Origin of the sequence: Aequorivita capsosiphonis DSM 23843 (assembly GCF_000429125.1) — a bacterium.
Taxonomy (GTDB): Bacteria; Bacteroidota; Bacteroidia; order Flavobacteriales; family Flavobacteriaceae; genus Aequorivita; species Aequorivita capsosiphonis.
This window is the reverse complement of sequence record NZ_AUBG01000001.1, coordinates 288,201-345,871: the sequence shown is the minus strand read 5'-3', so window position 1 is coordinate 345,871 and position 57,671 is coordinate 288,201. Positions and strand designations below refer to the sequence as shown.

At 35.9% G+C, this 57,671-nt stretch carries 58 protein-coding genes, 1 tRNA gene, 1 pseudogene and 1 riboswitch (2 of these 61 cut by a window edge); of the genes and pseudogenes, 30 read left to right on the top strand and 30 right to left on the bottom strand.

Translation table 11 applies throughout. The features are described from left to right. From G440_RS21390 to G440_RS19260, 5 genes are all read left to right on the top strand, one after another. A protein-coding gene (locus G440_RS21390) for a helicase-related protein (protein WP_026449728.1) crosses the window boundary here: on the top strand, nucleotides 1-324 show its final stretch. 3,576 nt of this gene lie to the left of the window's left edge; the window shows 324 of its 3,900 coding nt (coding positions 3,577-3,900); the start codon falls outside the window, past its left edge; the stop codon is at nucleotides 322-324. Further along, nucleotides 324-2,426 (top strand): DUF1998 domain-containing protein, encoded by a 2,103-nt coding sequence (gene drmB, locus G440_RS0101795; protein ID WP_026449727.1) that lies wholly within the window; start codon nucleotides 324-326, stop codon nucleotides 2,424-2,426. Before G440_RS21390 ends, drmB begins: the two co-directional genes overlap by 1 nt. A gap of 23 nt (nucleotides 2,427-2,449) precedes the next feature. Then, nucleotides 2,450-3,490 (top strand): hypothetical protein, encoded by a 1,041-nt coding sequence (locus G440_RS20520; RefSeq protein WP_026449726.1) that lies wholly within the window; start codon nucleotides 2,450-2,452, stop codon nucleotides 3,488-3,490. Nucleotides 3,491-4,482: 992 nt separating this feature from the next. Continuing rightward, nucleotides 4,483-4,869, top strand: a complete 387-nt coding sequence (locus G440_RS0101785; RefSeq protein ID WP_026449725.1) for a BfmA/BtgA family mobilization protein — start codon at nucleotides 4,483-4,485, stop codon at nucleotides 4,867-4,869. A 149-nt stretch (nucleotides 4,870-5,018) separates the two neighbouring features. Continuing rightward, nucleotides 5,019-5,522 (top strand): hypothetical protein, encoded by a 504-nt coding sequence (locus G440_RS19260; RefSeq protein WP_157417812.1) that lies wholly within the window; start codon nucleotides 5,019-5,021, stop codon nucleotides 5,520-5,522. 159 nt (nucleotides 5,523-5,681) lie between these two features. On the opposite strand, the gene G440_RS0101775 is transcribed toward G440_RS19260, so the two are convergent. Next, a tRNA-Met gene (locus G440_RS0101775) sits at nucleotides 5,682-5,755 on the bottom strand. Nucleotides 5,756-5,956: 201 nt separating this feature from the next. On the opposite strand from G440_RS0101775, the gene G440_RS0101770 reads away from it, so the two are divergent. Then, nucleotides 5,957-6,343, top strand: a complete 387-nt coding sequence (locus G440_RS0101770; protein WP_026449724.1) for an START-like domain-containing protein — start codon at nucleotides 5,957-5,959, stop codon at nucleotides 6,341-6,343. Between the two features lie 54 nt (nucleotides 6,344-6,397). After that, nucleotides 6,398-7,243: an aminotransferase class IV gene (locus G440_RS0101765; RefSeq protein WP_026449723.1), complete on the top strand. Its 846-nt coding sequence runs from the start codon at nucleotides 6,398-6,400 to the stop codon at nucleotides 7,241-7,243. Here the strand turns inward: G440_RS0101765 and G440_RS0101760 are convergent. From G440_RS0101760 to G440_RS0101740, 5 genes and pseudogenes are all read right to left on the bottom strand, one after another. Continuing rightward, nucleotides 7,240-7,800 (bottom strand): YqgE/AlgH family protein, encoded by a 561-nt coding sequence (locus tag G440_RS0101760; RefSeq protein ID WP_026449722.1) that lies wholly within the window; start codon nucleotides 7,798-7,800, stop codon nucleotides 7,240-7,242. The genes G440_RS0101765 and G440_RS0101760 overlap by 4 nt on opposite strands. A 204-nt stretch (nucleotides 7,801-8,004) precedes the next feature. Beyond that, nucleotides 8,005-8,289: pseudogene (locus tag G440_RS0101755) on the bottom strand (HU family DNA-binding protein); the annotation flags it as partial. A gap of 170 nt (nucleotides 8,290-8,459) precedes the next feature. Further along, nucleotides 8,460-9,410, bottom strand: a complete 951-nt coding sequence (gene fmt, locus G440_RS0101750; protein ID WP_026449720.1) for a methionyl-tRNA formyltransferase — start codon at nucleotides 9,408-9,410, stop codon at nucleotides 8,460-8,462. Nucleotides 9,411-9,414: 4 nt separating this feature from the next. Beyond that, nucleotides 9,415-11,313 (bottom strand): RecQ family ATP-dependent DNA helicase, encoded by a 1,899-nt coding sequence (locus G440_RS0101745; protein WP_026449719.1) that lies wholly within the window; start codon nucleotides 11,311-11,313, stop codon nucleotides 9,415-9,417. Continuing rightward, nucleotides 11,310-11,855: an AAA family ATPase gene (locus G440_RS0101740; protein WP_026449718.1), complete on the bottom strand. Its 546-nt coding sequence runs from the start codon at nucleotides 11,853-11,855 to the stop codon at nucleotides 11,310-11,312. The genes G440_RS0101745 and G440_RS0101740 overlap by 4 nt, the downstream gene beginning before the upstream one ends. Nucleotides 11,856-11,937: 82 nt before the next feature. On the opposite strand from G440_RS0101740, the gene G440_RS0101735 reads away from it, so the two are divergent. The 3 genes from G440_RS0101735 (at nucleotide 11,938) to murA (ending at nucleotide 14,299) form a co-directional block, all read left to right on the top strand. After that, complete coding sequence (locus G440_RS0101735) at nucleotides 11,938-12,228, top strand: DUF493 family protein (RefSeq protein ID WP_026449717.1); 291 nt, start codon at nucleotides 11,938-11,940, stop codon at nucleotides 12,226-12,228. Between the two features lie 73 nt (nucleotides 12,229-12,301). Continuing rightward, complete coding sequence (locus tag G440_RS0101730) at nucleotides 12,302-12,967, top strand: DUF4290 domain-containing protein (protein ID WP_026449716.1); 666 nt, start codon at nucleotides 12,302-12,304, stop codon at nucleotides 12,965-12,967. A gap of 18 nt (nucleotides 12,968-12,985) precedes the next feature. Beyond that, complete coding sequence (gene murA / locus G440_RS0101725) at nucleotides 12,986-14,299, top strand: UDP-N-acetylglucosamine 1-carboxyvinyltransferase (RefSeq protein ID WP_026449715.1); 1,314 nt, start codon at nucleotides 12,986-12,988, stop codon at nucleotides 14,297-14,299. 2 nt (nucleotides 14,300-14,301) lie between these two features. On the opposite strand, the gene G440_RS0101720 is transcribed toward murA, so the two are convergent. From G440_RS0101720 to G440_RS0101705, 4 genes are all read right to left on the bottom strand, one after another. Next, complete coding sequence (locus G440_RS0101720; RefSeq protein WP_026449714.1) at nucleotides 14,302-14,889, bottom strand: hypothetical protein; 588 nt, start codon at nucleotides 14,887-14,889, stop codon at nucleotides 14,302-14,304. Between the two features lie 127 nt (nucleotides 14,890-15,016). Next, nucleotides 15,017-16,321, bottom strand: a complete 1,305-nt coding sequence (locus G440_RS0101715; protein WP_026449713.1) for a cryptochrome/photolyase family protein — start codon at nucleotides 16,319-16,321, stop codon at nucleotides 15,017-15,019. Between the two features lie 2 nt (nucleotides 16,322-16,323). Further along, nucleotides 16,324-17,019 (bottom strand): SDR family NAD(P)-dependent oxidoreductase, encoded by a 696-nt coding sequence (locus G440_RS0101710; RefSeq protein ID WP_026449712.1) that lies wholly within the window; start codon nucleotides 17,017-17,019, stop codon nucleotides 16,324-16,326. Nucleotides 17,020-17,022: 3 nt separating this feature from the next. Then, entirely contained in the window at nucleotides 17,023-17,496 is a 474-nt protein-coding gene (locus tag G440_RS0101705; protein WP_026449711.1) for an SRPBCC family protein, read from the bottom strand. Nucleotides 17,497-17,835: 339 nt separating this feature from the next. Here G440_RS0101705 and G440_RS0101695 point away from each other — a divergent pair, with 339 nt between their 5' ends. Further along, nucleotides 17,836-18,681, top strand: coding sequence for a DUF2911 domain-containing protein (locus G440_RS0101695; RefSeq protein ID WP_026449710.1), 846 nt, complete (start codon nucleotides 17,836-17,838; stop codon nucleotides 18,679-18,681). A gap of 47 nt (nucleotides 18,682-18,728) precedes the next feature. On the opposite strand, the gene G440_RS0101690 is transcribed toward G440_RS0101695, so the two are convergent. The 7 genes from G440_RS0101690 to G440_RS0101660 all read right to left on the bottom strand — a co-directional run bounded on the left by G440_RS0101690 (nucleotide 18,729) and on the right by G440_RS0101660 (nucleotide 25,505). Further along, a complete protein-coding gene (locus G440_RS0101690; RefSeq protein WP_026449709.1) occupies nucleotides 18,729-19,169 on the bottom strand; it encodes a hypothetical protein in 441 nt (146 codons plus the stop codon). Further along, complete coding sequence (locus G440_RS0101685; protein WP_026449708.1) at nucleotides 19,166-19,666, bottom strand: hypothetical protein; 501 nt, start codon at nucleotides 19,664-19,666, stop codon at nucleotides 19,166-19,168. The genes G440_RS0101690 and G440_RS0101685 overlap by 4 nt, the downstream gene beginning before the upstream one ends. 23 nt (nucleotides 19,667-19,689) lie before the next feature. Continuing rightward, nucleotides 19,690-20,241 carry an RNA polymerase sigma factor gene (locus G440_RS0101680; RefSeq protein WP_026449707.1) on the bottom strand — a complete coding sequence of 184 codons (552 nt, stop codon included), beginning with the start codon at nucleotides 20,239-20,241 and terminating at the stop codon, nucleotides 19,690-19,692. Between the two features lie 68 nt (nucleotides 20,242-20,309). Beyond that, nucleotides 20,310-22,136 (bottom strand): ABC transporter ATP-binding protein, encoded by a 1,827-nt coding sequence (locus G440_RS0101675; protein ID WP_026449706.1) that lies wholly within the window; start codon nucleotides 22,134-22,136, stop codon nucleotides 20,310-20,312. Further along, a complete protein-coding gene (locus G440_RS0101670) occupies nucleotides 22,136-23,851 on the bottom strand; it encodes a phospho-sugar mutase (RefSeq protein ID WP_026449705.1) in 1,716 nt (571 codons plus the stop codon). The genes G440_RS0101675 and G440_RS0101670 overlap by 1 nt, the downstream gene beginning before the upstream one ends. Nucleotides 23,852-24,021: 170 nt before the next feature. Further along, a complete protein-coding gene (locus G440_RS0101665) occupies nucleotides 24,022-24,966 on the bottom strand; it encodes a glycosyltransferase family 2 protein (RefSeq protein ID WP_026449704.1) in 945 nt (314 codons plus the stop codon). Between the two features lie 8 nt (nucleotides 24,967-24,974). Further along, nucleotides 24,975-25,505 carry a DUF4199 domain-containing protein gene (locus tag G440_RS0101660; RefSeq protein WP_026449703.1) on the bottom strand — a complete coding sequence of 177 codons (531 nt, stop codon included), beginning with the start codon at nucleotides 25,503-25,505 and terminating at the stop codon, nucleotides 24,975-24,977. 208 nt (nucleotides 25,506-25,713) lie between these two features. Here G440_RS0101660 and G440_RS0101655 point away from each other — a divergent pair, with 208 nt between their 5' ends. The 3 genes from G440_RS0101655 (at nucleotide 25,714) to G440_RS0101645 (ending at nucleotide 27,626) form a co-directional block, all read left to right on the top strand. Next, nucleotides 25,714-25,995 (top strand): type B 50S ribosomal protein L31, encoded by a 282-nt coding sequence (locus G440_RS0101655; protein WP_026449702.1) that lies wholly within the window; start codon nucleotides 25,714-25,716, stop codon nucleotides 25,993-25,995. A 108-nt stretch (nucleotides 25,996-26,103) separates the two neighbouring features. Next, nucleotides 26,104-26,421: a hypothetical protein gene (locus tag G440_RS0101650; RefSeq protein ID WP_026449701.1), complete on the top strand. Its 318-nt coding sequence runs from the start codon at nucleotides 26,104-26,106 to the stop codon at nucleotides 26,419-26,421. A 23-nt stretch (nucleotides 26,422-26,444) separates the two neighbouring features. Then, nucleotides 26,445-27,626: a GlmU family protein gene (locus G440_RS0101645; RefSeq protein ID WP_026449700.1), complete on the top strand. Its 1,182-nt coding sequence runs from the start codon at nucleotides 26,445-26,447 to the stop codon at nucleotides 27,624-27,626. Nucleotides 27,627-27,713: 87 nt separating this feature from the next. Here the strand turns inward: G440_RS0101645 and G440_RS0101640 are convergent, their stop codons facing one another. Together G440_RS0101640 and G440_RS0101635 are read right to left on the bottom strand one after the other, a co-directional pair. After that, complete coding sequence (locus G440_RS0101640) at nucleotides 27,714-27,989, bottom strand: hypothetical protein (protein WP_026449699.1); 276 nt, start codon at nucleotides 27,987-27,989, stop codon at nucleotides 27,714-27,716. Nucleotides 27,990-28,026: 37 nt separating this feature from the next. Continuing rightward, on the bottom strand, nucleotides 28,027-29,646 hold the full coding sequence (locus tag G440_RS0101635; protein WP_026449698.1) for an ABC transporter substrate-binding protein: 1,620 nt from the start codon (nucleotides 29,644-29,646) through the stop codon (nucleotides 28,027-28,029). Between the two features lie 481 nt (nucleotides 29,647-30,127). Between G440_RS0101635 and mtaB the strand changes: the two genes are divergently transcribed. Further along, nucleotides 30,128-31,480: a tRNA (N(6)-L-threonylcarbamoyladenosine(37)-C(2))-methylthiotransferase MtaB gene (gene mtaB, locus G440_RS0101630; protein ID WP_026449697.1), complete on the top strand. Its 1,353-nt coding sequence runs from the start codon at nucleotides 30,128-30,130 to the stop codon at nucleotides 31,478-31,480. A 57-nt stretch (nucleotides 31,481-31,537) separates the two neighbouring features. Here the strand turns inward: mtaB and G440_RS0101625 are convergent, their stop codons facing one another. Then, nucleotides 31,538-31,837 (bottom strand): GNAT family N-acetyltransferase, encoded by a 300-nt coding sequence (locus tag G440_RS0101625; protein WP_026449696.1) that lies wholly within the window; start codon nucleotides 31,835-31,837, stop codon nucleotides 31,538-31,540. 248 nt (nucleotides 31,838-32,085) lie between these two features. Between G440_RS0101625 and G440_RS0101620 the strand changes: the two genes are divergently transcribed. Beyond that, nucleotides 32,086-32,745: an alpha/beta hydrolase gene (locus G440_RS0101620; protein ID WP_026449695.1), complete on the top strand. Its 660-nt coding sequence runs from the start codon at nucleotides 32,086-32,088 to the stop codon at nucleotides 32,743-32,745. A gap of 60 nt (nucleotides 32,746-32,805) precedes the next feature. Further along, nucleotides 32,806-33,726 (top strand): lytic transglycosylase domain-containing protein, encoded by a 921-nt coding sequence (locus G440_RS0101615; protein WP_026449694.1) that lies wholly within the window; start codon nucleotides 32,806-32,808, stop codon nucleotides 33,724-33,726. A 126-nt stretch (nucleotides 33,727-33,852) separates the two neighbouring features. On the opposite strand, the gene G440_RS0101610 is transcribed toward G440_RS0101615, so the two are convergent. Beyond that, nucleotides 33,853-34,425, bottom strand: a complete 573-nt coding sequence (locus G440_RS0101610; RefSeq protein ID WP_026449693.1) for a hypothetical protein — start codon at nucleotides 34,423-34,425, stop codon at nucleotides 33,853-33,855. 312 nt (nucleotides 34,426-34,737) lie between these two features. Between G440_RS0101610 and rpmH the strand changes: the two genes are divergently transcribed. The 3 genes from rpmH (at nucleotide 34,738) to G440_RS0101595 (ending at nucleotide 38,504) form a co-directional block, all read left to right on the top strand. After that, nucleotides 34,738-34,899, top strand: coding sequence for a 50S ribosomal protein L34 (gene rpmH, locus G440_RS0101605; protein ID WP_026449692.1), 162 nt, complete (start codon nucleotides 34,738-34,740; stop codon nucleotides 34,897-34,899). A gap of 100 nt (nucleotides 34,900-34,999) precedes the next feature. Further along, entirely contained in the window at nucleotides 35,000-37,852 is a 2,853-nt protein-coding gene (carB, locus tag G440_RS0101600) for a carbamoyl-phosphate synthase large subunit (RefSeq protein WP_026449691.1), read from the top strand. Between the two features lie 79 nt (nucleotides 37,853-37,931). After that, the gene (locus tag G440_RS0101595; RefSeq protein ID WP_169718934.1) at nucleotides 37,932-38,504 is read left to right on the top strand and encodes a T9SS type A sorting domain-containing protein; all 573 of its coding nucleotides are present in this window, start codon (nucleotides 37,932-37,934) and stop codon (nucleotides 38,502-38,504) included. 11 nt (nucleotides 38,505-38,515) lie between these two features. On the opposite strand, the gene G440_RS0101590 is transcribed toward G440_RS0101595, so the two are convergent. The 6 genes from G440_RS0101590 to G440_RS0101565 all read right to left on the bottom strand — a co-directional run bounded on the left by G440_RS0101590 (nucleotide 38,516) and on the right by G440_RS0101565 (nucleotide 43,870). Continuing rightward, entirely contained in the window at nucleotides 38,516-39,067 is a 552-nt protein-coding gene (locus G440_RS0101590; RefSeq protein WP_026449689.1) for an acyl-CoA thioesterase, read from the bottom strand. Continuing rightward, the gene (locus tag G440_RS0101585; protein WP_026449688.1) at nucleotides 39,064-39,438 is read right to left on the bottom strand and encodes a hypothetical protein; all 375 of its coding nucleotides are present in this window, start codon (nucleotides 39,436-39,438) and stop codon (nucleotides 39,064-39,066) included. The genes G440_RS0101590 and G440_RS0101585 overlap by 4 nt, the downstream gene beginning before the upstream one ends. Before the next feature lie 83 nt (nucleotides 39,439-39,521). Further along, a complete protein-coding gene (locus G440_RS0101580; RefSeq protein ID WP_034258763.1) occupies nucleotides 39,522-40,850 on the bottom strand; it encodes a DNA recombination protein RmuC in 1,329 nt (442 codons plus the stop codon). A gap of 94 nt (nucleotides 40,851-40,944) precedes the next feature. Beyond that, nucleotides 40,945-41,739, bottom strand: a complete 795-nt coding sequence (locus G440_RS0101575) for an ABC transporter ATP-binding protein (RefSeq protein ID WP_026449686.1) — start codon at nucleotides 41,737-41,739, stop codon at nucleotides 40,945-40,947. Then, nucleotides 41,739-42,770 carry a FecCD family ABC transporter permease gene (locus G440_RS0101570; protein ID WP_026449685.1) on the bottom strand — a complete coding sequence of 344 codons (1,032 nt, stop codon included), beginning with the start codon at nucleotides 42,768-42,770 and terminating at the stop codon, nucleotides 41,739-41,741. Before G440_RS0101570 ends, G440_RS0101575 begins: the two co-directional genes overlap by 1 nt. Continuing rightward, on the bottom strand, nucleotides 42,770-43,870 hold the full coding sequence (locus tag G440_RS0101565; protein WP_245574812.1) for an ABC transporter substrate-binding protein: 1,101 nt from the start codon (nucleotides 43,868-43,870) through the stop codon (nucleotides 42,770-42,772). Before G440_RS0101565 ends, G440_RS0101570 begins: the two co-directional genes overlap by 1 nt. A gap of 205 nt (nucleotides 43,871-44,075) precedes the next feature. Beyond that, a riboswitch (cobalamin riboswitch) is annotated at nucleotides 44,076-44,290 on the top strand. 30 nt (nucleotides 44,291-44,320) lie between these two features. Between G440_RS0101565 and G440_RS0101560 the strand changes: the two genes are divergently transcribed. From G440_RS0101560 to G440_RS0101535, 6 genes are all read left to right on the top strand, one after another. Next, nucleotides 44,321-46,153, top strand: a complete 1,833-nt coding sequence (locus G440_RS0101560) for a TonB-dependent receptor (protein WP_034258761.1) — start codon at nucleotides 44,321-44,323, stop codon at nucleotides 46,151-46,153. 14 nt (nucleotides 46,154-46,167) lie between these two features. After that, entirely contained in the window at nucleotides 46,168-47,217 is a 1,050-nt protein-coding gene (locus G440_RS0101555) for a DUF5074 domain-containing protein (protein WP_157417810.1), read from the top strand. Between the two features lie 93 nt (nucleotides 47,218-47,310). Then, nucleotides 47,311-48,603, top strand: a complete 1,293-nt coding sequence (locus G440_RS19255; RefSeq protein ID WP_051285071.1) for a DUF5074 domain-containing protein — start codon at nucleotides 47,311-47,313, stop codon at nucleotides 48,601-48,603. Continuing rightward, nucleotides 48,600-49,574, top strand: a complete 975-nt coding sequence (locus G440_RS0101545; protein WP_026449681.1) for a T9SS type A sorting domain-containing protein — start codon at nucleotides 48,600-48,602, stop codon at nucleotides 49,572-49,574. The genes G440_RS19255 and G440_RS0101545 overlap by 4 nt, the downstream gene beginning before the upstream one ends. A 69-nt stretch (nucleotides 49,575-49,643) precedes the next feature. Further along, complete coding sequence (locus tag G440_RS0101540; protein ID WP_026449680.1) at nucleotides 49,644-50,210, top strand: PAS domain-containing protein; 567 nt, start codon at nucleotides 49,644-49,646, stop codon at nucleotides 50,208-50,210. Beyond that, nucleotides 50,207-50,593, top strand: coding sequence for an acyl-CoA thioesterase (locus tag G440_RS0101535; RefSeq protein WP_026449679.1), 387 nt, complete (start codon nucleotides 50,207-50,209; stop codon nucleotides 50,591-50,593). Before G440_RS0101540 ends, G440_RS0101535 begins: the two co-directional genes overlap by 4 nt. Before the next feature lie 63 nt (nucleotides 50,594-50,656). Here G440_RS0101535 and G440_RS19250 read toward each other — a convergent pair whose 3' ends face one another. Continuing rightward, nucleotides 50,657-52,051 (bottom strand): S41 family peptidase, encoded by a 1,395-nt coding sequence (locus G440_RS19250; RefSeq protein ID WP_034258759.1) that lies wholly within the window; start codon nucleotides 52,049-52,051, stop codon nucleotides 50,657-50,659. Between the two features lie 279 nt (nucleotides 52,052-52,330). On the opposite strand from G440_RS19250, the gene G440_RS0101525 reads away from it, so the two are divergent. The 4 genes from G440_RS0101525 (at nucleotide 52,331) to G440_RS0101510 (ending at nucleotide 54,530) form a co-directional block, all read left to right on the top strand. After that, the gene (locus G440_RS0101525) at nucleotides 52,331-52,837 is read left to right on the top strand and encodes an RNA polymerase sigma factor (protein ID WP_026449678.1); all 507 of its coding nucleotides are present in this window, start codon (nucleotides 52,331-52,333) and stop codon (nucleotides 52,835-52,837) included. Continuing rightward, entirely contained in the window at nucleotides 52,824-53,261 is a 438-nt protein-coding gene (locus G440_RS0101520; protein WP_026449677.1) for a hypothetical protein, read from the top strand. The genes G440_RS0101525 and G440_RS0101520 overlap by 14 nt, the downstream gene beginning before the upstream one ends. A 188-nt stretch (nucleotides 53,262-53,449) precedes the next feature. Continuing rightward, a complete protein-coding gene (locus G440_RS0101515) occupies nucleotides 53,450-53,989 on the top strand; it encodes a DUF4252 domain-containing protein (RefSeq protein ID WP_026449676.1) in 540 nt (179 codons plus the stop codon). Nucleotide 53,990: 1 nt separating this feature from the next. Beyond that, nucleotides 53,991-54,530, top strand: a complete 540-nt coding sequence (locus G440_RS0101510) for a DUF4252 domain-containing protein (protein ID WP_026449675.1) — start codon at nucleotides 53,991-53,993, stop codon at nucleotides 54,528-54,530. Between the two features lie 210 nt (nucleotides 54,531-54,740). On the opposite strand, the gene purB is transcribed toward G440_RS0101510, so the two are convergent. Then, nucleotides 54,741-56,084: an adenylosuccinate lyase gene (gene purB, locus G440_RS0101505; protein ID WP_026449674.1), complete on the bottom strand. Its 1,344-nt coding sequence runs from the start codon at nucleotides 56,082-56,084 to the stop codon at nucleotides 54,741-54,743. A 726-nt stretch (nucleotides 56,085-56,810) separates the two neighbouring features. After that, nucleotides 56,811-57,671, bottom strand: partial view of a helix-turn-helix domain-containing protein gene (locus G440_RS0101500; RefSeq protein ID WP_026449673.1) — the 3' portion only. The gene runs 159 nt beyond the window's last position; the window shows 861 of its 1,020 coding nt (coding positions 160-1,020); its start codon lies off the right edge, out of view — the gene reads right to left on this strand; it ends in the stop codon at nucleotides 56,811-56,813.

Here is a 57,671-nt window from a genome sequence, read left to right as displayed (position 1 = left end):
CAAAAATTAATTGAAAGATATATGAATATCACCACGGTTTTAAATATCAAAAACGAAAAATTATCAATTAAAAAAGTCAATGAAATTGAAACATTATTTGATGAGCTTAAAGAGCGATGGAGAAATTTAGGTTCTGTAAATTTCACTGAATTTAGGGACATAATGAATAATTCTTTATCAGAAGAAAATTTGACTAATAGACTTTTTCTTGATGCAAAATATCGTGACCATCATATGACAAGAGGTAAAATGTTATTTGCGATGACATCACTGAGAGATGTTGATACTTCAGCCAAAATAAAAATTAAAAGCTACATAGATTAATGGAACAGGAAATAAGAACATCACAAACAATACATACCTATGGTCCGGGAGCTATAGCCGATTTTCCTGAATTATCTGTATTAATTTTATCTCATGATATACCCCAAAAAGGAATAATAGGCGGAGATGGGCACTATAATAATGCAGTTTATTGGGGAGAAGATTTCGAATTTCCAGCAAACAGAATAGAAGATGATAGACTTGCAATTGCTTTTAATGTAGAATGCTTTGTTAGTGCCCCTACGTCAGATTCTGTTAATAAGGCCAAGGTTCAATCAATTCGTTTTCCTTCAATTTTACAATGTCCAGCTACAGGACAATTATTTGATGTCAGAGAATTAGAGCAAAATGAAGAAAATTATGTGGATAGAAGAAATCGGGCTGGTAAAAATGTGGATGAGACTTTTACTGGTTTTGATTCTCCAAATTTTAACAGTAGAAAACTCATACCTGTAAGGTTTATTATTGCAACCGAAGGCGGTCATCTTGATGATTTTCCATTTGATTGGTATATTCACACAAGACTTAAGTTATATGATGAAATTGGAAAAGGAAACAAGCTCTACCTGAAAAGCTCTGGGAGTTCAGCAACATTAAAAAATATAAGTCTGGAAAGTAGACATAGGAAGACGGATGAAATTCTTGGTTCTGTAACTTTGGAAAGAATATTTGACCAAGAAGATACATTTGTTAGCTTAAAAGAACCGCATGAAGATTATATGATTTATGCGAAGAATAGGTTGCCAAAGCCTTGGTATGGCCGAAATTCTAAAATTACTTCAACTTCCGGCAAAGGGATTAAAAATTTTAGAAATTTTAAAATTGAAAATCTTAACTACCCACCTTATTCCATCGAAGATAGTGATGAAGAGAAAAAAAGGCAATTAGCGAAATATCCTCGAACGCTTCTTAGAGGTGCTGGAAATCTTTATTTCCCAATAGTATATAAGGGTATAAGTCTTCCCAAGAATGGTTACTCTCCAAATCTTCCAGAAGATTTCGTTTTAAGATTTAAAAAAGCTATTGATAGCTGGGAAGATTTCATTGATAATAAACAAGATGTAGAAGAATATATTTTTTTATTAAAAAGGACTTTTAACAAACGATTTCACGACCTTCCATATGATATTGATGAGGCTATAGATTATGCTGAAAAGTATTTTCTAAGCTCGAATGAAGAAAAAGTCCAATTCACAACTCAACAACTCAGAAAGCAAGAATTCGATTGTTTTTTGAACGAGAACGTAATATCCAAAAAAAATGAATGGTATGATTCAAGAATTATGAATGGTGCTAATTATAAATTAGGCTTGTCTAATCTAATAGAGAATGTAGTATTACTTGATAAAATAAAAGAATTAAAAATTTTCAGAGGGTTTACAAGAATTAAACCGCTAATGTTTGAAGATTTAATTTTTGATAGCCCAGAAAAAGTAACAGGTAGACGTAAAGCAGAATTAGAAAGAATTCAGGACCCTAGAAGTGAATTGTCAACCAATACATTACCCTGTACAGAAGTTAGAGGGGAAGGGATTTTTATTAAATTTAATGATTTGATTCTTAATGAGTGGGAAAATAAAACTGAAGTAAAGAAAAGATTCAAAATCATTCAAGAAAACAATGATAATTATAGAGCATCTTATGGTTTAGAGCCTGATGAGGTATTAACTGCTCGGTATGTATTACTCCATACATTAAGTCATATTTTAATAAATGAGCTATCTATAGAATGCGGGTACGGTAGTTCTTCTTTATCGGAAATTATCTATTCTGGAAATAATGAAGAACCTAATATGAATGGAATATTAATATACACAAGTACTTCTGATTCTGAAGGGACACTCGGTGGATTAGTAGAAAAAGGAGAACCCACATTTTTAAGTAATGTATTTGAAAAAGCTATTGGAAAAGCATCTTGGTGTAGTTCAGACCCGTTATGCTTAGACAATACCAGTGGGAAGGGTTTTATGGGAGTTAATTTAGGTGCTTGTCATTCTTGTTGTTTATTACCAGAAACAAGTTGTTGCAATATGAATAAATTTTTAGATAGAGGAATGCTAATTGGAACATTAACTAATCCTGAAATTGGTCTTTTTTCATAATATGAATATAAAATTATCACTAAATGAGTAAGCACTATTCCGTATTTTATTCTTGGCAATCTGATAAAAGAAAGAGTAGCAATTTCATTTCGAGCTCAATTGAGAAGGCTATAAAGATTATTAAAAGAAAATCATCAGAGGATATCTCTTTAGAAATAAACTTTGATAGAGATACAAGAAATAGAAGTGGAAGCCCTCAAATTGCACAAACAATATTTGATAAAATTTCTCAGTGTGATATTTTCATATGTGATGTGAGTTTAATAAATAATTCATATTTAAACCGTAAACTTAAAAGAAGAATTACTTCAAATCCAAATGTACTAGTTGAATTGGGCTATGCAATTAATTGTCTTGGTTGGGAAAGAATTATTTGTGTTAATAATACTGAGTTTGGGACAAATGAAATGTTGCCATTTGACATTAGAGCCCACAGAATTACTAGTTTCAACAAAAAGGATGGTAATTATAAAACAGTTATAGTAAATACTTTAGAGTTTGGTATAAGAACAATTATAGAGGATTATGACAGTATATTGGAAAGGCAAAATTTAGACGAGTTAAAACAGAAGGACAGAGTTATTTTTAATAAAATTGATGAAATCCTCTCAGAACAGCGAATAATAGATAATTTAAATACTGTTGTTACAAACTTGTATTATAATAATTACATGCACAGTAGATGGTTAGAATTAATCAACTTTTACAAAGATTCCATGAATCATTTCATAAACGAAAATTTAAATGAAAAAATGCAAGAATTGGTAAAAGAATTAGATTCATTTACAAGCATGTGTTACGCTCATATTAACGTTCCAAATAATATAGGCTCAAGTCCATCGATATTTGATTTAGAGCAAAGTGGTGTTACAATTACAGAAGAATTAAGAATCGATGCTCTTCAAAGCGAAAGATATTTTATAATGAAGGAACCTTACCCGAGTGAAACTTGGACTGATTGCCACAAACGTATGGATAAAGCTGCTTCAGAATTAAATTCTCAAAAAGAAGTAATTATAAAAGCTTACAGAGATTTAATCATTTTATACAAGAAGGAATTCTAAACAAAACGACTCTCGAATTAATGTTTGTAATTAGTTCTTACTAAGATATAAGTTCGTTATGTCATCTTCAACCCTATTACTTCATTAAGATTCGGGAATTAATTGTAAGAATTATGAGTTAAATTGAGTAATCAAATCAGCTCAAAATATGCTTAAATATGAGCCGAATGACATCATTGATCGCTTCATGAAATAATTTGTTTACTAATATCAACAACGTTCCACCCCATTCCTCTACATTTCGCGAAGGGCTTCATTCCGGGAAAAGCGGTTCACTACATTATCTTGAACCCAGTCGCAGAAAAAGTGACTGCGTTCGCTCAGCAAAAAGATCACCCCAACCTTTTTCTACACAAAGTTTAAAATTATGCCCGAGACGAACTGCATAAACCAGTCGTCCCTCCTTATTTATAAGTCCTTACTCGTTCAGAATTTTTGTTACAGTTACCGAAAAGGTAACGGCGAGAGCGCTATGGGAAGTAAGTGAATGAAATTGGATAGAACCTTAATCTGTATCATTTTACCAAAAATAAAATCGATAATTACAAGGCAACATAGAATTTCACATTAAATAAAAAGGAAAACGCTCAAGATATAATAAGTATGTGATTTTAAAAGGAAAAAGTATACTAAATTCCATCAAATAAAACCATCCAAAATGAATATAAAAATTAGTTTATTTAAATGATTGCCAGTTGTTTGTAAATAATTATCTTCACTTTATTACTAAAAAAATAACGGTGTTAAAAGTATCTCAAATAGCTTTTCAGCCTTGGTTAAAAAGTATGAAGATCCTGAAATGAAATGAAGGAATCGAATAGCAAGAGGGTAACGCGCTACGCGACGTTACGGTTATTCGATTTTCACTATAAACTCAGCATTTATAGGGGTTTACATAATTTTTTATTTTTCCAGAGTTTGACTATTAATGCTATTTTTTACTAAAAACATTTGTCAACCGCCGTAAACAGGTATTTTTTTTACTAAAAGCTATGGATAAAGGATATGAAAAAGAAGAATTTGAGACTTTGAAGATAAAGAGGTCTGTGGCTATTGAATTTAGAAAATTTTGTAAAATGCTCTCTAAATCTCAATCGATGACATTGCTTTTAATGATAGACTTTTTTAATGAAAACGGAATTTCCCCAACAGAGCGTTTAGGTCCTCGAATGGAAACGCTGGAAAACAGAATTTCCGTTCTGATAAAAAAGCGAATGAACGGAATGATCGCTATTATGAAAGATATTGAAAAGTCACAGACCAAACCAACCGTGGCGATGATGCAAGCGCTTTTCGAGCAAACCGAACCGCCCAAGAAAAAATTGATTGTAGAAAAAAAATATACGAAAACCAATGATAATGAGCAATGGAAAAAGTAAACTACATCATCCAGCTCAACGAAGCGTTTGACCGTTTCAATAAAGACCACAGGATCAAACAAGGTCATATTACTTTATATCTGGCATTCTTTCAGAAGTGGAACCGGGAATTTTTTAAAAAGACGATAACCATAAATAGGGAATGGATTATGGAAAAGGCAAAATTCAAATCAAAAACAACCTATCACAGTTATCTCAAAGACCTCAATGATTGGAACTATTTACGATACTGCCCCTCTTATCATCCGGCAAAAGGTTCAAAAGTTCAGATGTCCATTTTTTTTAGTTCAGATGGTCAAAAATTGGCCAACAGCGTTCCAGAACCAGGCCAAAATCTGGTACCTTATTATAAACATAAAACAATAGAAAACTTAAATAAACTGGCAAGGCCAAAAAATGAACTGGTTGTTTTAAATTTTTTTAAAGAAAATAATTGGCCTGCTATGGAAGGAAAAAAATTCTATGCATATTACGAAGCCAGAGATTGGGGGCTTAGCAGAGGGCTTAAAATAAAAAACTGGAAGACAGCAGCCAGTAAATTTGTCGAGAAAGGCATCAAAATAAAAGAGGAAGTCACTAGGCCAAATTCTGGCCAGCAAGATAATTTGCGAAAGTATGATCAAAGAGACAAAGACTATGGGATTCCGTTGTAGTTCTTGAAAAAGAGATTGCTAGGAAAACATATAGTTAATTTTGTACTGGATTAGGGACGTTTGAGTATTTAAAACGTTAAAAAATGTTAATGTTTTACCTATGTTGTACCTAACATAAAAAAGACAGCTACAAATGAATGTAACTGTCTGATTATCAAGTAGCGAGAGCGAGACTTGAACTCGCGACCTCCGGGTTATGAATCCGACGCTCTAACCAGCTGAGCTACCTCGCCATATTTGAACCTATACCTATAGCGGCATTTTGTCTAGGCGGGTGCAAAGATAAAAACAAAATTATCTGACGCAAATTTTAAGTTCTCTTTTTCACGAAATAATTATAAAAATTATTCGCGGACATAAATTGAAAAATTTTCAATCTTTAATTTGAGTTTAAGATTAATATATATATATTGGGCATCAACTAATGAAATGCTATGGAAAATAAAATTAAATATGAAATGGAATTCCCTATTCAGGTTTCCCCTTCATTGTTATATCAGTATATATCAACGCCTTCAGGATTATCTGAGTGGTATGCAGACAACGTAAATTCCCGTGGGGAGTTCTACAACTTTATTTGGTCCGAAAGTGAAGAAAAGGCCAAGTTGTTGAGTAAGAAGAGCCCAGAGCGAATTAAATTTAGATGGATAGAAGATGAAGGGGAGGATTTCTTTTTTGAACTTCGCATTCAAGTAGATGAAATTACCAAGGATGTCTCATTGATGATTACAGATTTTGCCGAAGAAGACGAGGTGGATGAAGGGAAAATGTTGTGGGAAAATATGGTTTCCAACCTAAAGCAGATCTTAGGATCGTCTTAAATATCTAATAAAAATAATATCTTTGAACCGCCTTAAAAAAAGGGCGGTTTTTTTATGATAAACTTAAACGGAAGATTAGCGCAGAAAGTGGATACAACTATTTTGACTGATAATAGAGGTCTCAATTATGGCGACGCAGTCTTTGAGACGCTGCGTATTTCGGGCGATAAAATTTACTTTTGGGAAGACCATTATTTTCGCCTAATGGCTTCCATGCGAATTCTACGAATGGAAATTCCCATGAATTTTACCATGGAATTTCTTGAAGAAGAAATTTTGAAGACTCTTAGTTTTAATTCATTTGAAGGTACCGCAGTAAGAGCCAAAGTATTGGTTTGGAGAAAGTCCGGAGGAAAATATACACCTGAAACAAACGAGGTAGAATATGTTATTTCTGTTGAAGAACTTAGCACTCCGTTTTATCTTTTAAGTGAAGGGAACTATGAAGTTGAGCTTTTTAAGGACCACTATATCACCACTAGTTTGATTTCTACACTAAAGACAACAAATAAGCTTATAAATATAGTTGGCGGGATTTATGCGAAAGAGAATGACTATCAAAACTGTTTGCTGTTGAATCAAAATAAGCAAGTGATAGAAGCGCTTAATGGAAATTTATTTTTAGTTGCGGGTAACAAAATTAAAACGCCACCTTTAACTGATGGATGTCTCAACGGGATTTTACGTAAACAAGTGATTTCAATTTTAAAAAGAATACCGGACTATACATTGGAAGAGGCTTCAATTTCCCCCTTCGAACTACAGAAAGCAGATGAACTCTTTATAACGAACGTGATTCAGGGAATTGTCTCTATAACAAAATATCGCAAAAAGGAATATGAAAATACTTTAGCAAAAGAATTATTGCCCAAGTTGAATTTAAAAGCGAGGATGGGTTAATTGAAAGATGGATTCTCTGGAGCGTTAGACCATAAAAGATAGTCCCCTCCAAATTCAATCATTTTTTCTTTCCAGAAGTTAATATTGCTCTTGCCAATGATAGTGTCGTTATAAGTATTGGGTGCGACAACCCAACTGTTTAAATCAAGCTCATGTTCCAACTGATCGCCTTCCCAACCTGAATATCCCAAGAAAAATCTTATCTGATCTTTTTTCAATTGATCATTTTTCAATAAATCGATAATTGCACTAAAATCACCACCCCAATAAATACCGTTCGATATTTCTATGCTGTCTGGAATAATATCTGGGATGCAATGGATAAAATAAAGATTATCTTGTTCCACAGGCCCTCCATTATAGACCGGAAGTTTCGAATTTATCTCAGGAACAAAATCTCTCAGCTTATAATGCAAGGGCTTGTTAAGGATAAATCCTACTGAGCCACTTTGGTTATATTCCGCCAGAAGTACTACAGATCGGTTAAATGAAACATCCCCAATAATGGAGGGTTCAGCAACCAATAAAAGACCTTTGGCTGGTTTTAAGGTTGTCATAAATTGGTTTTGATAATTTAAATCTAAGTATTTATTTCTAGATTACCAAAAACTTAGTAAATGTATGTGTAGTTTAAATTTAATCGAGTAAAAGTGTAAAATTATTGCATAATTATAAATAACTCAATATCAATTAACTAAAAAAGTCCCTCTATCCAATTTAATGGTAAGAAGGACTATTTGATTTGTAAAATAATTTACAAATTAATTTACGCTACTCTGTAATTCTGAACCTGCTTTGAACTTCACTACATTCTTTGCAGCGATTTGAATGGTTTTACCCGTTTGTGGATTTCTTCCTTCTCTAGCAGCTCTTTTAGAAACTGACCAAGATCCAAAACCTACAAGTGATACTCTATCTCCTTTTTTAAGGGATTTTTCTACGTTGCCTAAGAAAGATTCTAATGATTTCTTAGCAGCAGCTTTTGTAATTCCGGCATCAGCTGCCATTGCATCGATTAAATCTGATTTGTTCATAATTTTTTTTAAATTAAATTGTTGGTTAAACTTCGATTAATTGCTCTACAAATTTAGCAGGATTATCCGGCCAACCAAGTAACCACGCACTAAATCCGTTATATTGTTAATAACTTTGGCAGTTTGTTAACAATTATGAATGATTTTTTGCTATTTCAAACGGAATCAGTGCTGGCAAGGGTTTACAATAGTTTAGAATCTTCCGAGAATGAATAACCGTTTAATAGCGATGAAACTTCCATTTTTCGTTTTCCCGGAAGTTGTATTTCTTTTATTTGCATGTAGCCATCCAGACAAGCAATTATTAATTCTTTTTTAGTTGTCTCAATCTTTCCTAGTTCAGAAGTATGTTCTGCTTTTTCAAAGACCGCATTGTAAATTTTAGCCTTTAACTCTTTATTTTCATTAATCAAAATGGACCAAGCAACGGGGTAGGGGGAAAGTCCTCTAATAAATGCTTCAATATCTGCTCCTGGTTTTTGCCAATCTATCCGCGTGTTTTCGGGAGTAAGTTTCGGTGCGTCTCGTAAATCACTGTTCTTTTGTTGCGGTTTTGGAGTAGCGGTTCCTTTTTCTATTAGTTCAAGTGTGCTCAAGACTAATTGGCTTCCTGCTTTCATCAATTTATCGTGAAGCGTTTCTGCATTTTCATATTTTTCAATCTGTATTTCTCTGTTTGCGATAATTTCACCGGTATCGATTTTTTCATCGATAAAGAAAGTCGTAACCCCAGTTTTTTCTTCCCCATTAATAATAGCCCAGTTTATAGGTGCCGCCCCTCTATATTGTGGAAGAAGCGACGCGTGAAGATTAAAAGTGCCATATTCGGGCATTTGCCAAACAACTTTTGGAAGCATTCTAAAAGCAACAACCACTTGAAGATTGGGGTTTAATTCTTTTAAATCCTTTAGAAAATTTTTGTCTTTTAAGTTAAGCGGCTGAAGTATCGTTAGGTTTTGTGATAGTGCATATTCCTTAACTGCTGATCCCATCAACTTTCTGCCGCGACCTGCTGGTCGGTCTGGTGCGGTTATGACCCCAACAACATTTTTACCGGATTCGACAATTTTTTTTAAAACCCCTACTGCAAAATCGGGAGTTCCCATAAACACTATTCTTAAATCTTTCTGCATTATTTCAGTATAAATAATATTGGTTCTTCAAATTCACTTTTATTTTTTCGGCATCCATCAGTAGCCGAAGCACCTTTAATATGTTGGTTTCAGCAAATGTAAGTTTTTCTGAAATTTCTCTAGAAGTTAAATCGTCGGCTTCCAGCAATATTAATATGTTCTTGGCAATTTCCTGTAGCTCCTTTTTAGACGATGATGGATGTTGCGAATTACAAACCGAACAAACGCCGCAAGCACTTGCAGTGGTCTCCCCAAAATAGGAAACTAGTTGAGCGCTTCGGCAGGTTTCTGTGTTTTCCAAGTATCGAAGTACTGCATTTACTTGAGCCTTTTTTTTCTGGTTTAAGGCTTCCACTTCCCTTGAAATAACATTTATAGTTTTGTCGTCCTCGCGCGGAACAAGGAAAGTAAGCGTGGCATCGGTTATTTGCAATTTCATTTCAATCACCTGGTCACGTTCCATTTTCCTTAAAATACCTATGATGGTTTCTATGGATTGGCCGGTTTTGGTTGCGATCAAGTCTAAATTTACGGCTGTTGACATTTCAAAGATTCCACCGTAAATTCTAAGAATTGTTTTTCCTATTACAGATGTTGCGGCGTCCTTCCCAAAATATGTCAAGACTTTCTGAGACGAAATTAAAAACTGAAGGATGGATTTTCGTCCAAACTCCTGAGAAAGCTGAATAATTCCCAAACGATCCAAGCTATTAAGCGCGTTGTAGGCTAACATGGAGTTTAGACTATATATTTTGCAGAAATCAGAAAAACCAAAATTGTGTTTTGTGAATTCTCCTTCGCCATAAGGAATTTGAAAATAATTGTTGAGAGTTCTGTATATAGCCTTTAAATCTGACGTGCTTGGCAATGACTCAATAAACTGTTTTTTTACGTAAATTTTGTCATATTCATTAAACAATAATACCGCCGTGGCAAATTGGCCGTCCCTTCCTGCGCGACCTGCTTCCTGAAAATAACTTTCAACACTCTCTGGTATTTGTAAATGTATAACAAAACGCACGTTTGGGTGGTCAATGCCCATTCCAAAGGCATTGGTAGCCACCATAGTCGAAACTGCTCCACGCTTCCAAGAATCGAGTTTTTGAGCTTTCTCTTTTGCTGAAACTCCACCGTGATAAAAAGTGGAAGAAATTCCCAAACTGTTTAGCTGGTTGCTTATTTCAATGCTACCCTTTCTACTTCTTACATATACAATTGCGGAGCCTTTATTGGTTTTTAGCAATTGTTCTGTTCTATAGAGTTTATCATCTTCCTTAAAAACTTGGTACGAAAGATTTTCCCTAACAAATGAATCCTTGAAAACTGCGGGAAGTTCCATTTTCAATTCTGAAATGGTGTCTTCCAAAACTTCGGTGGTTGCTGTGGCAGTTAAAGCAATAACAGGAACTAAGGGATGAAGCTCCCGAAGTATGGTGATGTTTTTGTAAGCGGGTCTAAAATCATTTCCCCATTGCGAAATACAGTGCGCCTCATCAACTGCAATCAAGTTGACATTCATTTGCCGAATATAATTTTGAACAATTTCCTGTTGAAGTCTTTCAGGGGAGAGATAAAGGAATTTGTAATTTCCGTAAAGCGCATTATCCAGTAAGGTGTTCAGGTCATTGAAGGAAATGCCACCCGTTATTTTTAAGGCCTTTATGCCACGATCTTTTAAGGCATTCACTTGGTCGCTCATCAATGCTACCAATGGTGAAACTACAATGCAAATTCCATCCATTGCCAATGCGGGAACTTGAAAACATATTGATTTTCCCCCGCCTGTGGGTAAAAGAGATACCGTATCTTTTCCATTCAATACAGAAGTGATTATAGCTTCCTGCATGGGTTTGAAGGAAGTATAACCCCAGTATTTGGTCAAGATGGTTTGTACACTTATCAAAAGGTATCTTTAACTTTTTCTAAAATATATTCGGCGCGTTCTTTAATGGAACCTACCGGTACTTCATACGTGTTATAGCCATAGTATTCGTAGCTATTTTTTAAGAAGTTAAATAGCTCTTCGGCCTGCTCAAAAGATTCGTATCGCTCGTTGTCTTGTTCATAAATCTCCTTCCAAGGTGGAAGTACAAAAACCTTATCGTACCTATACGTATTACAGGTTTCTGAAAAATTTTCAGGATAATGGATGTTCATAAAATCCATATAAGCCGTAACGTCTGGCATTCCGCGATCGTAAAAAAGAGTTTCGGCGTGGCGGTTTTCTCCTTCCCGAAATTGTTTCAGTCTACCTTCCAGCAATTTTTCACTAAAGAGCATTGGGTTTTCCAAAAACAATTGTTCAATTCCTTCCTTTTGGGCCTGTAATGTAACTTCTCTTGAAATTTCGTGCATTACTTGATGCCCTTGATCTTCCAAATGTTTTATCAATGCAGTCTTTCCCGAGCCGGGGCCACCGGTTATTACAATTCGTTCTGTTTTCAACAAGTTTCAATTTTATACAAAGTAAGTAAATATATATTTGTGATGAAAGTGTATCTTTGTAGCTCACACAGCAAATATTTGAATGAATCAAGAAAAAAACACTGCGGAATTTTACGAACGTTTAAAAAAACAACTTGAAGAGACTACAACTTGGCCATCGCCTTATCTCTTCAAATTTATTGTTCCAGCCGATCTTGAAAAAATAGCGGAAATAGATTCTATCTTTGACGCTACTGATGCTGAGATAAATACGCGTGATTCTTCTAAAGGTACGTACACCAGTGTTTCCATAAAAGTAACGATGGAATCTCCCGATGCGGTGGTTGAAAAATATCTTGAAGTTTCTAAGGTTGAAGGTGTTATTTCACTATAATTTTTAGTATTTTGCAATTGAAATGATTTTCAATCTTTCCGAATAAATTAATCCTTCCCTTAACTACAACATTTTGATACAAGAAGTAGCCCAAATAGAATATAATACCGAACGTCCAAAATTGATTATCCCAGAATATGGCCGCCATATTCAAAAAATGGTCGATCACGCTATTGATATAGAAGATAAGCAAGAGCGCAATAAGGTGGCCAAGAGCATTATTAATGTTATGGGCAACCTAAACCCGCACCTTCGTGATGTGCCAGACTTTCAACCCATGTTATGGGATCAATTGTTTATTATCTCAGATTTTAAACTGGACGTTGATTCGCCCTATCCCATTCCTACCAGAGAGGAGCTTATGGAGCATCCAGAACCTCTTGGGTATCCACAAAACCATCCTAAGTACCGCTTTTACGGCAACAACATCAAAAGAATGATTGACGTTGCCATCAGTTGGGAAGATGGTGATAAAAAAGAAGGGCTTATCCTCACTATTGCCAATCACATGAAAAAATGTTTTCTAAACTGGAATAAAGATACGGTGGAGGATGATGTGATTTTCGCACACTTATTTGAACTTTCTGAAGGTAAAATTAACTTAAAGAATAGTGATGAGGATTTGAGTGATGCCTCTAACTTATTAAAAAACAAAAAGCGATATAGCTCTAGTTCAAGCTCTAATTCTGGAAAGAAAAACTACAAATCCAGCAACAATCGCAGTCGCAAACGTCATTAAAATTTTCAAGCTTTATTTATGGGAACTTTCCAAATAGAAGGCGGGCATAAACTGAAGGGTGAAATCACCCCTCAGGGAGCCAAAAACGAAGCCTTACAAATTCTTTGTGCAGTATTATTAACACCGGAAAAAGTGATTATTGAGAATATTCCTGATATTCTTGACGTCAATAAACTGATAAAAATTTTAGAGAACCTCGGCGTAAAAATCCAGAAATTGGGTAAAGGTAAATATGCCTTTATCGCAGATGAAATTAATTTAGAGTATTTAGAATCTGAACTTTTTAAGCAGGAGGGAAGCTCGCTACGAGGTTCTATAATGATTGTTGGGCCACTTTTAGCAAGGTTTGGAAAAGGTTATATTCCTAGACCGGGTGGTGATAAAATTGGTAGACGCAGACTTGATACCCATTTTGAAGGCTTTATAAAACTTGGTGCAAAATTCAGATATAATAAAGAAGAGCGGTTTTACGGAGTAGAAGCGCCCAAAGGTCTAAAAGGTACCTATATGCTTTTGGATCAAGCCTCGGTTACTGGAACGGCAAACATCGTTATGGCAGCTGTAATGGCCAAAGGAACTACAACAATTTATAATGCTGCTTGTGAACCTTATATTCAACAACTGTGCAAAATGTTAAATTCCATGGGTGCTAAAATCAATGGAGTTGGCTCTAACTTATTGGTTATTGAAGGCGTAAAGGAATTGGGTGGATGTGAACACCGCGTTTTGCCGGATATGATTGAAATAGGTAGCTGGATTGGTCTGGCTGCAATGACCCAAAGCGAAATTACCATTAAAGATGTAAGCTGGGAAAACTTAGGATTAATTCCTCAGACCTTCCGGAAACTCGGTCTAACGCTCGAAAAAAAGGGTGATGATATTCACATTCCTGCGCAAAATGAATATGAAATTCAGAGTTATATTGACGGTTCTATTCTTACTGTTTCAGATGCCCCGTGGCCAGGGTTTACTCCAGATTTGCTAAGTATCGTTCTTGTAATGTGTACGCAAGCAAAAGGCAGCGTATTGATTCATCAAAAAATGTTTGAAAGCCGATTGTTTTTTGTAGATAAATTGATAGATATGGGCGCGAAGATTATCCTTTGTGATCCGCACCGCGCTACAGTTATTGGTCATAACTTTCAGTCCAGCCTTAAAGCTACCACCATGGTTTCGCCAGATATTAGGGCAGGAATTTCACTGTTGATTGCAGCGCTTTCTGCCAAAGGAACCAGCATAATCCACAATATTGAGCAAATTGATAGAGGTTACGAAAACATTGATGAAAGACTCCGTGCAATTGGAGCTAAAATCACTAGATCTGAACCCTAAGATTATGCCTTCCTGTTTTTATTGATTTCGTCCTGCAGTTTTCTGCGTAACTTTTGTTCGCGTTCTAGACTGTTTCTTCGGTAATCTTCCAATTCAATTTCCATCTCCGCCATTTTAAGCTGTGCGGCATTGGTTATTTTATGGCTGTTTAAGAATCGGTAGAAAAGAAAACCACTTATCAGCAATAAAACCAGGATAATGGTCCACATTATGGAATTGTAGGTTGCTTTTGAAGTTAAAATACCCAAGATTTCGATGCCATCTTCTTTTTCTTTTGAATCCGAAAGATTTTGTTGCGTGCTCTTTAAGTTTTGACCAAGAGAATCAATTTCACTTTTTTGCAAGGCCAATTCGCGTTCTTGTGCATTTATTCTTTTGTCGAAACCAGAAACAGAATCAAGGATGTTTCGTTTTAAAGTAGCGAGCTGCGTCTTTTTGATTACTTTGTATTCCTGATAACTATTGCTTTTGTCAAATGCTTGAGTCATCTGATCATTCAGGGTGTTTTTTCGTACTTCAATAGAGTCTTGAGCTGAAACTTGCAGCGCAAACAAAAATAGGGGGAGGGTTAATAGTATGATCTTCTTCATCGCTTTCAGGTTTGTTGGATTGCTTTACTTAACTGTGCAAGAGTAGCAAAATTGTGCTGAATGGCATAAATTTACCATCTATTTACATTTTTTTTAACAACCCATATTTTGAAAGCAAGTTTTAATACTATGAAACTGCAGCTTTGTAAACGTTCAAACAGCGCGCTCTTGCTTCTTTGTGGTCTACTATTTTTTCAGGATATGTATCGGTTCCAAATTCAGAAACCCATTCTTTTATATAGTTGTAATCCTTGTCAAATTTTTCAATTTGTGTTGTGGGGTTAAAAATCCGGAAGTAAGGAGCTGCATCAACGCCGCTGCCTGAAGCCCATTGCCAATTTCCAACATTGCTGGACATTTCATAATCCAATAATTTTTCGGCAAAATAAGCTTCGCCCCAACGCCAATCTATCAAAAGATGTTTACATAAAAAACTAGCAACAACCATCCGCACGCGATTGTGCATATAACCGGTTTTATTGAGTTGACGCATTCCGGCATCAACCATGGGATAGCCAGTTTTTCCTTCTTTCCACTTTTCAAACTCAACTTCGTTATTTCGCCATTCAATTCTGTCGTATTTCTTTTTAAACGAATTTTCAAACGTTTCAGGAAAATGCCACAGGATTTGCATAAAGAATTCTCTCCAAATAAGCTCCTGCCAAAAGACTTCATTCTTTTCGGAAATAGCCTTTTTAATCATTTTTCGAATACTTACCGTGCCGAAACGCAAATGAGGTCCCAAGTGTGAAGTTGCATCTTGCGCGGGAAAATTCCGTGTTTTTTCGTATTCCTGAATGGTGGTAGGGGTAACATCATAATCTGGAATTGCTATTGAGGATTTTTTAAAGCCAATATCCTCTAAGGAAAGATTAGGTAATCTGGAATTCTGATACAGGTTTTTTAAAACCTCGGCGGTGTAATAGATTTTTTCTTTATAATTCGTTCTGAAGTTTTCTTTCCAGACTTTCATATAAGGCGTGTAAACAATATATGGATCGCCATCTTTTTTTACGACTTCATCTTTTTCGAAAATCACTTGATCTTTAAACGTGTAGAAACCGATATCTTTTTTCGAAAGTAATGCTTCTACTTCTTTGTCTCTTTTTTTGGCGTAGGGTTCATAGTCGCGATTTGTGATTACGTTTTGAACCTCAAATTCTGAAATAATAGTATTTAAAACAGTTTCTGGTTTTCCGTGGTAAATTGCGATACTGCTGCCGTTTTCCTGTAATTTCTTCCGCATTTTTTGAAGCGTTTCAAAAATAAAGCTAACCCGAGCATCGTTCTTGGGGAGCTCGTTTATAATTTCTGAATCAAATATGAAGATTGGAAGAACGGGAAATTTTCCATGTAGCGCCTTGTAAAAACCCACATTGTCATCGAGACGTAAATCTCTTCGGAACCAAAATATATTTACTTTTTTTGCCAAATTTAATGGATGTTTAAGGTTGAAAGCCCTCCGTCAACGCCAAATACTTGTCCAGTGATCCATTTGGATTCATCCTGGAGTAGAAAGGCGGCCATAGCAGCAATATCCTCAGTAGAACCAACTTTTTTTAGTGGATGTTTATTGGCCATTTTTTCCTTTTTGGAATCGCTGTTCAAAAGTTTTGAGGCTAAAGGCGAATCGGTTAAAGATGGAGCTATCACATTTATTCTAAAATTGGGAGCATATTCTGCCGCTAATGCCTTTGCAAAACCTTCAATGGCTCCTTTGGCTGCAGCTACGCTGGTGTGAAAAGGCATGCCAACTTTTACAGCTACCGTGCTAAAGAATATGAGACTCGCTTGTTCTGAATTTTTCAGTTTTGGCAGGAGTCCGTGAACAATTCTAACCAAAGAATAAAAATTGATCTCCATATCTTCCTTAAAAGTTTCTGGACTCATCATTTTAAAAGGTTTTAAATTGATGCTACCAGGGCAATAGACTAGACCGTCAATTCTATCGGGTAAATCTAGTGTTTCAATATTATCTTTTAAAACGTCGAAGGTGTGATGAATTATTTTTTCAGATATATGCTCGTTGGTTCTTGAAGCTATAATAACTTGATGGTCCTCTTGAAGAATATCGGCAATAGCAGCGCCAATTCCGTAGGATCCTCCAATTAATAATATATTTTTTTTCATAAATTATTTTTTAGATTTAATAGTGCCGAAAAGCTCGATAAGTTTGTTTTTTCGATATTCAAATATTTCATCCAACTTTGGTTTTACTAAAAATGGATGTACCATTTGCCCCAAAACACCAAATGGTAGTTTATAATGAAGTAAGTCTTCCATTTCTATACCTCCTTCAATTTTCTTGATAAAATGTTTGTGGTGCCAAAGCGAGTAGGGACCAAAACGCTGCTCGTCAACAAAGTATTCTTTGTCAACGGAATGTGTTATTTCTGTAACCCATTTGGTTTTTATACCTAAAATAGGAGTAACGATATATTCAATTATTTGTCCGGCGAACATAGGTCTATCCGCACCAGATTGAATATGGAAGCCCATATATTCGGGAGTAATGACTTTCAGGTTTGCTGGGTTGGATAAAAAGTTCCAAGCCTCGTCGATGGAAATGGGTAGGCTCTGTTTGGCGTGTAGTGTATAGATTTTCATAAAGCGGCTCTATTTCTTCCGCTTAATTGAAAGTTTTCTATTCATCCGCAAAAGTCTATAAGTATCATTATTTACTACTTTGCTTCCAAATTGTCCCTTAAATATTTTTTTTATTGCCTTAATCATGTTTTCAAAATTTTTGATTAAAGTTACTTTGTTTTACAAAATTAAAAAAAGTTTAAACAAAAAATTAACAATTCTTCGGAATGATAAGTATAACAGGAAGTCTCGAATGTTATTATGCTGTCAGTTACACACTATTTTAAGTTTTAATTAACAAATTAAAATTAATTCAAACACTACCTTCGTAGAAATTATAATTACTTAAAAACCATTACTATGAAAAAGATTATTTTACTTTTTTCTGCCGTACTACTGACCGTAGGTTCACAGGCGCAGATAAAAACTCCACAACCAAGTCCGTTCCAAAAAATTGAACAGAAAGTTGGACTTACTGATGTTACGCTTGAGTATTCTAGACCTTCTATGAAAGGTAGAACTATCTATGGAGAACTTGTTCCTTATGGCGCGATTTGGCGTACAGGTGCAAACACAAACACAACCATAACATTTAGTAATGATGTAGAAATTGGAGGAAAAAAGTTAGCGGCTGGTTCGTATGCTATTTTCACAAAGCCAGGAGCTTCCAACTGGGAAGTTTATTTTTATAATGATGTAAATAACTGGGGTGCCCCAGAAAAATTAGATAACAGCAAAATTGCTGCAACAGTTTCAGTTAAGCCAACTCCATTGACTAAAAGTTTTGAAACCTTTACGATGAGCTTTGATGATTTAACCTATGACGCTGCTACCTTAGGGATCCTTTGGGATAAAACCTATGTTGGAGTGCCAATAAAGTTTAATACGGATGAGGCTGTAACTTCAAATATCAAAAAAGTGATGAATGGTCCTGGTGCCAATGAATATTATGCAGCGGCTATGTATTATTTTGAAGCAGGAAAAGACATTAACCAAGCTAAGCTTTGGATGGATAAAGCAATGGAGCTTACAAAAGATCCGATGTATTACCAATTGCGTCAAAAATCTTTGATCTATGCGAAATCAGGGGATAAAAAAGGGGCTATTGAAGCGGCGAAAGAATCTTTGAAACTTGCAAAAGAAGCTAAGAATAATGACTATATCGCACTAAACGAAAAGTCTTTGAAAGAATGGGGAGCCATGTAAATGGAAGCCTATTAAATATATTAAAGCCCCGAATTTCGGGGCTTTTTTTATGGTTTTTCTTTTTCTCTTCCGTGCTTGTATCTGTCCAGTAACTCGTGTTTAAAATCGTTCTCGGTTTTTTTAAGAAGAATGATTTTCTTTGGAGAGATAACTTTTCTCAAAGCCTCAGTCATCTGCTTTCGAAGTTCTAATTTGCTAGCTTCTATCGAGAGGTTTTTATCAATTAGTTCATTCGCTTCGGCATCAGTCAATTTATCTAAACCGTCACGTAGTTTTTTATAAATATCTCGGTGTTCTTTGAATCTTAATGCGTAAAATTTTTCGCCATAACTGTTGTAAACAGGCCAGAATTTTTCAGCTTCGGAAGAAGTTAGTGCCAATTTCTCAGTAATATAAGCGGTTTTAAGTGCTTTGATTTTTTCGTGCTTCCCTTCTTGCGCTTGCAGACCTGCAATTGAGAAAAGAAATATAAATAGTAAATTTTTCATCGTTCGTTCGTTAAGTTTTCTGTATCTATATTTTCAAAAAGATAATCCTTTACATCACTTTCGGCAAGCTCCCACTTTTGAACTTCAACACCTGAAATATCCGAATCATCTATGATTGATGTTAAATCGTATAAATCTAAATTCAAGTTTCCGCCCTCAATATAGCTGTCAATACTTGACCATTGTAGCGAATCCAAGTTTTGATCATTTTGAGTATTGGTGTAAAGTGAGAAGCCAATTAGGAAGCAAGCAGCAATTGCGGCTGCGTAGCCAAAATATTTTTTCGGAAATAACGGAATTACTTTTTTCGATTGTTCTGAACTTTCTACAGTCTTCAAAACACGCTCCTCTATATTTTCAAAATAAGCCGGTGGAACGGTGAAACCATTTGTTTTTGGAAATTTTTCTTCTGAAATTTTACTAAAAAGCTGTTCTTCGAAGGTTTTAAAATAACCTTCGGGAACGTTAAATTTCGATATGTTGTGTTCTTTTTTCACTTTAATCTTTGACTTCTAATACCTTATAAGGTTTCATTCGTTTTTATAAACTCCGTAATTTTTTTGACTGCAATGTGATAGCTGCTTTTAAGTCCGCCAACCGATGTATCTAGTATTTCCGAAAGTTCTTCATAGGTGTGATCTTCAAAATACTTCATCGTAAAAATTAATCGCTGTCTTTCGGGTAGTGTTGCAATCGCCTTTTGAAATTGTAGTTGAATAGCGTCTCCTTCAAAATAAACATCGCTTTCAAGTTTACGCATTGCATTGTCCTTTACATTTTCAATAGAAACATTGTTGCGCTTTGCTTTTTTATTAAGAAAAGTGATGGATTCATTGGCGGCTATTCGGTACATCCACGTATGGAGTTTGCTGTCGCCTTTAAAGGAATTGATGTTTCTGAAAATTTTTATAAATGTATTTTGAAGTACATCATCGGCATCGTCGTGGTCCAAGACCATATTCCTGATCTGCCAGTAAAGTCGTTCCTTATATTGCGTAACAAGTTCCCTAAAGGCCGCTTCTTTTGCGGCTTCAGTTTGTAAAGCCGTTACCAATTCTTTTTCTTCAACCACTTTTGTGTAATTGTACTTAAGACTAAAGGTAAATGAAAAGGTTTAATTTTGAATATTCAAATTTTGAATTAGGAAAGTGATTGCATTTCAACCAAACTGTAATAAACACCTTTCAAGGCTAGAAGTTCTTGGTGTTTGCCTTGTTCCACAATTTTTCCTTTGGAAAGAACTACGATATTATCGGCATTCTGAATAGTAGAAAGTCTGTGGGCAATAACGATGGAAGTTCTGTTCTTCATCATATTTTCCAGAGCATCCTGAACCAATCGCTCGCTTTCGGTATCAAGGGCAGAAGTGGCCTCGTCCAAAATCATAATTGGTGGATTCTTTAATACGGCACGAGCAATGCTTAGACGTTGTTTCTGACCACCGCTCAGTTTGTTACCGCTATCGCCAATATTGGTCTCAAAACCTTCCGGAAGGTCTTTTATAAACTCATAAGAGTTGCTAATTTCTGCGGCTTCAAGTAATTCGGCATCTGAAGCATGTGGCTTTCCGAGTTTTAAATTGTCTGCCACAGAATCATTAAAAAGAATAGAATCCTGTGAAACAATTCCCATTAACCCACGAAGAGATCTTTTGGAAATATTTTTTATATCCACTCCATCAATTTCGATGCTGCCTTGATTTACATCGTAAAAACGTGTCAATAAATTAGCAATCGTACTTTTCCCACTTCCAGATTGTCCAACTAGGGCGACGGTTTTTCCTTTCGGAATGTCTAAAGTGAAATCTTTTAAAACATATTGGTCTTCATATTTAAACGAAATATTCTTTATAGATATAGCATGGTCGAAACTTTCTTTTTGAATAGGGCTTTCAATGTCAACAATCGTGTTTTTGGCTTCCAATAATTCTAAAATTCGATGCGCAGAACCATCGGCACGTTTTATGGAATAGCTAGCCTTAGCAATGGCTTTTGCTGGAGTGAGGATGTTGTATGCTAACATTATATAACCTAGGAAAAAACTGGCGTCTAAGGTGCGATCCACGAATACGAGATAACCTCCATAAACCAATAAAACTCCAATAGTAATGATTCCCAGAAGCTCGCTTAATGGCGAAGCAACATTTTGACGGTTCATCACCTTGTTGGAATGTTTATAAAAGCGTTCGTTGCTATCTTCAAATTTTTTCTGAAAAAGGTTTTCAGCGTGAAAGGCTTTAATAATGCGCAATCCACCCATAGTTTCTTCCAAAATAGAAAGAAAAACACCTTGCTCTTGCTGAACTTTTAACGAACCTTTTTTTAATGATTTCCCTACTTTCGAAATAAGAAATCCTGAAATTGGTAAAAATAGAAATACAAATAACGTCAGTTTCGGACTTATAAAAAGCATGGTCGCCAATGAGAAAATGATTGTTAATGGCTCTCGAACAATCATTTCCAAAACGGAAAGCACTGAGTTTTTTACTTCATCAACATCGCCGCTTAAGCGAGAGATGGTGTCTCCTTTTCTTTTTTCAGAATAAAATGCTAACGGAAACTGAATAACCTTACTATAAAGTGCATTCCGAAGATCTTTTAACACTCCATTTCTAAGAAATGTGGAGTAATACATAGCCAAATAGTTGCTCAAGTTTTTAAGAAGAAAAATAGCTACAATTAAGCCAATCATAAACATAAGCACCTTAAAGTCCCCATATTTGTTGATATAGGTAACTAAATAATAACTCATGGAATCTTGAATATATGAAGTTACTTCAGTAATTCCTTGGTACACAGGAATTTTTCCAACGGTACGTTGATCGCTAAAAATCACCTGAAGTACAGGAATCAATGCCAAAAATGAAAGTGTACTAAATAATGCATACAGAATGTTAAAAAATATATTTAAGTAGGCATATTTTTTATACGGTATTGCGTAACGCAGTATTTTTTTGAAATAATTCATTAACTAATGTTTATTTGTGCCGCAATAGTATCAATTTTTTTCTGAAGTATTTCCTCAAAATTTTCTTTTTCCTTTGTGTTTACGCTAATGTAGAACTTTATTTTGGGTTCCGTACCGCTTGGTCGTGCAGCAATTTTGCTACCATCTTCGGTGTAGTAAATCAAAACGTTGGATTTTGGCAGATTTAATGTTGAAGTTTGTTTCTTTGTTAAATCTGTAGTCTCATTTTTTGAAACATCATCTATTCGTACTACTTTGCTTCCAGCTATTTCTTTATATGGGTTCTCCCGAAGTTCTTTCATCATCGCGGCAATTTCTTCTGCGCCTTGTTTGCCTTTCTTGGTAACTGAAATAAGATGCTCTCTATAATTTCCAAACTCATTATATATATCCTCCATATATTGAAACATGCTACTGCCTTCATTTTTCTTCTGTGCAGCAATTTCGCAAGCGAGTAGGGTAGCGGTAACGGCGTCTTTATCACGGACAAAATCGCCCACCAAATATCCAAAACTTTCTTCTCCACCACCAATAAATTCAAGTTCCGGAAAATCCTTGATCATTTTTGCAATCCACTTAAAACCGGTAAGTCCTTCAATGTATTTTACGTTGAAATGATCTGCTACTTTTTCAACCATAGGTGTGGAAACGATAGTAGAAGCTACAAACTGTTTCCCGTTCAGTTTTCCTGCTTTCTTCCATTGTTTCAAGAGGAAGTAAGTCATTAAAACCATGGTTTGATTGCCGTTTAGAAGCACCATTTCGTTTTCGTTATTTCGAACGGCAACTCCTAGACGATCGCAATCTGGATCGGTACCGATAACGATATCAGCACTTTCCTTATCTGCAAGATCCAGGGCCATCTCAAGGGCTGCTGGCTCTTCCGGATTTGGAGATTTCACCGTTGGGAAATCACCATCGGGTTCCGCTTGTTCTTTAACTATAGCCACATTATTATAACCAGCTTGTTCCAAAACCTTTGGAATCATCGTGATTGATGTGCCGTGAAGTGAAGTAAAAACAATTTTCAGGTTCTCTCGGGCTTTAGCTGAAGTATTAAATGTTCCGTTTTTAACTGAAGCATCTGCAAAAGCATTATCAACTTCATTATCAATTAATTCAATTAGATTTTCATTCGCTTCAAACTTAATGTCTTCGTATTTGAGGGAGTTTATTTCTGTAATAATTTCATTATCCTGAGGTGGAACCAATTGTCCGCCATCTTCCCAATAAACCTTATAGCCGTTGTATTCTGGTGGATTGTGCGAAGCTGTTAAAACAATTCCCGCTTGACAGTCCAAATGTTTTACTGCGAAAGAAAGCTCTGGCGTAGCTCTTAAATCTGAAAAGAGAAAAACTTTTATTCCGTTTGCTGTAAAAACATCGGCTACTATTTTTGCGAATTTTTTACTGTTGTGACGGCAATCGTACGCAATGGCAACTTTAATTTCCTTCTTCGGAAACTGTGCGTTTAAGTAATTCGAAAGACCTTGCGTATTCTTTCCTAACGTATACTTATTGATGCGATTATCGCCGAGACCCATAATACCACGCATTCCGCCGGTTCCGAATTCTAGGTTTTTATAAAAACTCTCTTCCAGACCTTCGGGGTCGTTGGCGATCATTTCTTTAATATCGTGTTGGGTTTTTTCGTCGAAAAAGGGAGTGAGCCATTGGTTGACGCGGGCTAAAACTTTTGGGTCTACGTAAATCATTTGCTTTATTTAAAGATGCAAAAATAGGTATAAAAAATGATGAACCCGAAGGGTTCATATATTTATAGATTAAATAAGATTCAAAAAGATTCGACCCCATTGGGGTCGTACAAAAAATCGATAATATCTGGATATATAAATATTTAATCCACTCGCCGTATAAAAAATTTCTAATTAATCGTTTCCTTAATTATATAATTCTGAGAATCTTTTTTACTACGAAGAATCAATTCGCCTAAAAAGCCTGCAAGGAAAAGCTGTGTTCCCAAAATCATGGCTGTAAGAGCAATAAAAAATTCCGGGCGATCGGTAATTAGTCTAGCAGAAGGATTAATAAATAGTTTGTCAATACCCAAATATAAAGCAAAACAAAAGCCTATAAACAGCATGAACGCTCCCCAAGCGCCAAAAAGATGCATGGGCCGTTTCCCGAAGGTTGATAAAAACCAAATAGTTATTAAATCTAAAAAACCGCGAATAAAGCGTTCCGCGCCAAATTTAGTAGTTCCAAATTTTCGAGCTTGATGAAGTACGGGTTTTTCTGAAATATTACTAAAGCCCGCGTTTTTAGCTAGAACAGGAATATATCTATGCATCTCGCCAGTTACTTCAATTGTTTTTACAACCTCCTTTTTATATGCTTTTAAACCACAATTAAAGTCGTGTAATTTTACGCCCGAAGTTTTTCTTGCGGCATAATTAAACAATTTTGAAGGTAAGTTTTTACTGATAACAGAATCATACCGCTTCTTTTTCCAGCCCGAAACAAGGTCAAAACCTTCATCGGTTATCATCTTGTAAAGTTCTGGGATTTCCTCCGGGTTGTCCTGAAGATCCGCATCCATGGTGATTATGACGTCTCCAGCTACCATCGCAAAACCGGCGTGTAGGGCTTGTGATTTTCCGTAATTCTTCTGAAAGCGGATTCCTTTTACTTCTGCATGTTCTTCGGAAAGTTTTTCAATTATCTTCCATGAATCGTCTGTACTGCCATCGTCAATAAATATAAGTTCGTATGAAAAACCATTGGATTGCATAACAGTAGCAATCCAACGGTAAAGTTCATTTAAAGATTCTTCCTCGTTTAGAAGTGGGATGACAATGGAAATATTCATTCAGTAGATTAAAATGGTTGCGGTGGATTTCTTTTCATAATCAAACCAGCGACCAATGAAATAAGGAATCCAAAGAATAATGTTGAAATAATAGCAAATGCAGACATTATTCCGGGCGACATAAATTTAGACGAAATCTCCATAGCATTCTCCAATTGTTCTTGTGACATGTTAGGATTTTGCTCAATCATCTGTTCGCGTGAAAATGCCATTGCTTTTTCAATAAAGTCTGGATCGATATAATTCATAAAGATATAGTTGAAAATAACAGCGATTACTCCAGCAATCAAACTAATTGCTACCCCCGTTTTTAATGCCTGGCCCAAAGTAAGAAAACCTTCATTTCCAGTTTTAAAGGCTTTAATACCATACACAATAACACCTATTGAAATTGCCAGTTGTACTACGGTAAGCCACCAAGGGCGATCGATATGCGCATCCAAGACATAGGATATAACTTGGAGAACAATAGAAAGAAGGGCCAATAGCACACCATAATTAAGTGCTATCTTTTTAATTGAAGCTTTTTGGGTATCCATTTTTTGATAGTTTTTTGGCCTACAAAAGTACGGTAGGCAGGTTTTAGTTGTTAGTAAACAAAGATAGTAAAACGTTACATTTGCAGTCTATTTTGAAATGAATTAAAAAAATGCAATATTTAGTTGCTAATTTCCAATTAATACTTAAATTTGCAAACTGAATTCCGAAAGGTCGGAAAAGCACATTTTAAATACAAACATTACAGAGATGAGAAAAGGTATCCACCCAGAAAATTATAGAATAGTTGCATTTAAGGATATGAGTAACGAAGAAGTGTTCCTTACGAAGTCCACTGCTGATACTAGAGAGACCCTTGAAGTTGATGGCGTTGAATATCCTTTGGTAAAGATGGAGATTTCACGTACTTCACATCCTTTTTATACTGGAAAAGCAAAACTTATCGATACTGCAGGACGTATTGACAAATTCAAGAACAAGTATGACAAGTTCAAGAAACCTGCAAAAAAAGAAGTTAAAACTGAAGACTAGTCCTCGGTTAAAGCAAAACATACAAAAGCCTTCGAGAAATCGAGGGCTTTTTTTTGTGTAAGTTCCCACCTTTATTATCTTTATTAATTAAATCCATAAATAGAAAAGATGTTGATACCCTGGGTAAAATTGGTGCCAACCGCGATCTCTTTAGTCGAAATGGCCGGTAGCGTACTTTCTTCTAATAAAAAGGAAAATTTAAAAAGAAAAAATGCTGATAGTTTTGATCCGGAAGTTTTATTAAAACGTATTGAGGTTCTTGAAAGTAGCGAATTAAAACAGGCAAATCTCATTAAGCAACTAGCACAACAGAATCTAACGATAATAAAAAGAGTGGAAAGCACTTATAGATTAGCAATTATCGGTATCGTAGGATCATTGGTGTCGATATTTTTGTTTCTGATTCTATTTTTTATGAAATTATAAAATAACCAAATTTAACAGTGTCGATGAACTACATCCTTTTTGACGGAAACGTCCGTAATCAATTGTTACCTTTCACATTTACACGGCCAGTGGCAGATATTCGTGTTGGGATTTTAACCATTCGCGAAAAATGGGAACATCATTTGGGTTTTACGACTACAACCGTAACCGAAGACTATCTTTCGGAAAAACATCCTTTTTTGGAATTGGAAAAGAATATTTTGATAAACGCTTCTTTTCTTCCTTCGGAAAACTTAGTGAATATCATTAAAAGCTTAGAAGAAAACCAAGCTGTTTTTTTTGATGATGAACCTATTGCTTTTTTTACAACAGAAGAACAGGAAGTAGATTTTGAAACCTTTGATATAATTCAATATGAACACGACGACGTTTTAAGAATTGAACATTCTTGGGACATCTTTTCAAAAAATGGCGAAGCAATAAAACGAGACTTTGCCATGCTTACGAAGGAGCGAACATCACAACCTATTCCACAAGGTGTTTGGACAAAAAACCCAGAAAACATATTTATTGAAGAAGGCGCGAATATTGAGTTTTGCACCTTAAATGCTTCCGAAGGTCCAATTTATATAGGGAAAGACACTGAAATTATGGAAGGTTCTATGGTGCGTGGACCTTTTGCGCTGTGCGATCATTCCACTTTGAAGATGGGTGTGAAAATCTATTCAAACACAACCATTGGCCCGCATTGCAAGGTTGGAGGAGAAGTTAACAACTCGGTACTTTTCGGGTATTCAAACAAAGGTCACGATGGGTTTTTAGGGAATTCTGTTATAGGGGAATGGTGTAATTTAGGTGCCGACACGAACAATTCAAACCTAAAGAATAATTACGCAGAAGTTCGTCTTTGGGATTACGAAACCGAAGGCTTTACCAGGACAGGATTGCAATTTTGCGGATTAATGATGGGGGATCACAGTAAATGTGGAATAAACACGATGTTCAACACGGGAACTGTGGTAGGTGTGAGCGCAAATATTTTTGGAAGCGGTTTTCCTAGAAACTTTATTTCTAGCTTTAGTTGGGGTGGGAGTAGTGGTTCTACAACTTATAAAACCGATAAGGCCTTTGAAGTTGCAAAAGTAGTCATGAGTAGAAGAAGTATCGAACTTTCGGAAACTGATATCAAGATTTTAGAACACGTTTTTGAGGAAACAAAGAAACACAGAAGGGAAGCCCCCTAACCCCTTTCTGCGGCAGGCAAGCCCGAAGGGGGAACTCTCACGATTGCTGTTCTCCTCCCTTCGGGGTTAGGGAATAAGACACAAATTTTAATGAAAGAATAAAAAGTAAATTAATACTCCAATAATTACAATCATTATGCCGCCAAAAACAATCGTTAAGTTTTTTTGGCGGCGTAACTCGTTTTCTTTCAGTTTTTGTTTAAAAGCTTCGAATTGGGCAGGTGACATTTTTTTGTAGTCTGTTATCTTTCCGTAAGCTTCATTTTGCTCGTGAACATTCTTGTCAAATAGGTTTTTTCGATTCCTTTTGTTGTTTTTCAAGGATGCTATCATTGAAAAAATATGTCCTGCACCGCCACTCATAGAAAATGTTTTTCAAGTTTAAAACTTCAGAATAAAATTATTTTGATTTTTTCACATGCTTTAAAACTAAAAAGTTCTGTGGATTAATACCTAGTCCGCTTACCTTTTTATTTACAAAACGAACTGCCATGTCATAAAACAAAGGAACTACAGGCGCTTCTTCAACTATTATGGAATCCATTTTTGTATAAAGCACTTTCCTTTTTTCAATATTTGAAATTGATAGTGATTTCAAGTACAAGCTATCGTAAACAGCGTTTTTAAAGTGCATATAATTGGGGCCGTTTGGCGCAAAATTCGGACTGTAAAAAAGAGATAGATAATTTTCAGCATCGGGATAATCTGCAATCCAGCTGGCTCTAAATATGTCCAATTCTCCACTGCTTTTCATCTGTCTGAGCGTTGAAGGTGGCATAACATCTATGGTTACGGCGATTCCGATTTTTTCAAGTTCACGTTGCACATATTCACATAAATCCAAATATTGACTATTGGTTCCTATGGAAATTTCGGGCTTTAGATCGCCAGTTTCTGCTTTGTATTGCTCGAGCAAGGCTTTTGCCTTTTCAGGCTGATAGGTATAACCATCAATTTCTTCATAACCGGGTAAACCTTTGGGGATAAAACCGTGAATGGCTGGAATTCCGATACCGTTTCGTAAATACTTCACCATTTTTTCGCGGTCGAAACCGTAGTTTATCGCTTGTCGGAAAACTTTACTTTTTATTTCGGGAGTATTTGCTTCCAAGAAAAACCCGAAGTATTCTGTGTTCAAATAAGGCCCTGTAATCATATAAGCCAAATCCTTATATTTTTGTTGCAGTTCTCCTTGACTGGTCAACAATTCATCTTTATAACTTCCGTCCAAACCTGAAATAAAATCGAGCTTTCCTTGGGCAAATTGTAGAAACTCACTTTGTTTATCAGGTAAAAACGTAATGGCTACAGCTTCTAAATAGGGGAGTCTATTTCCGTCTTTATCTCTTTCAAAATACAACGGGTTTTTTCTAAAGACCAATTTGATGTTTTCTTCCCACATTTTAAACTGAAACGGCCCCGTACCAACAGGATTTCTTCGGAATTCATTCCCATAAAAATCTATTGCTTCTTTTGGCACAACAGAGCAATAGCGCATGGATAGCAATCCTAAAAAAGCGGGAAAGGGTTGTTTCAGCTGGATTACTAGTGTAGATTCGTCAATCGCCTTATAGCTTTTTACATAGTTCATAACCCAACTTCCGGACGAGGCTACTTTTTCATCAGTCAAACGATCAAAGCTGTACACAAAATCTTGAGCCACCACTTTTCGGGTATATCGGGTTGGAGCGTGAAGTCCTTTTTGAGCGAAGGCTTTGTTTTGGTGAAAAAACACATCATTCCGAAGAAAAAAAGTATAGGTATAGGTAGAATCATTAATGCTCCAGCTTTTTGCGATATCTGGTATAATATTCAAGGAATCGTCAAGTTGTACCAAACCGTTATAAAGTTGGTTGTCTGGCCAGATTGCTTGTGGATTTCTGGCGAATGCAGGATCTAGGGTTGGAATATTGCCGTGCTCGTTATACCGAAAAACGAGGTGATCGCGTTCTGTTTCGGTGTTTTTTCCACAGGAAACAAAGCCAAGTACTATTATAGAAATTATAAGGAATCTAATCATTTTGAAAGTTCACCACGAATATAGGTGTTTATTGATTTTTTTAAGAATGAAATATAAAAAATCTGATTGTCCGCAAAATGCCATAAAGCTATGAATAGTGAGATTATAGTAGCTTTTATATGAACTCTAATAGCAAATATTTCCTTTTATTCTGCGTTAATCCGCGTGATTCGCGGGATATCTTTCGCAGTCTCAGATTTTTGTTTCCGCTGATTTCGCAGATATCGCAGACTTTTTTCTCTTATGACAACAAACGGTTGCATTAAAAAATACCAGAGATTAAGTTTAATTTCCAATCAAGAGTTTTAAATAGAATTGGGTTTTTAAGTGGTTTTATTGAAAAGCATACAAAGTTAATAGGATTTAGCTGAAACTCGCGGAATTTGTCTTAAGATGATGTGATTGCTACTAGGCAAAAATATTCGTGTATTCGTGGTTAAGAGTTTGTACTTTTGCAGACTGAATTGCCAAAACAAAAATAATGAATTCTTCAAAAAAAGTCGCCTTTTATACCTTGGGCTGTAAACTGAACTTCAGCGAAACTTCTACAATTGCCAGAGGATTTGAAGGGGAGGGGTTTGAGCGTGTGGAATTTTCTGAAAAGGCTGATATCTACGTGATAAATACTTGTAGTGTTACTGAAAATGCCGATAAACGTTTTAAAACTATCGTAAAAGAGGCGCAGAAAGCCAATCCAGAAGCCTTTGTTGCTGCTGTTGGTTGTTATGCACAACTGAAACCTCACGAATTGGCAGATGTAGATGGAGTGGATTTAGTTTTAGGAGCGACGGAGAAATTTAAAATCACCGATTATCTTAATGATCTTTCGAAGAACGACTTCGGGGAAGTGCACTCCTGCGAAATTGAAGAAGCAGATTTTTATGTGGGCTCTTATTCCATTGGCGACAGAACACGCGCATTTTTAAAGGTTCAGGACGGTTGTGATTATAAATGTACCTATTGTACTATTCCGCTTGCAAGAGGGATTTCGCGAAGTGATACTTTGGAAAATGTGTTAAAAAATGCTTTTGATATATCACAACAAGGAATCAAGGAAATAGTTTTAACAGGTGTAAATATTGGTGACTATGGAAAAGGGGAATTTGGCAATAAAAAACATGAGCATACTTTTCTTGATCTGGTAAAAGCTTTGGATGAAGTTGAGGGAATTGAAAGACTTCGCATTTCTTCCATAGAGCCCAATCTTTTAAAAAATGAAACAATTGATTTCGTTTCCAAATCGAGAACTTTTGTGCCGCACTTCCATATTCCATTGCAAAGTGGAAGTAATGAAATCCTTAAATTAATGCGTCGTCGATATATGAGCGAACTTTACACGGAGCGGGTTACTAAAATCCGTGAAGTAATGCCAGATGCTTGCATCGGTGTTGATGTAATTGTAGGTTTTCCCGGCGAAACGGATGAGCGTTTTCTGGAAACCTATCATTTTTTAAATGAATTGGATATTTCATATCTCCACGTTTTTACTTATTCTGAAAGGGATAATACTCCTGCCGCCGAAATGGAAGGAGTCGTTTCTAAGAAAGTTCGAAGTAAAAGAAGCAAAATGCTTCGTGGTCTTTCAGCTAAAAAGAGAAGGTCTTTTTATGAAAGTCAGCTTGGTTCTACTCATACAGTTCTCTTTGAAGGAGAAAATAAACATGGTTATATTCACGGGTTTACTGAAAACTATGTAAAAGTGAAAGCACCTTGGAATCCAGCTTTGGTGAATACCTTAAAAGATATCAGGCTCACTGAAATAGATGAAGACGGTTTGGTGCGGTTTGATAGTGTTTCTTCCAAAGATGCTGAAGCCATCTTACAAGGTTCATAAAACCTTGTAGCTGTTTAAAAAATGGAGAGAAACTCTACTTTAATCGCTGTTATTGTATTAGATATTAATCCCCACGGGCAATAGATCTTTATATTTTCTGCGGTTTTTGCGCATAAATCCTGCAATTTCAGGACTTGTAGGCACGAGACTAATGCCGCGATCTTTTACTTCTTCAAAAACAGCTCTTATAAAAATATCGCGAAATCCCTGTTCTTCCATGTCTTCGGGCATTTCATATTTTGTGAGAAAAATTTTGCGTTCTTGGAGTGCGTATTCTATTCTAGCTTTGTTATCGCCAATTTCAAGTTCAAATTGCCTTAAAAATTCATTATCAGTAATTTCTACATCTTCAATCATGGGAGCTGTTTTATATTTTTACAAGGGGATGTTATAAATGTAGCAGCAAGAGCCAAACTTTTTAAAATACGGATCGTGTAGTTTAAAAAATCATTTCTCTATAAGTTAAAATTAGGTTTTGGGGGTTTTGTAATAAATTTTCAAAAGAAACTTTTAGCACAAATAAAAACTGTTTTTATAATTCTATCTTTGTTTACGTAAATTTACGAATAATCTTTGGTCTATGCCATTTTCTTCCCAAAAGACTTATGAATTCTGAAAAAACCCACATATATTTTGTGCCAGGAATGGCTGCCGGACGAGAAATCTTCCGAAATATTAAGTTTCCTGAGAATTATAAAATCCATATCATCGAATGGCTAATTCCAGAGAAAAGAGAAAGTCTGGAAGATTATTCAAAAAGAATGACTCTTCAGGTGAAAAATGAAAATTCCATTTTAATTGGGGTTTCATTTGGGGGAGTGGTGGTTCAGGAAATGAGCCGTTTCTTAAATCTAAAAAAGTTAATAATTATTTCCAGCGTAAAAACTAGGAGTGAGCTTCCTAGAAGAATGAAAATAGCCAGTATTACAAAAGCGTATAAGCTAATTCCTACAAGCTTAGTACTAAGTGCCGAAGATTTAACTAAATTTTCGGTTGGTCCAAAATCTAAAAAACGTTTGTCGCTTTATCAAGACTATCTTCATGTTCGCAACAAACAATATTTGGATTGGGCCTTAGAAAAAATGGTAACCTGGGGCAGGGAGCAAGAGTTAAAAGGAGTAGTGCATATTCACGGCGATAAAGATCCTGTGTTTCCAATAAAATATATTAAAGATTGCACAGTTATAAAAAACGGAACACACATTATGATCTTAAATAAAGGTCGCGAGATATCGAAAAAATTATTAGAGATTTTTGAAGAATAGATTTTTCTATCTCATAAAAAATCGCTTAATTAGGTATCATTATTTAAAATTTTGGATATTATGAAATTGATCAATAAAATAGGCCTGGGGTTTGCAGTTTTGGCTGTAAGTGCTATAAGCATTAACGCGGTTCAGGATACGCAAACCGATGAGGTTTTAGAGAAAAAAATAGTAAATGACTACAATATTTACGCCTTGCCCATACCTGCCCAATTGGATTTTGCAGGAGAAGATGTGCCGCTTTATAATCCTGATATTCGAGAACGAATAGACCGAGAATTGCTTGTGAATGCCTATTGGCAGTCCAATGGTCTTTTGCTTTTTAAAAGGGCAAATAAATATTTTCCACAGATTGAACCTCTGTTAAAAAAATACGGTTTGCCGGACGATTTTAAGTATTTGGCGGTAGCAGAAAGTGCATTGGAGTATAAAAGTTCACCTGTGGGTGCAAGCGGTATCTGGCATTTTATGAAGGGAACTGGCGTGGAATACGGCTTAGAAATTAACGACTATGTAGATGAACGTTACGATCTTGAAAAAGCTACTATGGTAGCGGCTGAGTATCTTAAAAAATCTAAAGCTAAATTTGGTAGTTGGACTATGGCTGCAGCATCTTATAATGCTGGTGTGGCAGGAATGAATAAGCAAATAAACCGACAGAAGGAAACCAATTATTACGATTTATTGCTCAATGGCGAAACAAGCCGTTATGTATTTAGAATACTTGCTATAAAGGAAATAATGACCCATCCGGAGCAATATGGGTTCAATTTTAGGCCAAAGGACCTATATGGTGCTATACCAACATTTAAGGTGAAAGTTGATTATCCTGTTGAAGACTGGGCGGAATGGGTTAAGCAATATGGAATTAATTATAAAATTCTTAAGATTCACAATCCGTGGCTTCGAGATACCTACTTAAAGAACGCTTCAGGAAAGGAATATTTTATAGAAATACCTGAGAAAGGCTATTATCAATAAATCCTTAATAGCACAAAAAATAAACCCGTAACTGTTCTAAGGTTACGGGTTTTATTTTTTAATGATTTATTTAGCGTCCCATGAAATGAAATCGTTAGACGGTAAAAGGCTAAAGATCTAATAAGATTAGAATCTTCTTCCGCCACCGCCACGACCACTTCGACCGAATTGTTGACGAGGCTGTCCCATTTTTTTCATCTGCTGCTTCATCATTTTTATCTGATCGTCCAACATATTGTGTTTGTCCAGGCTTTTTGCTTCAGCCATAAGTTTTTCTGCTTCTCGCTTGCGGTTTTTGGTCATTGCAATTCCGGCAAGGTTCAATTTTGTCATTGCCATATCTGCAGTCATATTCAACCCAAGCTTTTCTGCTTTTTTAAAGTATTTTTCAGCTTCAACCATATTGGTTTGTGAAAGCATTAAACCATTTAGATAGTTGTAGTAACCCTCCTGTTTTGGAACTAAGGAAGCATGTGGATCCTTAATTTTGTCCAGCCATTTTTTAGCGCCTGGAAAATCCTGTTTTCTTAGACGAAGAAATGCAAGCAGGATTATTTCATTTTTGAAATAAAGAAAAACAAACATCAAGGCAAGAATGATCAGCATAATACCATTGCCGATATTTGTTTCTGTAAACTGCCAAACCGCCGTTCCCAATACGAGAGCGGCCAAAACCAATTTTATATTTTTATTAAACATGAATCATCTTTAAAATGGGCTGCAAAGGTATAAAAACTAAATACTATTTTGAAGACTTTGTAGTTTAAGAAAACATTTAATTTCGAAATAGCCCTCTATATGTATTAGAAATTATCTGTTGTAAATTGTCGCGCAAAAGAAAGTGTAAAAAAAAATAGAGATATTTTTTAAAAAAGGTTTGCCTAAGTGAAAACTTGTTGTATTTTTGCACCCGCCTACGCAAAGAAAAGCTAAGGTAATCAGACTCCAGTTTAAGGTTAGCGCCTTTAGGGGCAATTGAACAAGATATTTCAGAAGTTAAAGTATAAGAAAATGAGCAAAAGAACATTTCAGCCATCAAAAAGAAAAAGAAAAAACAAACACGGTTTTAGAGAGCGTATGGCTTCTGTAAGCGGTAGAAAAGTTTTGGCTGCCCGTAGAGCAAAAGGCAGAAAAAAACTTTCTGTATCTTCTGAAATGCGTCACAAAAAATAATGTTGATAAATTCTATATAAAAAGGTGTTGTTTCCTAAGCAACACCTTTTTTTTATACCCAAACGTGTCGTAATTTTGCGGCTGAGAAAAAGTAAAAAAAATGCCTAAAAATCCTTCAATAAAATCTGTACTTCTAATTGGTTCTGGTCCTATCGTTATAGGGCAGGCCTGTGAATTTGACTATGCCGGTTCCCAATCCTTGCGCTCCCTGCGTGAAGACGGAATTGAAACCATTTTGATCAATAGCAATCCCGCTACTATTATGACGGACCCGTCTATGGCGGATCATGTTTATTTGTTGCCGTTGACTACAAAATCCTTGGTAAAAATTTTGAAAGAACATCCGCAAATTGATGCTGTTCTTCCAACTATGGGAGGTCAAACTGCGCTTAACTTATGTATAGAGGCAGATGAGAAAGGTATTTGGAAAGATTTTGGGGTTAAATTAATAGGAGTTGATATAAACGCCATCAATATTACAGAAGACCGGGAAGAATTTAGGGAGTTGATGGAAAAAATTGGAGTGCCTATGGCGCCTCAAGCTACAGCCAATTCTTTCCTTCAAGGAAAGGAAATTGCACAGGAATTTGGTTTTCCATTAGTTATTAGAGCTTCTTTTACTTTGGGTGGCGCTGGAGCCTCCATTGTTTATAAGGAAGAAGACTTTGATGAATTGCTATCTTATGGCTTGGAAGTCTCACCTATACATGAGGTGATGATAGACAAGGCGATGATGGGTTGGAAGGAATTTGAACTTGAATTGCTTCGCGATAAAAATGATAATGTTGTAATTATCTGTTCTATCGAAAACATGGATCCAATGGGGATTCATACAGGAGATTCGATAACCGTCGCTCCGGCAATGACACTGAATGACCGCACGTATCAAAAAATGCGCGATATGGCAATATTGATGATGCGTAGTATTGGAGATTTCGCTGGAGGGTGTAACGTGCAGTTCGCTGTGAGTCCAGATGAAAAGGAAGATATTATTGCCATTGAGATTAACCCACGTGTTTCTCGATCATCGGCATTGGCTTCGAAAGCTACTGGATATCCAATTGCTAAAATCGCAACTAAACTGGCTATAGGTTATAATTTGGATGAATTAAACAACCAAATAACAAAGTCAACTTCAGCGCTTTTTGAACCAACATTAGACTATGTAATTGTAAAAATACCACGTTGGAACTTCGACAAATTTGAAGGATCTGACCGAACTTTAGGACTACAAATGAAATCGGTAGGAGAAGTGATGGGAATTGGACGATCGTTCCAGGAAGCACTTCATAAGGCCACGCAATCTCTAGAGATAAAACGCAATGGAATAGGTGCCGACGGAAAAAGTTACACCAATTATGAACAAATTCTTGACAAGTTGAAGAACGCAAGTTGGGATCGTGTTTTCGTGATTTACGATGCGATATCTATTGGAATTCCGCTTAGTAGAATTCATGAAATTACAAAGATTGATATGTGGTTTCTTCGCCAATATGAAGAATTGTATTTCTTGGAGAAAGAAATTTCAAAATATACTTTAGATACACTTCCTAGAGAATTGTTGTTGGAAGCTAAGCAAAAAGGATATGGTGACAGACAAATTGCCCATATGCTGAAATGTTTGGAAAGTCACGTGTATAAAAAGCGTGAAGAAATGCACATTCAGCGTGTGTATAAATTAGTAGATACTTGTGCTGCCGAATTTAAAGCAGAAACCCCTTATTATTACTCAACGTTTGAAAATGAAATGCAGCTCGAAGGTCAGGAGGCATATTCAGAAAATGATAGTGTGGTTACCGAAAAGAAAAAGATAATTGTTCTTGGTTCAGGCCCGAACAGAATAGGGCAGGGAATTGAATTTGATTATTGTTGTGTTCACGGTGTTTTAGCAGCTGCGGAATGTGGCTACGAAACCATAATGATAAACTGTAACCCAGAAACAGTTTCTACAGATTTTGATGTTGCTGATAAACTGTACTTCGAGCCTGTTTTTTGGGAGCATATTTATGATATTATCCGTCACGAAAAACCAGAAGGTGTTATTGTGCAATTAGGTGGGCAAACAGCTTTAAAACTCGCTGAAAAACTGGATCGCTACGGCATCAATATAATTGGAACTACCTATCAATCGTTAGATTTAGCCGAAGATCGTGGGAGTTTTTCAAAGCTTTTACAAGAAAACAACATTCCTTATCCAGAATTTGGCGTAGCTGAAACTACGGACGAAGCCTTGGTACTTGCCGATCAACTTGATTTTCCACTTTTGATTCGTCCATCTTATGTTTTGGGAGGTCAGGGAATGAAAATTGTTATCAATAAAAAGGAATTGGAAGAGCATGTGGTAGATTTACTTCGAAAAATTCCTAATAATAAATTATTGCTGGATCACTATTTAGATGGTGCCATAGAAGCGGAAGCAGATGCAATCTGCGACGGTGAAAATGTGTATATCATTGGAATAATGGAACATATTGAACCTTGTGGAATTCATTCTGGAGATTCAAATGCTACACTTCCACCTTTCAATATAGGTGAATTTGTGATGCAACAAATTAAGGATCACACCGAAAAAATAGCAAAATCACTAAATACAGTAGGTTTAATAAACGTACAATTCGCTATTAAAGATGATATTGTATATATCATTGAAGCAAACCCAAGAGCGTCTAGAACGGTGCCTTTTATTGCAAAAGCTTACGGAGAACCTTATGTTAATTATGCAACTAAAGTGATGTTGGGCCATAATAAGGTAACTGACTTTGACTTCAATCCGAAATTAGATGGTTTTGCAATCAAACAACCTGTTTTTAGTTTTAATAAATTTCCAAATGTAAACAAACAATTGGGACCTGAAATGAAGAGTACTGGAGAAAGCATATTGTTCATAGATAGCTTGAAGGATGACCAGTTTTATGACTTGTATGCGCGCAGAAAAATGTATTTAAGCAAATAGGCTCAGATTTAGATTTTATCTGATTTTATGTTAATATATTTTCGTAAATTAGTGTATGATCCCAAATATCCATTCGTTTATGAGGAAAATTACTTTATTTTTGTGTTTTTTAACTATAAACATTCTCTCTGCACAGAATGTTTATGAAATTGCTTGGGAACAAGGGATCGAAACTTCAGTGGCTAGTCCTACTATCCAAATAGGAGATACTGTGGTATGGAAATGGACGGATAGCTCTCAAAAAAGTGTAACTAGTTTAAATGGAAGTGAAAGTTTTGATAGTGGTTTGCTAAAAGGTACCGGTAACGAGTTTTCATATACTTTCTCTAACCTTGGAACTACGGAATATCAAAACGATTCAAATTCTTTGATGCAAGGAAAGGTAACTGTAGTTGCAAAACTTTCCACCGAGGATAAATTTGTGAAAAACCTTAATTTCTATCCTAATCCAGTAAAGAGTAACTTAATGATATCTTCACTTTTTAAAGTGGATAGTTATCAGATATATAATGTTTTGGGAAGCCTGGTTTCCCAGGGAAATGGGGGAGGAAACAATACGCAGGTTGATATGAGCAGACTAAACAGTGGCTTGTATTTTGTTAAGGTGACTTGCAACAATATGCAAGCAACGCTTAAAATTGCAAAGGAATAAGTTTTTCACTTCTATATGTGGCCTCTGTAGGCTACCGTAACTTTGTGATTTTTTAGCTCGTGAATATGTTTTTCAATTTCAAAGTTGGGTTCTTGGTATTTTTTCTGTTTTTTAGTAGCCAGCCTATGGGCACTTTTTAAAAACCGCCTAATTTCCGTTTTTGAGTCCAAAATCAATCCAGGTACTTCTTTCCCAACGCCGTTTTCGTCTTTTGCCACCATGGTAAAATACGAGGAGTTGCAGTGTTTTTTCGCTCCAGTATGTATGTTTTCTGCTTCTACTCGAATTCCAATTACCATAGAAGTCCTTCCTACGTAATTAACGGAAGCTTTTAAAGTCACCAATTCACCCACTTCAATCGCATTTAGGAAATTCACCGTATCCACCGAGGCGGTAACACAGTAGTATTTACTGTGTTTTGAAGCACAGGCAAACGCAATTTGATCCATAAGGGACAAAATATAACCTCCGTGTATTTTTCCGCCAAAATTTTCGTGCGAAGGCAACATCAATTGAGAGATGGTAACTTGCGATTCTTCAATGTTTTTATGAATATTACTCATTCGTATTGTCTGTTAAAATGTGGAGAGTTTTCTTTTTCAACATCTGTGACGAAAAACTTTGTTTCTCCCCAAATGATGAAAGATGCGTAGCGCTCTACATAGGTCACTTTTACATAACCACCCTGATACTCTTTTAGTTTTTCAATAACATCTGCATCCTGATCTAATACAGAGAATGAAAATATCTGAGCCCCGCTAATACCTTGGCTTATCTGTCCTTCCCAAGTTTTCACCATCACGCCTCTATGGCTAAATTGTATCAGTTCTCCTGCACGTGTTCCTTCACTATAAGGCACGAAATACACAAATGCCATATAAAATAGGTAGAGTGCGAGAAGAGCTCCTAAAATAATAAAGAGGATTTTTTTCATTTTTTAAATTTATACAAATAAAATGATTATTGGTTTATAAATAGAATAAGGCTTTAGGCTATTTTAAAAAATAGAATAATATTTCAATTGTTATCGTCTTGATTCTCATTAGTATTTTTCAATAATTTTTGATTGATGCTTTTGCTCGTAATCGCTCCGAGCTTATTTAATTTTTCAACTCTTCTGATAAGGTTTCCTTTTCCTTCCAGTTTAATTAGTGCGTTATCAAAAGAGCCTTGAACAGTTCCTAATTGGCGTCTAATTTTACTTAATTCATCTAAAAGTCCAACAAAAGCGTCATATAACTTTCCAGCTTCGGTGGCTATTTCAAGTGTGTTTTTTTTCTGATTATCGTTTTCCCATAAGTTTTCTACCAAACGCAGTGCAGCCAATAGGGTGGAAGGAGTTACAATCATCACTTTTCGTTTAAAAGCTTCTTGATAGAGGTTCTTTTGATTGGCTGCGGCGATTGCAAAAGCGGGTTCAATAGGAACAAACATAAATATAGTATCAGGACTTTCATTGATTACGTGGTAATACTTCTTTTCACTCAAACTAACAATATGTCTTTTGATAGAATCAATATGATCTTTTAAGTATTTCTTTTTAAGAGTTTCATCTTCTTCAGAAACATACCTTTCAAAATCTGTAAGGGATACTTTGCTGTCAATGATCATTTTTTTACCATCGGGAAGATGGATGATGACATCTGTTTGCAATCTACCGCCATCAGGATTTTCGTGAGTGTCCTGAATGGTGTACTCGCGGCCTTTTTCGAGGCCCGACTCCTCTAAAACTCGGGATAAAATCATTTCGCCCCAATTTCCTTGAATCTTGGAATCTCCTTTTAATGCCTTGGTGAGGTTATCTGCTTCTTGGCTTATCTTAATGTTTTGTTCATTTAGATATTGAAGTTGCTTGCCTAATTCTGCGTGGGTTCTTATAAAGTCAACATTATTTTTGCCTACTTTTTCTTCAAAGCTTTTAATCTTTTCATTTAAAGGTTTTAAAATTTCTTCAATGTTTTTTTGATTGGACTGCGTAAAAGTTTCGGTTTTTGAAATCAGGATCTTGTTGGCTAGGTTTTCAAATTTATCCTTAAAATCTTCTTCAAAATTTTTAAAACGTTCTTTTTCTTTTTCAAGTTCGGCATAGAGTGCATCGTATTCTGCACTTTGCCTAGAGAGTTGGATATTTGCTTGTTCCTTTTCGGCTCTAATTTTTTCTTTTTCACTTTCCAAAATACCGAGACGTTCATAGAGTTTTTCCTCTTGAAGTTTTGAGTTTTGTAGGCGTTCCTTCAGTTTAGTGTTTTCAGTTTTGTTTTTTAAGCGTGCAAAATAATTCCCGAGAAATGCTCCTATGAGAATACTAATTGCCGCGAGCAGAAGGAAAAGAAATGTTTCGTTCAATTTTATAGATATTAGGTTGTTCTAGCTATTTTGCTTGAATAGCTAAAGATAGAAAAGTCTCTACAATCTCATATAAAAGAAAGACTACAACTTGTTATTTCTTTATTATAAACCGTCCCGTTTTCCCATCAAAATCTATGGTTTCTTTTGGGAATAAAGTATCAAATCTTCCAGCCTCAATCAGCTTGCAAGGTTCATCAAAATAAGTTTTGTCTTTTGCCATCACGAGCATTTTATCGGTAAGCTGAATTGCCAGATCTATTTCGTGAGTGGAAAAGAATATCGTTTTTTTAGATTCCGAAGCTAGTTTTTTTAGCAATTTCAAGACATAAGCACGGTGGTAAATATCTAAATGAGTTGTGGGTTCGTCCAAAATTATGATTGGTGTATCCTGCGCCAAAGCTCTAGCAATTGCAACGCGTTGCATTTGCCCATCGCTGAGTTCAAAACACTTTCTATGGGCTAGAGAAGCGGTTTCTGTAGCTTTAAGAGCCGTGTTTACTGCTTTTTTATCTTCTTCGGAAAGAGAACCCATCCAATTAGTGTAAGGTTGTCTTCCAAGGGAAATCATTTCTAAAACCGAAAGATTCTTGGAGGCGGGTGCTTCTGTTAAAACTACGCTTAAATGAGTTGCAAGCTGGAAAGAGGAATATTCCACTAGGTTTTTTCTGTTCAGGAAAACTTCACCATTTAAAGGAGTCTGCATTCCCGTTAATGACCTAAGAAGTGTAGATTTTCCAATTCCATTTGCGCCAACAAGGCCGACTAATTCCCCTTTGGAAATAGAGAAGTTGATGTTTTTCCCAATTACGGAATCACCTTTTTTATTCGAATATCCTACTGTTAGATTTCGAGCTTCTAAAATGGTATGTTTTTCTTCTGTAACCATTAAAAGAAAAGTTTTCGTTTCCGTACCAACAGCCAAATAACAACAGGCGCTCCTATTAAGGAAGTAATTGCATTTATTGGCAGCGTAAATTCGCTAAACGGCAATTGTGCCACAGTATCGCAAATAAGCATCAGTAAACTGCCACATAGCAAAACGGCCGGCAATAAAACCAAATGATTTGATGTTTTATAAAATTGTCGAACCAAATGCGGTACAGCCAAACCAACAAAGGCGATTGGACCAACAAAGGCCGTAATTCCGCCCGCAAGAATACTGGTTGCTAAAATGATTATAAACGTGGTTCTTTTTATATGAAGTCCCATGCTTTTCGCATAGTTTTCACCTAAAAGAAGTGCGTTTAGTGATTTACTGCTTGCAATGCTCAAAAGTAATCCCATCACAAAGCAAATGCTCAAAATCAGTACGCCTTGCCAAGATTGGTTTCCCAGACTTCCAAAGGACCAGAAAATATATTGTTGCAGTTGTTCAGCGTTGCTGAAATAGGATAACACAGAAACTACCGCCGTTGTAACACTCCCGAACATCAAGCCAATTATTAGAATAGCCATCGTGTCTTTTATTCTGAAGGTCACTGCCAAAACAGCCATTAACACTAGGAAACTTCCTAATCCTGCAGCGATTACGAGACTCCATTGGCTCAATAACATAGTGCCGAAAAATCCTCCAAAAGCACTCGCGCCTAATATTAAAATTGCGACACCCAAACTAGCGCCGCTGCTTAAGCCTAATACAAAGGGCCCAGCCAACGGGTTTCTAAATAAAGTTTGCATCAGCAATCCTGAAATGGCCAAGCCACCGCCGGCAAGCATTGCGGTAATTGCTTTTGGTAATCTGTAATCAATCAAAATGTACCGCCAGGTTTCTTTTGAAGCCCCATTGCCGAGAAAGACGGAAACTATTTCACCTAATGGAATGGAAACCGAACCCATACTTAAATTCACCAAAAAGGCTACGAGCAGCATCAGAAAGAGAACAATAAAATGGGTTCTATATGTTTGGGCCGTCTGCATTACTGAAGCTTGTTGAAAAAATAAAGTTCATATTCTGGCAGGAGTTCTGGATGTAAAATTTTTACGTGATCTTTTAAAACCAAATCGGGTCGGTTAGGTGCTAATTCAAAATAAATTACACCTCCTGTTGGGCCTTTTTTCATACTATAGGAATAAACATCACCATCTTTAAAAGCTTTAAATTGAGCGTAAGCTTGACTCGCATTTTTTATTTCGTCCATACTCGTGAATTGTCCAGGGCCAATCCATACTTCGGCTTCGTGACCTTTTTCAATTACTGATTCCAGATTTAGTGATAAGCTTCCTGTTCCACTGGTATTTTTCCACAGGTATTTCCCATTGGCATCTTCAATAAATTTCGCAGCCCAACTATCTCCTTGTGGCATATACCAGACGTCTTTAAACATAGCGCCACTAATGACTGTAGGTGTTTTGGAAGCTTTTGATGCTGTTTCTTTAGCAGAAAGATATTCTTTTTCAATGGAATTAAAAATACTGTCTGCTCGTTTTTCTTTTTTAAATAGCAGTCCGAAAAATTTGATCCATTCCGCTTTTCCCATAGGTGAAGTTTCCGTCCAATCAGAATTATACAAGACTGGAATCCCTGTTTTTTGAATGGTGGAAAAAGTTGAATTGTTGCCGTCAATGGCAAAGCCAATAACCACATCAGGATTTAAATCGATTAGAATTTCGGTGTTTATATCTTCATTTTTCCCGAGTTCGGTAATTTTTCCTTCTGAAATCCTTTCGCGAGTTTTTTCCGAAGAGATATAACTTAAGTTTGGAAAACCCACCAAACTTTCAATTTCGCCTAACATTTCCAAAGAGGGAATATGAGTGGTAGAAGTTACAACCAGTCTTTTCACGGGAATTTGAACCACTGCATCATAATCTTCAGGGTTTGGAAGGGATCCATTTTCTTCAACTAAAGCGTATTTAAATGTTTGTTCAGTTCCCGGCCAAGGATTTGTAAGTGTAATAATTTTATACCCATCAAAAGTGCTTACCTCAAAGCTTTTAGCGTATTTAATACTTGACTCACTTATTATAGAGGAAGCGGTTTTCGTGCTATTTTTAGTTTCATTTTTACATGAAAACATGGTAATGATTAGAAGAAAATAAAAAATAATTCTATGGTAAAATGTCATCGTTGCTTGGTTGTTTCACAGTCCCGATAGCTATCGGGAGCACAAAGGTATCACAAAGTTTCACAAAATGAATATATCTTCTATGGTCCTTGATATTGATCTATGGCTCTTTGCGAAACTTCGTCAAATAACCTTTCCCATCCTTAATAATTACTTCTATCTTTGCACCGAATTTAGGTGAGTAGATTTTCACGATGAAAAAACACTCTTAAAAGGGAATTCGGTTATAATCCGAAGCTGTTCCCGCAACTGTAAGTCGGCCCAAATATTTTGGGTGTGCATACTTCAAAAACCACTGTCCATAATATTTTTTAGGGCGGGAAGGTAGCACCACAGACAAGCCAGGAGACCTGCCAAATTCATAACATAAAATCAACAAACTTTCGGGATAAAGGTTGCATTATGAAACAACAAGGTTTCCATATTATATTCATGCTATTGCTGTGCACATTTGCTGCTCAGGCACAACTTGACGCCATTCAGGAATTGCCAGAGGTGGTTCTGGCAGATGCCAAACTCCTTCATTTTTCTAAAGGTTTTAAAGTTGAAAAGCTCAGCGATTCTGTTATTAAAAGAAATGCCACATCCTTAACGGAAACACTTCGGTATAACTCTTCAATTTACTTTAAGGAAAATGGTTTTGGAATGGTTTCATCTCCATCTTTTAGAGGAACAAACGCAGCACAAACCGCTGTTATCTGGAATGGAATAAATATTAACTCCAACTTTACGGGACAAACCGATTTCAATACAATTTCACCATTAAATTACGATGCTATTTCCATAAGAAGTGGCGGTGGCGGGGTGCAATACGGAAGTGGGGCTGTGGGTGGAAGTATTCATTTAAACAACAACTTTTCTTTTGATAAAACTAATTCCACTAACCTTGGATTGCGTTATGGAAGTTTTTCCACAATCGCCGCAAATGCAAGTACAACACAAAGTTGGGACGATCATTATTTGAATGTGGGTGTAGATTTTATAAGTTCTGAAAATGATTACGATTATGTCGGGAAAAGTAAAACCAATAACCACGGACAGTTTCTGCGCTTTTCAGCTAAAGTAAATGAGGCTAGAAAATTGAAAAATGGTTTTGCTTCTTGGAACTCAGAATATTCGTATAACGATCGTAATTTTTCGGGCAGCTTAAACACTTTGGGGAGAGATGCTTACAAAGATATCAACACTCGAAACCTTTGGCAATTACAACAAAATATTGGTGTTTTTACTACGAAAGCAAGCTTTGCTCACCTATTTGAAGAATACAAATATTTTCCGAGTAGCGAAAAATACTATTACGAAGGAGGAAAGGCAAATACATTTATAGGAGCTCTTCAAACTGAGGTTTTTCTTCTTAAAAAGCTTCGTTTAAATGGAAAACTCGAATATGATTATGTTAGTGCGAGCGGAGAGAATGTTGGTGATAACTCGCGAAAAACTTTGGCAGCCGTGGTTTTGCTAAATCATAAAATATCTGATAAACTCAGCTATGGAGTCAATCTTCGGAAGGAGTTTTTAAATGATTTCGACAACCCATTTCTGTTTTCGGCAGATGCGAAATGGAAACTCACGAATAATTATGCGCTGCGTTTAAATGGTTCTAAAAACTACCGTGTTCCTACTTTTAACGATTTGTATTGGTATGCCGGCGGAAATTTTCAATTACAGCCAGAAACTTCGTATCAAGTGGAAGTTGGACAGGATTTTGTCTTTGGAAATTTAAAAGCGGATGTTGCCGCTTATTATATTTCCTCTAAAGATTTAATAAAATGGATTCCAGGAAACGGTGGTCTTTGGGTTCCGGTAAACATCAATAAAACTGAAAACTATGGCGTTGAGGTAAATTTGAATTATGCCTTTAATTTTAACAAACGGAATAGATTAAGCCTCAACGCCAATTATTCTTATACGAAAGCTGAAGATTTGGAAAAAGAAAAGCAGCTTATTTATGTGCCTTTTCATAAAGCAGGAGGTTCTTTGCAATATGATTCTAAAAATTTGTCCGCATACATTCAAGGTTTGTTTAATGGGGAAGCCTTCACAACAACGGACAATAGCGACAGGGTAGATGCTTATTCCGTTTTTAACATAGGAATTGATTACAAGTTTGCTTTTATTCCAAATATCACCTTTGGTGGGCGATTAAAAAACGTTTTTAATACCTATTACGAAAATGTTGCTTACCGACCTATGCCTTCAAGAAGTATCGAAATATTCCTAAACTTTAATATATAACTAAAATGAAAATCATGAAAAAACTATTGCTTTTATCTCTTACCACTTTGCTGTTTATTTCCTGTAGCAGTGATGACGATAATACCTCGTCAGAATATATACCTGATGATTATGAGAAAGGTGTTTTTATTACTAATGAAGGCCCTTTTAACAACGGAAGTGGTACTATCACTTATATTTCTGAAGACTATAGCACCGTAGCTCAAAGTATTTATAAAAGTGTAAACGGATTCGATCTTGGGAACATCGTGCAATCGATGGGTTTTGAAAATGACAACGCATATATTGTTGTAAATAATTCAAATAAAATAATGGTTGCCAACCGTTATACGTTTGAAAGTGTAGATTCAATAAAAACAGACATTGCAAGTCCACGTCATTTTATAGGAGCTTCAGGAACTAGGGGCTATGTTACTAATTGGGGAGATCCAAATGATAATTCAGACGATTTCGTTGCGGTACTCGATTTAAGATCTAATGAGGTTGTTACTACAATTCCTGTAGATTTTGGTCCTGAAAAAATGGTTTCGCATAACACTAAAGTATATGTTGCTCACCAAGGTGGTTACGGTCAAAACAATCTGGTTTCAGTGATTTCTGGAATTTCCGTAGAAAAAACAATTACTGTTGGCGATGTTCCAAATTCAATGGTGGTTTCTGGAAATGAGTTATATGTGCTTTGCGGTGGAACTCCAAGCTATGCTGGTACTGAAACTTCGGGCTCTTTGGTAAAAATAGACCTTTTAACAGAAACGGTAACGGATACTTTCAACTTTGCAACTACAGATCATCCAACAAATTTAACCGCTGATGGAAACAATCTTTTCTACAGCCTTAATGGAAAAGTTTATAAAGTAAATACATCTTCAGTTACATTACCAGGTACTGGAATCATCGATGGTCTCTTTTATGCGTTAAAGGCAAAAGACGGAAAACTTTACGCAACAGATGCGGGAGATTTTGCTAGTAAAGGTTCTTTAAAAATATTTGATCTTTCTACCAATCAAGAAATTCAGGATTTCCAAACTGGAATTATTCCTGGTGGAATTTATTTTAATGAATAAATGGACATTATTTACTGATTGAAAAAAAGGAATTTTTGAATTATAACGATGAGAGGATTCTTTTTTATTTAAGCTTTAAAAAACCAAATTCTTATGAAAAATTATTACAAAAGTTCATTATCCCTATTCACTGCTATCCTTTTTACTGCTTTTGGATTCGCACAAGACTATTTAGAAGGAGTATTCATTTTAAATGAAGGCATGATTGGAACAAACACTGCTTCAGTTTCATTTTTAAATCAATCTGGAACACTCGAAAACAACATTTTTTCCAATCAAAATAATGGAATGGAATTGGGAGATACAGGCCAGGGTATGGGACTTACCCAAGATTTTGCGTATGTGGTACTAAATTATAGCAATGAGGTTAAAGTTATAAACAGAAATACATTTGAATTAGTAACAAGTATCACAGACCAACTGGTCAACCCACGCAACATTGCCTTTTACGGCGATAAAGGATATGTGACTAATTGGGGAGATGGCGGAGATGTAAATGACGATTATATTGCTATTATTGATCTGGCAACAAGTACCATTACGGGAACAATTCCTGTTGCTGAAGGACCAGAGCGTATTCTCCAGAAAGACGGAGTTCTATATGTTGCACACCAGGGAGGTTATGGTCATGGAAATACTATTTCCGTTATTGATCTCGCTACAAACTCTGTAGAGGTAATTACAGTGGCAGATGTTCCATCTTCCTTGAAAATTGACGATAATAATCTCTATGTGTTGTGTAGTGGGAAACCAGATTGGACTGGCGATGAGACTATTGCAAAACTTTATAAAATAGATTTAACAGATTTCAATAATGCTGAAGAATTCACTTTCGAAGCTGGACAGCATCCAGGATTTTTAGGATTGGATGAAACCAATCTATATTATTTGCTCGGTACAAGTATCTATAAAATGGCTTTGGACGATACATCGCTTCCGACCACCACTTATATTGAAGCTGGTGCAAACGGAGCGCAATTAGCCTACGGTTTTGACAAAATTGACGACAAACTTTATTTGGCAGATGGAGTAGATTACGTCAGTGCCGGAAAGGTTTTTGTTTATTCTGAAGACGGAAATTTTATTTCTGAACACATGGTTGGCCATCTTCCAAATGGATTTTACAAATGGGAAGATGAGACCGCTAATATCGAAGAGGTTTCGCATACTTCAGTTTTAGTATACCCAAATCCAACTTCAGGTTCTTTTAGATTGAATACTTCTGAAAATGCAGAAATAACGATTTATGATTTCTTGGGAAGACATATTAAAACGGTAACATACAATAATCAAGCTATTTCCACAGCAGAATTAAATGCTGGTGTATATCTCTTTCAAATTGAAATGAAAGGTAAAACGACTACCCAAAAATTAGTTGTAAAGTGAAAAAATTAGTTTTTATTTCATTATTAGCCACAATTGTCGTCAATGCCCAAAGCTATCCTCCCGCAGCGGGACAGCTGGGCTCGACGGCTATTGCTGCGGATAACCAGAGCTTTATTTCGTGGGCTACAGGAATTTCGGTAGTTCGTGGTCACGTAGATCTTTCTAATCCTGACTTTGAAGCCAGCGGCAGTAGTTTTGCAACCTACGGCGAGCCGGAAAATGCGTTAGGACTAGCAAATAGTACCGCTGTTAGTTTGGGAGATGCCGGAGAAGCGATTCTAACCTTTGACAGACCTATAAAAGATGGGCCAGGTTTTGATTTCGCTGTTTTTGAAAATAGTTTTAGCGATACATATTTGGAACTAGCCTTTGTTGAGGTAAGTTCTGATGGCACTAATTATTTCCGCTTTCCATCGCATAGTCAAACCCAGACCATCGTTCAAGTGGAAGGGTTTGGAAATATAGATCCAACTTACATCAATAATCTTGCGGGAAAATATAGAGCAATGTTCGGAACGCCATTTGACATTTCAGAACTGGAAGACAATCCTTTATTAAACAAGAATAAGATCACTCATATAAAAATCTTGGATGTTGTTGGCAGTATCGATTCAGAATATGCTCGCTATGATAGTTTTGGCAACGCAATAAACGATCCGTTCCCTACACCTTTCTATTCAAGTGGATTTGACTTGGATGCCGTAGGTGTTATTAATGAGCAGGTTTTGGGTGGTGTAAAGAATCAGAATTTTGAGGTTTCAATTTATCCGAATCCAGTTTCCAATATACTTTTTATAGAAGTGAATGGAGCTGCACAAATAACAGGTTACGATTTACAAGGCAGGATGATTATTTCCGAAATGTTTAAAGATAAGACAAAGGTAGATGTTTCGGTATTACAAAGTGGAACTTATATAATTACTATTTCATCAGGAGAGAATAGTGAGCAATATAGGTTTGTAAAACAATAGCTAGAGTTTCCTGATATTCAGAATTTAAATAAGTAAATAAACTGGCTTTCAATAATAAGAGAAGAAGTTATGGGAAATTATAATTTATGGAATATGACGGGACTCGATGTTTTCCTGCAATCATTAAATGAAGCGGATCGAAAAAAATATAAAAAGGAAATCCAACCACATCAGGATATATTTCCTTTAAAAAGCTGGGGGCTTTCATCAGATTTTTTTTCTCCTACCAACTTAATAAACGCTCGTAAAAAGGATAAGGAAGCATTGATGCTCTTGTCAAAACAATTTCAATGGAAAACAGATATTACCGAAATTCTTAAAAATTCATACGAAGCCTTAGTTGTAACGGATACCTTTCAGAATATAGTATGGACAAATCCTGGATTTTTTGAAATGACGGGATATTCTGAGACTTATGTTATTGGCAAAAAACCTTCTTTTTTACAAGGAGCGGAAACCTCGACTCAAACAAAGCGCGCTATCAGAGAAAAGCTTCTTGCGGGTAAACCGTTCACCGAAAAAGTTTTAAACTACAAGGAAAATCAACAGCAATATTGGTGTCAGATTCAGGTTTTTCCTATGTATACCAAATCTCATCAAACCCATTATTTAGCATTAGAAACTGAATTGATATGACAGTAGAAGAGCGAATTGAAAAGAGTGAAACACGAATATTTAAAGCGGTTTTTCCGAACACCACAAACCATTACGACACTCTTTTTGGAGGAACAGCTATGCAGTTAATGGATGAAGTGGCTTTTATTACAGCCACGCGATTTAGCCGACATAGAATGGTCACTGTTTCATCGGACAAAATAGATTTTACTAAACCCATACCAGCCGGAACCATCATAGAATTAATTGGCAAAGTGTCTTATTTAGGAAGAACGAGTCTAAAGGTTAGGGTGGAAATATACATTGAAGAAATGTATTCTTACAGTCGGGAAAAGGCCGTGAGCGGTGAATTCACTTTTGTAGCCATAGACGAAGATAAAAAGCCGATTAAGGTGCTTTCATAGACATCTTAAACTTCTATAAAAATATTTCAGAAGCACGGATTAATCCAAGTGAAATCAATAGAATTAATTTCCAATCATATTCCCATCAATAGGTGAATTTGCTTGACTATCTGAAATCTCTTTCAAAACCTTAAAATCTTTTTTTAATGGCATGGGTCTTCCAGCAATTTCAGAAAGTGCTGCTGCGAGTAAAGGCTCGTTTTCTTCACCCAATTGGCCGAGGTTGAAATAATTTTCCTTTAACTGGATCTGTGGGAACAGACCATCTACAAAATCAGTGTTTCCTGCAACGTTAGAGGTTTTAAAAACCAATGGAAGCATTGCGTATTTGTGCGTTGAAACCGCATTAGCTCTGCTGAAATCCGGTGCTGGAGCATCATAAAGCAGAAAAGAAGCCTGAAATTTACCAGTAGTTGTATCGCCCACTTGAACGGTGTTTATATAGGGGTTAAGTCCGTTGATAACTAATTCGCTGGCAGAAGCAGTTCGTTTGGTGGTTAATATATAAACATTGCTGAGGTTAAGACTGTTTATAGATGAGCCATTACTTATAGAACTGTCAAAAAGACCATCTTTTGCGTTTGCAGCTTGGCGATCTTCATTCCAAAATTCCTTATAAAAAATCTGTCCATTAAATTGGCCAGTAATCATACTTGCCAAATCGGTTGCAGTTTCTACAGCACCACCACCATTATACCTAAGATCCAAAACTAGGTTGGTGACTCCTTCGGCTTTAAATTGCGCAAAGGCGTTATTAAGTTGGGTGTCGTAATTTTTTATAAAACTATTATATACCAAATAACCAATTTTTTCACCGTTCACATCTAAGGTTTGCGCTTTGTAAACTGGATTTTCATTGTATTGCGTCTTGTTTAATAAAACCTCTTCCCCAGTTTGGGTGAAACTGTTCCCGTCAAAAGTTGCAAGGCCAATGGAATAACTATTTGGGGCGAGTAAATCGTTAAAATTATTTGCTGTTAGTTGTTGCCCATCAATACTGGTGAACAAATCACCTCGCGTTATACCTTGAGTTTCTGCATCGGTATTTGGCAGAACGTAGCGCACATAACCAAAAACATTGTTGCTGCCATCGGGATAATACACTAAACCAAACTCCATCCCGTTGCTTAGGCTTATTCCGCTAAGAGCGTCTTCAATTACGGTGAAATCACTGTAGAGATTGCTAAATCTATCCTGTGGAGACTTTAGATAATCAAACAAAGATTCGGGAGAATCATAACTATTTAAAAAAGCATCAAGATCACTTTGGTTTGTAAAAGCATCGTTGGCAAGTTCTGGCTTGTCTGCTTTATAGAGGTAATAATAATTTAAACCGCGGTAAATAAAATTTTGAATATCAAGCGTAGAGGCCTGTTTAAAGTTATCGTCCATATCTTCAAAACACGAAACGAATAAGACAGAAAGCGCTAAAAGTGGAATGAAGATTCTTTTTTTCATAGAATGTTTTTACAGATGTTTGAATTAAACAGGTAAATTAGGAATATTATTGTAATGGTAAAAATATGATTTTTTAGTTGAAATTGGATTAGATGGGAAGCTTTCTATTTAGGAAATAGTAATGGAACAGGGAAAAGATTTACCACGTCCCGATAGCTATCGGGATCACGAATAAATTCAATTTAATCTTGAGGAAAAATGTCAGGATTGATTTTCAATGTAACAAAAAATAACTCGGTTCGTCATTAAGATAGAAGCCGGAAGTAGAATCTAACCAAAATGACCAAAACAGAATTCACCAATTTAGTATTGCCCTTTAAAGACAAGCTATATCGTTTGGCCAAAAGGATTTTGGTTTCTCAGGATGAAGCTGAAGATGCCGTGCAAGAAGTATTTTTGAAGTTGTGGAGAGGAAAGGAGAAGATTGCAAATTATAAGAGCCCTGAGGCATTTGCAATCACTATGACAAAGAATTATTGTTTAGACCGGTTAAAATCGAAACAGGCTTCCAATTTAAAAATTGTGCATAGCAATTATCAGACTTCGGAAAACATTGAAAAGAATATTGAGGCGAATGACGGAGTTGAAATGGTTTTCAAAATAATGGAAACCTTGCCCGAGCAACAAAAAATAGTGCTTCAATTGCGAGACGTGGAACAGTTTGAGTTTTCGGAAATAGCAAAAATGCTGGATAGCAACGAAACAGCGATTAGAGTAGCACTTTCACGTGCAAGAAAAACAGTTAGAGATACAATGATTAAGAAATATAATTATGGAATCAGTTAAAATAGAAAAATTGCTAGACGCCTATTTTGAAGGCGCTACAAGCCTTTCAGAAGAAAAAGTTTTGCGAGATTATTTCAATAATGAAATGGTGGCAGATCATTTAGTGCAATATAAACCGATTTTTATTGGTTTAAAAGCTGCAAAAGAAGAACGTTCAACAAAAGAGATTGAACTGCCTGAAAACCATTCAAAAATCAATAAAACTTGGTGGTATTCAATCGCAGCAATGCTAATAGTTGCTTTAGGAGTAGCAGGATTTTATTTTTCACAACCACAATATACACAAGAAGAAAAAGAAGCTTTAGTGGCTTTTGAAAAAAGTAAAGATGCCATGCTATTTCTTTCAGAGAACTTAAACAAAGGTGCGGAACGACTCACATTTGTAGATCAATTTGAAATAACGAAGGATAAAATTTTTGAGTAATTTCAAAATAAATACCAAGTACCAAGTACTAAATTCCAAAAAATAACCAAAAAGAATATAATTGAACCTAAATAAAGATTTTGACGATAATCCCTTTAGGGTTTGGGTAATATTGTCAAAATCTGTTCAAAATACACAACAAGTAATAGAAATAAACAATAGGAATACACAATAAAAAATAAATAACGATGAAAAAAATAGCACTAATAATCGCACTTGCCATTGCTCCCATGGTTTCCTGGGCTCAGAATGCCTTCGATTCTTTTGAAAACGAAAAAGATGTATCATCAGTAGTGGTCACTAAAAATATGTTTAAACTTTTGAGTAAGATGGATCTTAATTCATCCGACCCAGAGGCGCAGGCATATCTTAAAATGGTTAATGATCTAGATGATATCAAGATTTTTACAACCGATAATCCTACAGTAGCAAAAAAGATGGATGACGCTGTCGCAAAATATATTTCCAGCTCTAAAAGTTTGGGAGAATTGATGCGTGTAAAAGAAGATGGTAAAAACATCAAGTTCTATAGTAAAGAAGGGAAAAACGAAAATTACGTGAGTGAACTTTTAATGCACTTGGACGGGATGGTTGATGGTAAACCTACCACAATTATAATGAGCATTACGGGGAATATAGACTTGAAGCAAATTTCAAAATTAACCCAAGAATTAAAGATTCCTGGAGGTGATCAATTGAAGAATATCGATAAAACGAAAAAGCAATAATATGGTACTTACTAGATATGTTATAGCCTTTATTCTTGCCGCAACCGCGCTTACTTCCTGTAGCGAAAAATCTTTACAGAAGTATCTTGTGGAAAAACAAGACGATGCTAAGTTTGTGAAAATGGACCTCGCTGCCAGCTTGCTTCAGGGAAAAGATAGTAATTTCTCTCAGGAAGAAAAGGATATCCTAAACACTATAAAAAAGGTAAATGTTGTCGCTTACCCAATAAAAGATGGAGATACTGCTGATTTTGAAAAGGAAAGAAATGAATTGAAGACTATTCTTGATGGAGCGCAATATAAAGAGCTCACTCGAATGAAAAGCAAGGATTGGAACGCAACTTTAAAATATACCGGTGAAGAAGACGCTATTGATGAGGTGATTGTTTTTGCCAGTGATGATAAGCGTGGCTTTGCCGTCATTAGGCTGTTGGGTGAAAATATGCGTCCGGACCAAATGATCAAACTTATGGAATCTGCCGAACGTGGAGATTTGGATATTTCCAAATTCAGCGGGCTCGGAGAGATATTTAAAGATTAAGTTAGTTGATTAATAGAAAGAAAAAGGCTTCACCGAAATATTGGATGAAGCCTTTTTTAATTGATCGTTATCGTAGCCCTCGAATGCACGAATAAAATGGATTGCTGTCCTGGATAATATCCATTACCTTGACGAACTGATTTTTGCATGGTGCCGCAAACCCACAATAAACATTCGTGAATTCGTGGTAAGCCTTTTTTATCCTTCTTCTTAAATCCCTGTGTAATTTCCAGGAGTAATGTTTCGCATTTCCTGCTTTACGCTTTCGGGTATTTCCAAGGTTTCAATAAAATTCGCCATGGATGTTTGATTGATTTTTTCGTTGGTACGGGTTAGGCCTTTTAACGCCTCATACGGATTTGGGTAGCCCTCACGACGGAGAATGGTTTGGATTGCCTCAGCCACAACTGCCCAATTGTTTTCTAGGTCTTCTGCGAATTTTGGTTCATTCAACAATAATTTTCCTAGACCTTTTAAAGTAGAATGAAAGGCGATTAACGTATGGCCAATGGGCACCCCAATATTTCTTAAAACCGTACTATCCGTAAGATCGCGTTGCAATCTGCTAATAGGAAGTTTTGCCGAAAGATGTTCAAAAAGCGCATTTGCAATTCCTAAATTTCCTTCACTGTTTTCAAAGTCTATAGGGTTTACTTTATGTGGCATCGCGCTTGAGCCAACTTCACCTTCTTTAATTCTTTGTTTAAAATAGTCCATCGAAACGTATGTCCAAATATCTCTATCTAGGTCTATAAGAATTGTATTGATTCTTTTTAGCGCATCAAAAAGAGCTGCCATATGATCGTAATGCTCAATTTGGGTAGTAGGGAAAGAGTGGTTTAATCCTAAAGTACCTTCCACGAAATGTTTTCCAAAAGCTCTCCAATCAATACTTGGGTAGGCAACTTTATGCGCGTTGAAATTTCCTGTAGCACCGCCAAACTTAGCGGCACTCTTTATATCGTTCATCAGGTCGAACTGTTCTTCAATTCGAACAACAAAAACTTTTATTTCTTTTCCAAGACGTGTTGGAGATGCAGGTTGACCGTGCGTTCGCGCAAGCATGGATACATCTGCCCAGTTTTCCGACAGTTCTTGTAACTTATCCTTCAGCTCCATTAAAAGTGGCACGTAAACATTGTTGATGGCATCCTTTAATGAAAGTGGAACCGCAGTATTATTAATATCCTGCGAAGTCAATCCGAAATGAATGAATTCTTTGTATTTGTGTAGCTGTAATTCGTCAAACTTATCTTTGATAAAATATTCAACCGCTTTTACATCGTGGTTGGTGATCTTTTCAGTTTCCTTAATTTTATTGGCATCTTGTACGGAAAAATCGAGATATAACTTTCGTAATTCAGGAAAGAGGCTTCTGTCAAAATCACTTAACTGTGAAAGATCAAGCTCAACGAGAGCGATAAAATATTCAATCTCTACCTGTACACGGTAACGAATGAGTGCCTCTTCAGAAAAATAAGGGATAAGGCTTGATGTTTTTGACGAGTATCTCCCGTCTATGGGCGAAATGGCTTGTAAAGCGTTGGTGTACATGTTTTAAATTTTAAGAGGGCAAAGATACGTAACTCTACTGAGTTAAAAGGAAAGCCTCAATTATAAAATGAAGTTGCATTTTGCTGAATGTATTAATGAAATATTAATGAAAATATTCTTTAAGATAATGCATGGTTAAATTATAAGTACTTCTTTAAATTTTGTGATTGATTTGTGCTAGAGTAATTTAGGAGGGGTTTAATTTTATTAGTGAAAAGAAAGATGAGTTACTAATTTAAAAATAAATTGTTCTGAGCACTCAAAATCAACAAAAGGATTCTCACAGTCAACAACAGAATCAGCACAGAGATCCACAAAATCAGCGTAATTCACAGGAAGAAGAGTAGTGATTTGTTAAAAATGAATTCCTTTTTATTTTTTGAAAATGGAGAAACCCCTAAATCAACACAATGAGAAAGGGGTTTCCTATTGTGGGGATATAAAGGGGGAGTGAATTCAATTAAAAGTATTGAAAGATTTAGTTCAAATAAAGAATTAAACGGCTAAGCATATTAAATTGATTCTACTTAATAATTATTTGAAATGGGGAAACTTTTGTAAAGGAAGAAGGAGGTGTAAATATAACTGAATTTATTGAAAATTAATACTTTGCGTTAAACATTATTTCATATGAGTTAATAAAGTAGGTTTTTTCTTAATAATTTAGCTGAATAGAAAAATGCTATGAAAATAAGACCTCAGTCAAAATATATTTGACTGGGGTTTTTATTTATTCCTATATTTTTTTCTAAACTCTGAAGGTGATATGGAATGTTTCTCCTTAAAAATTTTGGAAAAATAACTTTTGCTGGAAAGTCCAATGGCATTTACAATTTCTGAAATACTTAAATCAGTTTTTGTAAGTAGGTTATAGGCTGCTTCCAGCCGCTTCATTTGTACAAAGTTATTTACCGTCGTGCCATAAAGCTTTTTGAAACCTGCTTGTAGTTTATTGACATTTAATCCAGATTCCTTGGCCAAATTTTCTACGCTTGGAATATCTGAGATATTACTTTCTATAAGGTTTGAAATATGGTGAATTTGTTTCAATTCGGAAGAGCGAAGGAGCATTCTGCTGTTTTCGTCCATTTGGTCATCTTGATACTGAAGGATTTGTTCCGTTAGAATTTGATAGGCCATTCCTTCTAAAAAAAGCTTTCTTGTAAAGCTTTCAGCTGTAAACTCGAGCATTTCATTGAGAATTTCTGCAATTCCCAAGCTGTAGTTTCCGTTGTAATAAAAAGCTCCGTCACCCTTTATGTCTTTAAAAAGAATTTCCAATTCGTCGTCAAGACTGTTTATATCACATTCCATTTTGGATTGGAATTCTTTTCTATCAATTTCTAGACTATTGACATTAGTTTTTTGATTTGCGTTAAAAAAAAGAACATGACCATTTTGCTTACTGCTCGCAACGATAGCACTTTGATATTGTTCAATTTTATGAAGATTTTCCTCATTTTCGAAACGATGCAATAACAGACCTTCAATCGTATAAAGGAATTTTAATGGATGTACATGATTTATCACAAAGTTAATCTCCATATCCTCTTTAAAAAGACAATCGTATTGGATAAGACCCAAGCC

Coding starts and splice junctions, on each gene's coding strand:
- drmB (WP_026449727.1), top strand. CDS start 324: ATGGAACAGGAAATAAGAACATCACAAACAATACATACCTATGGTCCG.
- G440_RS0101555 (WP_157417810.1), top strand. CDS start 46,168: ATGAAAAAACTATTGCTTTTATCTCTTACCACTTTGCTGTTTATTTCC.
- G440_RS0101720 (WP_026449714.1), bottom strand. CDS start 14,889: ATGAAGAAGATCATACTATTAACCCTCCCCCTATTTTTGTTTGCGCTG.
- G440_RS0101660 (WP_026449703.1), bottom strand. CDS start 25,505: ATGGATACCCAAAAAGCTTCAATTAAAAAGATAGCACTTAATTATGGT.
- G440_RS0101525 (WP_026449678.1), top strand. CDS start 52,331: ATGACCAAAACAGAATTCACCAATTTAGTATTGCCCTTTAAAGACAAG.
- G440_RS0101635 (WP_026449698.1), bottom strand. CDS start 29,646: ATGATTAGATTCCTTATAATTTCTATAATAGTACTTGGCTTTGTTTCC.
- G440_RS19260 (WP_157417812.1), top strand. CDS start 5,019: ATGGAAAAGGCAAAATTCAAATCAAAAACAACCTATCACAGTTATCTC.
- G440_RS0101535 (WP_026449679.1), top strand. CDS start 50,207: ATGACAGTAGAAGAGCGAATTGAAAAGAGTGAAACACGAATATTTAAA.
- G440_RS0101785 (WP_026449725.1), top strand. CDS start 4,483: ATGGATAAAGGATATGAAAAAGAAGAATTTGAGACTTTGAAGATAAAG.
- G440_RS0101670 (WP_026449705.1), bottom strand. CDS start 23,851: ATGATTTACGTAGACCCAAAAGTTTTAGCCCGCGTCAACCAATGGCTC.
- G440_RS0101620 (WP_026449695.1), top strand. CDS start 32,086: ATGAATTCTGAAAAAACCCACATATATTTTGTGCCAGGAATGGCTGCC.
- G440_RS20520 (WP_026449726.1), top strand. CDS start 2,450: ATGAGTAAGCACTATTCCGTATTTTATTCTTGGCAATCTGATAAAAGA.
- G440_RS0101650 (WP_026449701.1), top strand. CDS start 26,104: ATGTTGATACCCTGGGTAAAATTGGTGCCAACCGCGATCTCTTTAGTC.
- fmt (WP_026449720.1), bottom strand. CDS start 9,410: ATGCAGAAAGATTTAAGAATAGTGTTTATGGGAACTCCCGATTTTGCA.
- G440_RS0101675 (WP_026449706.1), bottom strand. CDS start 22,136: ATGAATTATTTCAAAAAAATACTGCGTTACGCAATACCGTATAAAAAA.
- rpmH (WP_026449692.1), top strand. CDS start 34,738: ATGAGCAAAAGAACATTTCAGCCATCAAAAAGAAAAAGAAAAAACAAA.
- G440_RS0101640 (WP_026449699.1), bottom strand. CDS start 27,989: ATGAGTGGCGGTGCAGGACATATTTTTTCAATGATAGCATCCTTGAAA.
- G440_RS0101665 (WP_026449704.1), bottom strand. CDS start 24,966: ATGAATATTTCCATTGTCATCCCACTTCTAAACGAGGAAGAATCTTTA.
- G440_RS0101565 (WP_245574812.1), bottom strand. CDS start 43,870: ATGTTTTCATGTAAAAATGAAACTAAAAATAGCACGAAAACCGCTTCC.
- G440_RS0101570 (WP_026449685.1), bottom strand. CDS start 42,770: ATGCAGACGGCCCAAACATATAGAACCCATTTTATTGTTCTCTTTCTG.
- purB (WP_026449674.1), bottom strand. CDS start 56,084: ATGTACACCAACGCTTTACAAGCCATTTCGCCCATAGACGGGAGATAC.
- G440_RS0101710 (WP_026449712.1), bottom strand. CDS start 17,019: ATGAAAAAAAATATATTATTAATTGGAGGATCCTACGGAATTGGCGCT.
- G440_RS0101595 (WP_169718934.1), top strand. CDS start 37,932: ATGAGGAAAATTACTTTATTTTTGTGTTTTTTAACTATAAACATTCTC.
- G440_RS0101760 (WP_026449722.1), bottom strand. CDS start 7,800: ATGACAACCTTAAAACCAGCCAAAGGTCTTTTATTGGTTGCTGAACCC.
- G440_RS0101575 (WP_026449686.1), bottom strand. CDS start 41,739: ATGGTTACAGAAGAAAAACATACCATTTTAGAAGCTCGAAATCTAACA.
- carB (WP_026449691.1), top strand. CDS start 35,000: ATGCCTAAAAATCCTTCAATAAAATCTGTACTTCTAATTGGTTCTGGT.
- G440_RS0101770 (WP_026449724.1), top strand. CDS start 5,957: ATGGAAAATAAAATTAAATATGAAATGGAATTCCCTATTCAGGTTTCC.
- murA (WP_026449715.1), top strand. CDS start 12,986: ATGGGAACTTTCCAAATAGAAGGCGGGCATAAACTGAAGGGTGAAATC.
- G440_RS0101540 (WP_026449680.1), top strand. CDS start 49,644: ATGGGAAATTATAATTTATGGAATATGACGGGACTCGATGTTTTCCTG.
- G440_RS0101655 (WP_026449702.1), top strand. CDS start 25,714: ATGAGAAAAGGTATCCACCCAGAAAATTATAGAATAGTTGCATTTAAG.
- G440_RS19250 (WP_034258759.1), bottom strand. CDS start 52,051: ATGAAAAAAAGAATCTTCATTCCACTTTTAGCGCTTTCTGTCTTATTC.
- G440_RS0101735 (WP_026449717.1), top strand. CDS start 11,938: ATGAATCAAGAAAAAAACACTGCGGAATTTTACGAACGTTTAAAAAAA.
- G440_RS0101645 (WP_026449700.1), top strand. CDS start 26,445: ATGAACTACATCCTTTTTGACGGAAACGTCCGTAATCAATTGTTACCT.
- G440_RS19255 (WP_051285071.1), top strand. CDS start 47,311: ATGAAAAATTATTACAAAAGTTCATTATCCCTATTCACTGCTATCCTT.
- mtaB (WP_026449697.1), top strand. CDS start 30,128: ATGAATTCTTCAAAAAAAGTCGCCTTTTATACCTTGGGCTGTAAACTG.
- G440_RS0101610 (WP_026449693.1), bottom strand. CDS start 34,425: ATGTTTAATAAAAATATAAAATTGGTTTTGGCCGCTCTCGTATTGGGA.
- G440_RS0101585 (WP_026449688.1), bottom strand. CDS start 39,438: ATGAAAAAAATCCTCTTTATTATTTTAGGAGCTCTTCTCGCACTCTAC.
- G440_RS0101510 (WP_026449675.1), top strand. CDS start 53,991: ATGGTACTTACTAGATATGTTATAGCCTTTATTCTTGCCGCAACCGCG.
- G440_RS0101520 (WP_026449677.1), top strand. CDS start 52,824: ATGGAATCAGTTAAAATAGAAAAATTGCTAGACGCCTATTTTGAAGGC.
- G440_RS0101515 (WP_026449676.1), top strand. CDS start 53,450: ATGAAAAAAATAGCACTAATAATCGCACTTGCCATTGCTCCCATGGTT.
- G440_RS0101705 (WP_026449711.1), bottom strand. CDS start 17,496: ATGAAAATCTATACACTACACGCCAAACAGAGCCTACCCATTTCCATC.
- G440_RS0101625 (WP_026449696.1), bottom strand. CDS start 31,837: ATGATTGAAGATGTAGAAATTACTGATAATGAATTTTTAAGGCAATTT.
- G440_RS0101560 (WP_034258761.1), top strand. CDS start 44,321: ATGAAACAACAAGGTTTCCATATTATATTCATGCTATTGCTGTGCACA.
- G440_RS0101695 (WP_026449710.1), top strand. CDS start 17,836: ATGAAAAAGATTATTTTACTTTTTTCTGCCGTACTACTGACCGTAGGT.
- G440_RS0101765 (WP_026449723.1), top strand. CDS start 6,398: ATGATAAACTTAAACGGAAGATTAGCGCAGAAAGTGGATACAACTATT.
- G440_RS0101690 (WP_026449709.1), bottom strand. CDS start 19,169: ATGAAAAATTTACTATTTATATTTCTTTTCTCAATTGCAGGTCTGCAA.
- G440_RS0101615 (WP_026449694.1), top strand. CDS start 32,806: ATGAAATTGATCAATAAAATAGGCCTGGGGTTTGCAGTTTTGGCTGTA.
- G440_RS0101590 (WP_026449689.1), bottom strand. CDS start 39,067: ATGAGTAATATTCATAAAAACATTGAAGAATCGCAAGTTACCATCTCT.